The sequence below is a fragment of the Arsenicibacter rosenii genome, assembly GCF_001870735.1.
GTDB classification, from domain to species: Bacteria; Bacteroidota; Bacteroidia; order Cytophagales; family Spirosomataceae; genus Arsenicibacter; species Arsenicibacter rosenii.
Window position 1 is genome coordinate 1 of record NZ_MORL01000031.1, and the last position, 57,671, is coordinate 57,671.

The window sequence follows — 57,671 nt, forward strand, 5'->3', positions numbered from 1 at the left end:
CAGCCAACGCAGACCTACAGCGCCACGTGTGTGACGGGCCCAGGCTGTCAGACGACGGCGTCTTTGACGGTCAATACCCANTGGCGAGTTTAGTAGTGCTATCGGCCACAGTCTGTTACGGCAGCAGTGCCACCCTGATAGCCTCGGGTTGCACGGGCACGGTGACGTGGTCAACCAGCACGACGGGCACCAGCCTGATCACGCCGAATCTGACGCAAACGACGAATTATACGGCGACCTGTACGACCTCGACGGGTTCAGCGACTACAGCGGTGGGCACGGTGACGGTAATGCCGCAGCCGGTGCTGAGCCTTGCGGCCAGCGCCACGAATGTGACGGTGGGCACACCGGTGAGTTTGTCGGCCATCGGCTGTGCGGGCACGGTGAGCTGGTCAACGGGGGGCAACGGCAATACCATCAGCGTGACACCGTCGCAGCCAACGCAGACCTACAGCGCCACGTGTGTGACGGGCCCAGGCTGTCAGACGACGGCGTCTTTGACGGTCAATACCCAACCGGCGGCGAGTCTGGTAGTGGTTTCGGCGACGGTCTGTTACGGCAGCAGCGCCACGCTGACCGCCTCGGGTTGCACGGGCACCGTGACGTGGTCAACCAGCACGACGGGCAATACGCTGGTAACGCCTGCCCTGACACAAACGACGAATTATACGGCGACCTGTACGACCTCGACGGGTTCAGCGACTACAGCGGTGGGCACGGTGACGGTAATGCCGCAGCCGGTGCTGAGCCTGCAAGCTTCGTCAACCAACGTGACGGTTGGCACGCCGGTGAGCCTGTCGGCCATCGGCTGTGTGGGTACGGTAAGCTGGTCGACGGGCGGCAATGGCGTAGTGATCAGCGTAACGCCATCACAGCCAACGCAGACCTACAGCGCCACGTGCGTGACGGGTCCGGGCTGTCAGACGACGGCGTCTTTGACGGTCAATACCCAACCGGTGGCGAGTTTAGTAGTGCTATCGGCCACAGTCTGTTACGGCAGCAGTGCCACCCTGATAGCCTCGGGTTGCACGGGCACGGTGACGTGGTCAACCAGCACGACGGGCACCAGCACGACGGGCACCAGCCTGACCACGCCAAACCTGACGGCAACGACAAATTATACGGCGACCTGTACGACCTCGACGGGTTCAGCGACTACGGCGGTGGGCACGGTGACGGTAATGCCGCAGCCGGTGCTGAGCCTTGCGGCCAGCGCCACGAATGTGACGGTGGGCACACCGGTGAGTTTGTCGGCCATCGGCTGTGCGGGCACGGTGAGCTGGTCAACGGGGGGCAACGGCAATACCATCAGCGTGACACCGTCGCAGCCAACGCAGACCTACAGCGCCACGTGTGTGACGGGCCCAGGCTGTCAGACGACGGCGTCTTTGACGGTCAATACCCAACCGGCGGCGAGTCTGGTAGTGGTTTCGGCGACGGTCTGTTACGGCAGCAGCGCCACGCTGACCGCCTCGGGTTGCACGGGCACCGTGACGTGGTCAACCAGCACGACGGGCAATACGCTGGTAACGCCTGCCCTGACACAAACGACGAATTATACGGCGACCTGTACGACGCAGACCAACTCGACTACCACGGCGGTGGGCACGGTGACGGTAATGCCGCAGCCGGTGCTGAGCCTGTCTGCGGTGAAAGGAACAACTAATTCGATAACGCTGGTTGCCAACGGATGCGTTGGTTCTCTGGTCTGGTCAACCGGACAGACAACTACTCAGCTCATTGTTTCGCCAACGCCTGCGGTCCTGTACTCCGCGACCTGCACGACCGGGCCTGGCTGCACAACGGCCGCCCGCCTTCGAATCGGTACGATTCCGGCCAATGTACAGGTCGAAGCAACCGGCGGGGCAATTTGTGCCGGTCAGTCAGTGACGCTGACGGCTGTCAACTGCGGGGCCGATATCTGGTGGAGTAACGGACAAACTACGGCCACTATCGTTGTAATGCCTGCGCAAACGACCAGTTATACGGTGATCTGCCGTGACGACGTACAATCAGTATCCGCCCTGACAGGAGTAACGGTAAGCCCGGCCCCTGTGCTTCAACTGACGGCCGGCAGCGTAACCGCGCTGGCGGGTCAGCCGGTTACGCTGACCGCTACGGGTTGTCAAAGCGGCACGGTTGTCTGGTCAACGGGACAGAACGCGATACTGACGATTACCGTCAGTCCGACCGCTACCACCACCTATTCTGCCACGTGTGTGACAGGACCACAGTGTCAGACAACGGCCAGCCTGATGATTACCATCGGTCAGACACCCGAGCTGATTCTGAAAAAATTGGTTAGTACCAAAAAAGCACAGATAGGCGAAGTCGTCAGCTATACGCTGGTGCTGAGCAATACAGGCGGGGCTGCGGCAACGAATGTAGTCGTGCAGGATTCACTAAGTAGCGCTGTCGTACTGCTGCCTGCTTCCGTTGCTGCCTCAGCCGGGTCATTTGTTGCCGGTGTTCCCGGGAAATGGACATTGGGCAACCTGCCCGCCGGGGCAACGGCCACGCTAACCTACTCGGTAAGTGTGCTGGCAGAAGGGGTCATTTATAATACAGCCCGCCTGATCGGCATACCGGATAGTGAAACAACTGTCTGCGTAACCGTACCAATAAAAGTCTGTCAGGGAACAGCGTTCCAGATTGGGCTTACCGCCCCCGGAGGCTACAACAGTTATCAGTGGTATCGCAATGGTACGGCTATTCCATTGGCGACTGGCAGCAGCTATACGGCTACGCAGACGGGTGAGTATACCGTGGAGAGCAGTAATGTGCAATGCCCGTCTACGTCCTGCTGTCCGCTGATTATTGAATTGGATAGTGTACCGGCCTTTACGGTCGTACCAACATCACCGACCTGTGAGGGGGGGCAACCACGCAACGATGGCCGGCTGACGGTGCTGGGGCTGGGCCTGAATCCGGGTCAGTACCGGTATGCGATTACCGAAGGCAGCAGTTTTACCGCTGTTAATCCTGCCTTATCGGCGGTACCTGCCGACGGGTCACTGGCCACTAATCTGACCGGAGACCGGACGTATACGGTGCGAATGTATAATCAGTTGGGGTGTTACCGCGATGTGTCATTAACCCTAACGACAAATTGCAGTTGCCCACCGGCGATTTGTGTGCCGGTAACTGTTAAAAAAATACGCGCGTCGAGGCCATAAAAGAACAGCGGCGATCTAACTGAAAAAGCCCGGAACATCTGATGTTCCGGGCTTTTTCAGTTAGATCGCCGGGTAGTAAACCGCTCTATGAAATTTTGACTAAAAAACAAGCCTAAGTGCTGTGATATATGCCTGTTTTACGGAATGTATACGTGTTAATATTTCTTTACATTCAGATAGGCAGACGCAAATGCTAAGAAATTCTTTTTGTAGAATTTACTGATCGGTACTGAATAGTCTCCATCAAGATGCAAGGTGTTTTTTTGAATCGATTCCAGATGATCAATATTTATGCAGTATTTCTTATGGCATTGTTGAAATTGCTCACTGAGTGAACCCAACAGGCTTTTAAGTGATTTTTTTATAATATATCTTTTCTCTTTTGTGCATATGTAAGTGTAATTACCGTCTGCTTCAAGATAGATAACATTACGCAGCGTAATTAAGTCATTCTTATTTCCTTTTTTCAGCAGGAGTAAGTCAGGCCTGAAGTCTTTATCCGGAAGAATAGAGAAACTTTGTATGGGCTGCGTAAATTCATCATTGTTGGGAATAAACTGCTTAAAGGTATTCGTCCTGTTATTACTGCTGCCCTTGCCGGACAGGGAACTATCGGCACGTGGAAATGTAATAATCCGTACGTCTATTTTTTCATTATTTACGTTGATAATGAGTGTGTGTTCTGCTTTTAACGTTGACACTAAATGAGTGATGTCTTCCGCTTTTTTGAACGATATAACGCGATCCATCGTAAACCCGGTTCTTTTCCATGATCATGAATGAGTTGGCAAAAAAAATGACACTAAAGTATACATATTCGTAACTTATAATAGCCACATAACGCTTAAGCCTATCTCAAAAGTATCAGGTCTGCTGTAAACGAATTGGTGTTCTGACTCAGTTTCCTATCAGTAATTCCGTAATTCCTGTCATTATATAGCTACTATCAGTGCTTTTTCAGCCATTATCGATCATTTTTATTTGTATGTCGTATACGTAATCCAATAGTCGGCTGACAGAGTACAAGAGTGTGCAAATCGGTTGAATTACTGAAGCAATTGCTACTTAATGTCTATTTTCATCCTAATTTTGCCAACAGAAAGTACTCAGCGGCATTCCAATGAAAACAAGTATAGATAGGTATAAGAAGTCATTGAGCGTTATATATGGCAGTCTGGACAGTGATCGGCTGGAGGTTCCGCTAATCGATTCAATACGTGCTAAGATTATAAACCTGTATAGTATTATCACAGTTGCCATATTTTGCCTTGTTGGTATTTTATCACTATTAACCAACCAACCTTCCCGACTTTTTGATTTAATTCCGCTGACATTGGGGTTTCCCTTGCTGGTCTCTTTCTTTTTATATACCGGCAGGTTAAATAAGGCCCGTTATGCACTGGTTATCTCTTCGTTTCTGGTAATTGCCTATATTGCTGTAAGACGGTTGCAGGAAGGCGTAGATTCACACGTAGAAATTAATGTCATACAACTTTGCCTGATTGCGCATTTACTTTTCGATGGATTTTTTTCATGGATCCTGATTATAGGTTATATTATTTTGTTTGTTGCGATCCGATTAATTACGATATTCTATTTAGGTAAACCATTTGATCAGGATGATTTTATCCATGAACTATTAAGTATTTTAATCGTAAGCTATAGCAGTTATGCGGCTAAAAAATACATAAAGGATATTCAACTTATTCTGACCAGGCAGAGTGAGGGTTTGTTTGCGCAAAAAAATGATCTGGAAAAGTCAAATCTCTATAAAGATAAACTTTTCAATATTCTCAGTCATGATTTAAGAAGTCCGGTAAGTTCGGTAAAAATACTGTTGGAAAACTTAGCAGATCAGTACAAAGAAAAAACAGAAATCCGGTATGCCGCTGATTATGTAGACAAGGTATATTTAAATCTGGATAATTTACTGCATTGGTCGAGACTACAGCGATCGGGCTGGAAACTCTATTTTTCAGAAACAGACATCAATAGCATTGTTTCAGCTATTTTAACGAATTTTATGCGCGATGTGGCTGTAAAACAGGTTGATATAGCCGTAGATCTGGCACCTGTAAGGTTGTATTCAGATGAATATTTACTGGAAATTATACTCAGAAATATTATCCAGAATGCCATCAAATTTAGTCATACCGGCGGTAAGATCCATATACGGAGTCGCCTTTTGGATACGTACTGCTATATCTCGATCGAGGACTTTGGGGTTGGAATGCCGGACGATGTAATAAAGAGTATAGCAGATGGGCATATACCTTCGACCAAAGGCACCTTAGGGGAAAAGGGAACCGGCATCGGCCTGGAGATCTGTAACGAACTGGCGAAGCTGCTACAAGGCGCACTTACCTTCAGGAGCAACCCCGGTAAGGGAACCATCGTAACCGTTTGTATACCGGTTAACAGGCAGCACTGAAGTCTGCGTCTACCTGCCCGAAAGCAACTTCTTTTTTAGGTCCACCAACAAAACCGGTGCGTTCGACAGCACATTTTTTACATTCGCTTTGTAGGTGATCCCGATTGGAACTTCCGCATCCGGCATCCGGACGTGTGCTGTATCCACATGGGCGATATGCCGGATATTCACTATAAACGATTTATGTACCCGCAAAAAAGTATCGGCTGGTAGTAAGCTTTCAAAATTAGAAAGCCAGCCGTCTACGACGGTTATCCCTTTATCCGAAAAAATTTTTACATAGGGCCCGAATGCCTGCGCGTAGTAGATATCAGAAAGTAGAAATCGGATGTTTTTCCGGCCGCTCTTGAAATAGATGAACTCAGGATCAATAAGTTTTTTTGAGGGAGACAGCAATGCTTTCCCGGCGACATAGTTCAGGTGATCTCTGCCGCGGATCACTGCTTTCAGCAGCCGCTCGTAGCTGAACGGTTTCATGACATAATCCACCACACAGTCTATGTTAAAACATTCGACCGCAGGGTCGCGGTGAACCGTCAGCATGATAACGGCAGAGTCGGGCCGGAGTACCTCAAGCAGATAGTCAGCGTTATTATCCGGAAGGTTGTAATCTAAGAAAATAAAATCGGCCGGCTCGATCAAAAGCCCTTCTAAGGCAGCCGAAACGGTGGTATATACCCTTGGAGAAGTAAACAATCCCGTTCTTTCAATAAACTTTACAAGCTGTTGGCTATACACAACATCATCTTCAACGATTGCACAGCTTTCCATATACGTTCCTATGATCTGATATAAAACGGGAAGTTATAAATCTCTGCTTACTTATCCATAAGAAAGTCATATTTACTTGTATCCATAAACAAATTGTTAATCGTATCTGGCTTGCGGAATCTTTTTCCTGCTAAAGACGGCCTTGACCGCTTTAACGTCAAGGTATTTACACAATCCCTGTAACGGATTCAGGATTTCAGACGATGCCGGCATTCGGGCAGCAAGACGGGTTGTCTGTTGCCGTCAAGTCGAAACGGTACGTTGCCTCACTTTATGGCAGATCTGCGGGGGCAAACCCGGCAGCGAAGGTTACATTAACGAGGACAATGTCCATCAGGAATACACCTCGTAGTTTAACACTTTACTCAAGTCTGATGAATATGCTGGCCATGAATTACAGAGGCCCACAGCGGGTCCGGATTGATAATAAGCCAATGCCACAAATTCAGCATCCGGAAGATGCGATTGTCCGGGTTACCCGTAGCTGTATATGTGGGTCTGATCTTCATTTATACAACGGGAATGTGCCCGATACGCGTCCGGGTTCTACGTTCGGGCATGAGTTTATCGGGGTAGTAGAGGAAGTAGGTGCTGATATCCGGCAGCTTAAAGTTGGCGATATGGTGATGGTCCCCTTCAATATTGCCTGCGGGAAGTGTGCGTTTTGCCGCCAGGAGTTGTATGGGAACTGCCATGAATCAAACCCTGAAGCAACAGCCGTTGGCGGTATTTTCGGGTATTCGCACACCGCAGGAGGCTATGACGGCGGACAGGCAGAATACGTTCGGGTGCCGTACGCAGATTTTGGCCCGACCGTCATCCCTGACTGGATGCATCCGGACGATGCCGTACTGCTGACCGATGTTGTGCCTACCGGATATCAGGCGGCCGAAATGGGAGGTATACAGCCCGGTGATACCGTTGTTGTATTTGGAGCAGGGCCGATCGGCATCATGGCCGCTAAATGTGCCTGGCTTTTCGGGGCAGGCCGGGTTATCGTGATCGATCAGGAAGAATACCGCCTGGAGTTTGTCCGCAACTTTGCGCAGTGCGAAGCCTATAATTTCCGCTCTATTGAAGATCCGGTGGTGTTCATTAAAAAAACAACAGACTGGATGGGCGCTGACGTATGCATCGATGCGGTAGGGGCCGAAGCCGCCGGAAATGCGCTGAATACCCTCACTGGCCGGAAAATGTTGTTGCAGGCCGGGTCATCGACCGCGTTGCACTGGGCCATTAATTCGGTTAAAAAAGGCGGCGTGGTTTCGATTGTCGGGGTATACGGGCCAACGGATAACCTGATCCCGATCGGGAATGTTGTCAACAAAGGCATTACCATACGCGCCAATCAGGCCTCTGTCAAACGCTTACTCCCCCGGTTAATTGAGCATATCCGGAACGGCATTCTGGATCCCAAAGCCATGATTACGCACCGTATTCCGCTCGAAGAAGTGGCGGATGCCTACCGTATTTTCTCCGACAAACTGGACAACTGTATTAAAACGGTATTGATTCCACCTAAATCAAACGCATAAATTCCATGGACAAATTAGCGCAGAAGTACACCCATATCAACGGGTGGGGGATTGATATTGACCCTAAGAATGACCCGACGTATCCTATTAAAAAAAGGACCAATGAAGAACAGGAAGGGTATACCTGGCAACGACCGGCGCAGCAACAGAGCCATGTTGAGGTCTTACACTCCATCGAGCGCCCGAACCTGTCGGCTACCTTCGGAACGAGCGTGCCGCCACGGGGGCTGAGCGGGCAGCTGCGTCGCTATGCGTTTAAGTACAGTGAGTCGCATTACGGCCACTGGCTCCCGTTGCTGCTTGCCGACCGGGTTGCGGCGGTAGAAGGGATCGTGGCCGACCTTAAGCAGGGGAGAATCCCTGACTTTTTTGCCGAAAAAGGCCGGAAAGCCGAATGGAAATACAACCCGCAGCGGGTGGTAATCCGGGTTGCGGTAACCGTTGCCGTGGCTACGGCCGCGTGGGCATTTTTCAATAGTAAGCGCAAAGGGCATGAGTAGGCTGCCGGCAATAAAGGGGGATATAAAATCCTGTAAACGTTAACATTAAGACGTACTCAACCATGCGATCAGAACATAGCGTAACACTGCCGGATCAGGGAACGACCGCGTTTGCCGGAGAAACGGCTGACACGGTGCCTGGTCCGGAAAATGACCTGCAGGGACTTATCTGCTTTTCACACCTGCGCTGGAATTTTGTTTATCAGCGTCCTCAGCATTTAATGTCTCGGGCGAGTAACCATTGGCCGGTGTATTTCTGGGAAGAACCCGTAGAAGATGATACAGAAGGGCTTCAGATGAAGCAGGTGGGGCCGGCTATCTTTGTGCTTTGCCCGCATATTGCCCCGTCACGGATGCCCGAAGAGCGCATCCGGCTACAAGGGGAATGGCTGGCCGCGTGGGTACAAAAAAACGGATTAACCAATTATGCGGTCTGGTATTACACCCCCATGATGCGTCAGTTCAGCGATATACTGCGGCCGGCGATAGCCATCTATGACTGCATGGATGAATTATCCGGCTTTCTGGGGGCGCACACCGATTTAGGGGCGCTGGAAGGTTCCCTGATGCAACATGTTGATCTGTTGTTTACCGGTGGTCCGGGCTTATTCGAACACAAAAGGCATTTTCATCCGAATGCGTATTTATTTCCCAGCGCCATTGATTTTAATCACTTCAGTCAGGCACGTAAGGAACTACAGGAACCGGCCGATCAGGCTGCGGTTGATGGGGTCAAAATAGGCTTCTGCGGGGTAATCGACGAGCGCTTTGATACCGCACTGGTAAAACAGCTGGCTGCCAGCCAGCCCGGCTGGCAGTTTATTTTTCTGGGGCCGGTGGTCAAAATTGCGCCGGAATCGCTCCCGACAGGGCCGAACCTGCATTATCTGGGCATGAAGGCGTATGCTGAACTGCCGGCTTACCTGGCCCACTGGCAGGTGGCGATGCTGCCGTTTGCTCTTAACAAGGCCACCCGGTTCATCAGCCCGACAAAAACACCTGAGTACTTAGCTGCCGGGCTGCCGGTGGTATCGACGCCGATCACCGATGTAAAAACAGTCTATGAAAAATGGGCATGTGTGTTTATCGGAGCAGATGCAGAGGCGTTTGAACGCGCCATCATGTCCGTTCTGAGTACCAAAGCATTTGCCTGCCAGAAGGACCTGGACAACTGGCTGAAATCAAATTCATGGGAGGCAACATGGAAAAGAATGTACGCCCTGATACAGAGCCAGTTGATAGAGGCTCCGGTATACAGGCAGGAAATCCGCTAAAACCAGCTTCTCCTGAGCTTTGGGGAGGCGTTGAGTGTACCATCAACCGGGTAGGAGAGGCCTACATGAGTCAGCTTGCCCGCAGCGGTCACCTGCACCGCTTGTCGGACCTCGACGCATTTGCCGGCCTGGACATAAAAACCATCCGGTACCCCATATTGTGGGAGGCACTGGCACCCGCGCAGCAGGATACCACAGACTGGCAGTGGGCCGATCAACGCCTCCGCCATCTGGCAAAGGCAGGGATTCAGCCGGTTGTAGGGCTGGTGCATCATGGGTGTGGTCCCCGCTACGCGACATTTGACCAGCCTGAGCGGTTTGAACAGGGATTGGTGCACTTTGCCGCCGGCCTGGCCAGACGCCACCCCGGAATACAGGCCTATACGCCCATCAATGAGCCCATGACTACGGCCCGCTTTTCGGGACTCTACGGGCATTGGTATCCGCATCAGCGGGATCCGTATTCGTTTTTCAAACTTCTGTTCTGTCAGTGCCGGGCAACGATAAACGCCATGAAGGCGATCCGGGAGGTCAATTCGGATGCGCAGCTGATACAAACCGAAGATCTGGGGAAAACGCATGCTACGGATGCGCTGCAGTATCAGGCCGACTGGGAAAACGACCGGCGCTGGCTTACGTGGGATTTGCTGACGGGTAGCTTTACCCCTGCCCACCCGTTGTGGCAATATTGCCGGTGGCTTGGTTTTACAGACCATGAACTCTGGTACTTCGCCGACAACCCCTGCCCGCCGGATATCATCGGGATCAATCATTACATAACCAGTGAGCGCTATCTGGATGATAACCTGTCGGGCTATCCGGAAGCGATGTGGGGAGGCAACGGCCAACACCGGTACGTGGATACGGAAGTGGTACGGGCAGCCCCTGCCCGACGGGCCGGATTGGGCGCCCTCATCGAAGAAACGTGGGCACGCTACAAACGACCGCTGGCCCTCACCGAAGTGCACATAGGGGCCAGTGCAGAAGAACAACTGCTTTGGCTACACGAAGCCTGGGTAATTGCCCGGGCCGCCAAAACAGCCGGTATTGATGTTAAAGCTGTTACTTCCTGGGCGTTATTGGGTTCATTTGACTGGCATTGCTTAGTAACCAGACAGGACAATCATTATGAGCCGGGGGTATACGATTGCCGGGGGAAGGCATTGGTGGCAATGCCGCTGGAAGCCCTGGTTCGCCGCCTGGCAGCAGGCCGGTCGGCCCGGGATTTACTGCCTCAGGGCAAAGGATGGTGGCATCAGCGTTTGTCGGAACCGCCAACGAAAACGCCCCATAGCCTCATGAAACATAGCCCTGTTGAGGCCTTACAGTAGGGCTTGCCGAAATCAATATAAGAGCAGACCGGCCGGCTTGAACCCGGCCGGTTTATTTATGAACGCCCTGCTCAGCTGAACAACGCCCTACGCTTCCGCAATACGTTCAGGCTGTGTCAGGCCGTCAAATCAGGCCGTTATCGGGCCAGGGTCCATGTGTGCTTCGCTTTCGACCGGGTTTTTAAAACCGTTTTCCACGCGGTTTTCCGTAATTGTCCGGCAAAGGCTTCATCCACCGTTTCGGGGCGGAAGGTCAGCTTTTCGGGCGATTCATTGAACAGAAAGCTGTACCAGACCAGGCCGCCCAGCAAGCAACCGGCGTCGTTGGCGTGATGCGAATCGAAAGCCAGTTTGTCTTTATCCCACCGGTAACCTACGTGGAGTGAATGCGTTTGATCGGGCAATACCGGTGCCTTAAGCTGAGCAGGATTAACGGGTTGCTTGGCACGATACCCCCATTTCCGGCTCGAACTGATCCGGTAAAAGGCATCTCCGTTCGGAATGACCGGAACGCCCAGGGCTCCGGCCGTTGCGTGGTAGGCCGCCCGCGACGCCTGCCACATCTGCCGGGCATTTCTGGCCGAATCGTTCGGGGAAATCCGGCTGAAGTCTTTCGAGTCGGTACGGTAAGCCCAGGTCTGGTGGAATACTATCTGTGCCTGTGGCTGTAGTTTCTTCACAAAGTCGTACAACTTACGGGCATAGGGCTGGTACGTGCTGCTGTCGCCGGAAAGAATAGAGGCCTGCTGAATCGTCACCACATCCCACGTGCCTGCCGATAGTAAGTCTTTTAACGATTTACCCGAATAGGGTTTGCCCTTCGGATCGTTGGGGTCTTTTTCGGCCGCCTCGGCGTGCTCCCAGTGCCGTTGCAGGGAACTGCCTCCAATCTCGGCCCGTCCGATCACCAGGCTATGGCCGCCCTCTTTGCTCAGCTGCGGCAGAAACTTCGAGGCATTCTGGGAAAAACTGTTGCCGATCATAAACAAGCGCAACGGCTTACCCGACTGTGCGCCGGCCGTGAAGGCAACGACAAAAAACAGGAGCAGAAAGACGTAGCGAGGGCGGCAGGCGCGGTAATGAGTCATGCTGGGTTGAGTGTCCGTTTGATAAACCGGTGAAAAGGGCCGTTCCGGAACAGGTGATGAAGCAGCCCTGTGTAATAAGCATATTGACCGGAGAATCTATTGACAGACGCCGGAATTAATGCGTTAAAACGTAAACCGGCCGGTCCTTTCGCTCGTGAAAAAAGACGAATGGTGCCGGATTTAGTTATATGAACTAAGTAGGCTGACAGCAGGTGTTAGCCGAATGATGGCTAAACAGAAAACATACATTCAGAAGATGAAAAAGGTAATCCACTCAATCCCTTGTAAATGGTCGTTGTTTGTTGCCGGTGCGATGCTGCTGGCTGCATGTGATCCCGATGTTGATCAGGAAAATACTACGCCGGGCGGGACACTGACACCCGTAGAAACAAAACCGGCTAATACAACCTATACGCCCGCTTTTGAAGGGCAGACCCGCGTTGCCGGCACTCAGACTACAACGGCTTACGAAGGCCGTGTGCTGACCGAAAGCCTGCAAAACCCGTGGGGGATTACAACCCTCCCCGATGGCCGTTTGCTGATCACGCAGAAGGGCGGCACCATGCGGATTGTAACCACCGGTGGTCAGGTGAGTGAGCCAATTACGGGCTTGCCGGCCGTGAATGCATCCGGTCAGGGCGGTTTACTGGGCGTCCGCGTTGATCCGGCCTTTGCCACCAACCGGATGGTCTACTGGGTGTTCTCTGAGAACAGCGCGAATGGCAATGCAACGGCCGTTGCCAAAGGCATGTTGTCGGCCGATGAGAAAACCATCCAGAACCCGACGGTTATCTACCGGGCACTGCCTGCCTACAGCGGCACACTTCATTATGGAGGCCGTATTCTGATTGATAACAGCGGCAACCTGATTATCAGCACCGGCGAACGCTCCGATCTGGTAACCCGTCCGCAGGCCCAATCGCTCAATTCGGCACTGGGCAAGGTGATCCGGATTACAAAGGACGGCCAGGCGGCGACGGGAAATCCGCTTGCGGGGCAGTCGGGAGCTTTGCCGGAAATTTATTCGTACGGCCACCGAAACGTACAGGGGCTGGCCTTTCATCCGGTAACGGGTGACCTGTGGGAAGCCGAATTCGGCCCGCTCGGCGGCGACGAAGTGAACCGGATTCAGGCTGGTAAAAACTATGGCTGGCCAACCATTACCTACGGACTCGAATACAGCGGTCAAACCATCGGAGCCGGTATTCAGCAGCAGAGCGGCATGGAGCAGCCGGTCTATTACTGGGACCCTGTGGTGTCGCCGAGCGGCATGACGTTTTATACCGGCGATAACATGCCGGAATGGAAAAATAACCTGTTTCTGGGTGGCCTGAGCGGGATGCACATTGTCAGGCTGGTGATTAACAGCGAAAATAAAGTAGTGGGCGAAGAGCGGTTACTGGCCGGGGAGCAGCAGCGTTTCCGCGACATTACGCAAGGCACCGACGGCTATTTATATGCGGTAACGGATCAGGGACGGTTGTACCGGATCGGGCGGAAATAAAGCAGATCACTACAGCAGCATTGCCTGAAAGGGAGACCGGATCAACGTCGGGTCTCCCTTTTTTATGGGTTTCTGCGTCACCGGTATCGCTTAGCGGTATAGCCACCGGGCTACTAACCGGACGAAACGCGGCATAATCACAAAGGTCATTAAGGCAACGATGGTGGCGCTGACCACAAAGGATCTCACCACCGGAACAAACAGTACCGGTAACAGATCGAATAAGGGCGACAGGATTTTGGGAACCAGTATAGATAACGGAAAAATAGCCGTTAAAGTAATGAGATATTGCTTGTAAGGAGGGGCTGCTTTTTTAGACGCAGGCGGGGTAAACCAGAACTCCAGACCGGTCCGGATGTCGATGCGTTCGGCATCATTAAGATAGGGCCTGACCTTGTCGACCAGCTTTTTCCGGGTCTCCGAGTTGAGCCATTGGCGGAGGTTAGCTTCCGAATCAAAATGCAGCACGACCGTATAGGCATCATGTTCACCGTGAGGCCGGATGATGTTCACCCCGCGATGTCCGGTGGCCTGTTGCGCCAGCGGCGTAATTTCTTTCAGCCATTCCTCATAGAGATGTGTGCAGGCTTTTAGCGGACGCTGAACAATAATGGTAGTGACAGGGCTGTCGATCTCAAGCGGGGTTGTGTTCATGGGTTTGGCAGTTGAGTAAGCGGACCGGATCGGTGAATTTACATAAAATGACCGATCCGGTCCACGTCCTGCCGGAAAGCTTTACCGCAGAAATACGTAATTAACCCCGATTTGAGGTTGGAGTGGAGCACCGTTGAAGGTTTTCATGCCGTAGTAAAATTCCTTCTGCCAGGTCAAGGCAAGGTCAGCGCGCAGCGCCGGGGTTATACCAATCGTAACGCCTGCGCCCAGCGTCGGGCTGTGAATCGCCTTTGTGCCCCCGAGGGCCCTATACGTAAGAACTGAGGTTGAGGAGGAGGGCGGCGTTGTTGACGGATTGTAGGTTGTAATCGTTACTTTCTGTTCTCCGTTGTCTTGTTTAAAACCGAACTGCCATGAAGCCAGGATGTACGGCGAAATCCGTGTTTGCGTAAGCTGAAAGCGGAGTTGCGGTCCTGCCACGTAAGAGTAAAGTCTGATAGGATCGGCAGCAAGCATCCGCCAGGTGGTATTGATGCCAAGCAGCAGTTGGTCGGCCACAAAATAACCACCCCGTAAATGGACAGCTGTATTATTCCCCAGCAGCTGGTCCGGGGTTCGGGTGCCCTGCACGCCGATCATCCACGACCCTTTCGGATAGCCAAACGGGCGTACGGCAACCCGGCGTTCCTGGGCAGCGACGTTCATAAACGAAACAAGGGTAAGAAAAGCAATGGCGCATGAGATAAACGTTTTCATGGAGGATATGTATAAGGATTGGATGGAATGCTATCGTTGATACGTGCTTTTAGTGTAAATATTGTCTTTACCGGATACAGCACGGCAAAATTCAATTAAAAAATAAAATTGTTTAATAGCTGTTGCTTTTATTATAGCTGTACTTATATCTTTGTGTTGTCTAACTTAGTGCGTTAAGTTATATGCGCAACAACATACGCTGGCTCATCGTTTTTATGCTTTTCGTGGCTACCGGTCTGAGTTTTCTCGACCGGCAGGTGCTTTCGATTGCCATTATCAAAATCCAGGAGGAGTTTAAGATCTCCGATGTAGAATACGGGTTGATCAATACCAGTTTTCTGATCAGTTACGCTATTATGTTCACGGTCGGTGGCTGGCTGATTGACCGGGTCGGCGGAAAAACAGGGTTAGCCGTTTCGGTCGGGCTTTGGTCGGTCGCCAACAGCCTGCACGCCGTTATGCATTCATTTACCCAACTGCTGACGTTCCGTTTTTTTCTGGGAATGGGCGAAGGCGGGTGCTTTCCCGGGGCCGCCTGGACAGTTTACCGCTGGTTCGATAATAAAGAACGGGCGCTGGCTAACGGCATCGCCATCGGTGGCTCGGCTATCGGCGCGGTTGTTGCTCCGCCACTAACCATCTGGCTATCTACACACTATGGCTGGCGGGGCGGCTTTCTGATTCCCGGCCTGACCGGCATTGCCTGGGTGGCCGTGTGGCTGCTGATTCCGTGGCGTAAAGAACAGCTACAGGGTGAAACACAGCCAACGCCGGTCGTTACTATCCCGCTATTGACGTTGCTGCGCAACCGGGTTACCTGGGTTTTTATCCTGATCCGCTTTATGCTCGATCCCGTTTTTTATTTTATGATGTTCTGGATCCCTAAATACCTGAGTGCCGTCCGGAATGTATCGTTTGAGGAAATCGGGACTCTTTTCTGGATTCCGTTTCTGGCCCTTGGAGTAGCTAATATACTCGGTGGCTGGTTATCGGGCCGACTGATTGCCGGTGGGTTTTCCGTGAATAAGGCCCGGAAAACGGTAATGGGCCTTGCTGCGGCTCTTACGCTTACCGCTCCGCTGATTGAGTGGACATCGTCGGTCAATATGGCGGTGGCGCTGATGGCCGTATTTATGTTTGCCCACGGGTTCTGGATCACCAACTACATCACGGCTATTTCGGATATGTTCGGGCAAAAGGCCACCTCAACGGTTGTCGGGCTTTCGGGGACGGCCGGTGCCTTGTCCGGATTGTTGCTGAACCCGCTAATGGGCGCTGTAATTCAGCAGTATAGCTACCGGCCTCTATGGATCGCGTCGGGGCTGCTGTACCCCCTTGCCTTTCTGTTACTACGCTGGCTGATTCCCCGTATTCAGGAACTTGACAGAAACAATCATGCTCCGGCGGGCGAACCTTCTCCGCTTCCTGAAACGGCATAAATTCCTGTATTGAGCTGGCAGGCTAAACCAGTCTGCCTTCTTTTGGGCGTAATTTTACTTAGTGCACTAACTTGAGTTGTATTATACACGAACCGAAAATTATGGAAAATCATCTGTTGAATAGCATAACGGCCGAACAGACGGGCATCAGTCCCCGTAAAAAGACCCGTCCGCGTATTGGCGTGTTTGGCGTTGGCTATGTCAAATACTGGGGGCAATTTGACGGTTTGCTGGACGATATGCTCCGGAAACAGGCTGTATTTATCGAAAAACTAGACAAACTGGACGCGGCTGATGTCGTGGATTTTGGTCTGGTCGACGAAGCGACAAAGGCCTATGACCTGGTCCCAAAGCTGAATGCGGCGAATCTGGACCTGATTTTTTGTGACATGCTTACCTATGCCACCTCCAGCACGTTCGGGGTCATTATCCGGAGCGTCAGTGTGCCGATTGTACTGGTGGCCCTACAACCCGACAAAGCCATGGACTACAGCAATGCGTCGACGTATTTACAGCTGTATAACGATGACATTTGCTCGCTTCCTGAATTTACCGGCGTCGCCGTCCGGATGGGCAAAAAGGTGCCGGAAATGATCATCGGAACGCTTTACGACGACCCGCAGGCGGATGCCGAGATTGAAGAGTACTGCCGGATTGCGGCTGTGCTGCATGATCTGAAAACGGCCCGTATCGGCCATATCGGCCATCCGATTGAGGCCATGCTCGATATGCACTCAGATTCAACCATGCTTACCGCCCATTTCGGTCCGCATATTGTGCAGTGTGAGGCCCACGAGATTGTCACGCAGTATCTGCAGGCGACCGAAGACGAAATTGATGGGCTGAAAGAACGCATACTCGCCTTTTTCGATACCCCTGATCCGGTGTCTGATCCGATTTCGGAGAAATTACGGGACGCTGATCTGTACGTGGCAGCGCGGGCGGCGGTGGCGCTGGAGCGCTTTATTAAGGCCCGGAAGCTGGATGGACTGGCTTACTATTACGACGGACCCGATAACAGTGATACGCGGGTCGTGATGTCGAACCTGATCGTAGGAAACTCGCTGTTGCAGGGGGCGGGCTTCCCGATGTGCGGTGAGTCGGACCTCAAAACCTGCATTGCCATGCTGATTATGGAGCGGCTGGGTATCGGCGGCAGCTTTGCCGAATTCCATCCGGTTGATTTTAAGGAAGATTTTGTGCTGGTCGGCCACGACGGGCCGCATAACATCGCCATTGCCGAAGGGCAGCCTGTGTTGCGGAGTCTGAAAAAGTACCACGGCAAGCCGGGCTTCGGAGCCGGTGTCGAATTCAAAATCAAGGAAGGGCCAATTACGATGTTGAGCATCAACTCCACGTTCGACGGCAAAATAAAGTTCATCATTGCCGAAGGCGAGTCTATTGCGGGCCCGATTCCACCCACAGGAAATACCAACACCAGAGGCTTTTTTAAACCTGATGTCCGCACATTTCTGAAACGCTGGATCAGCGAAGGACCGACCCATCATTTTGCGCTCGGGGTCGGCCACCATGCCGGTACTATCCGGAAAATTGCTGATTACCTGAACGTTGAGTCTGTGATTATCAGTGGTTAATCAATCGTTTCATCATTCCTGAACCCTTAAAACGCAATGAACCATTATCTGTTTTATCGCCTGCGACTTCTGGTTATTGGCAGCATGCTGAGTGTGCTGACCGTGGCTAACCTCGTACATGCCCAATCGAATAAACTACTGATCAGCGGCAAAATTACGGCCGCTGAAGATGGCGGGGAACTGGTGGGTGCAACCATTACGGAAAAAGGCACCTCAAACGGTACGACCTCCGACGCCGGTGGCCTCTTTAAACTGAACATTTCCCCGGGCAGTACGCTGGTGGTGAGTTTTATCGGGTATGCGCCGCAGGAAATCCCGGTCAACGGACGGACAACGGTCAACGTGTCGCTGAAAACCGACCAGCAGCAGCTACAGGACGTGGTGGTGGTCGGCTACGGTACCCAGCGGAAAAAAGACCTGACGGGCTCACTCGTTAACCTGACCAACAAGGACCTCGTGCCGGTACCGTCGGCGACGAGTGTCGATCAGATGATGCAGGGCAAAGTGGCCGGCGTGCAGATTACGCAGACATCGGGAGCCCCCGGCGGCAACGTCAACGTGCTGATTCGCGGAATCAGCTCCATCACCGGCGGTAACTCCCCCCTCTATGTGGTCGACGGCTATGCCATCGGTACGGGCGGGGGCGGTTCTGACCTGAGTACGTTTGCTGCTAACTCCTATTCGGCCAGCAACATGGCCGGTAGCAGCGGTACGAACCGGGTCAACCCGTTAACGACCATTAACCCGTCTGATATTGAATCCATTCAGGTCCTGAAGGATGCCTCGGCAACGGCTATCTATGGGTCGCGGGGGGCAAACGGGGTAGTGATCATCACGACCAAACGGGGTAAAACCGGCAAACCGCAAATCAGTTTTGAGCATTCGACCGGTATTCAGGAGCTGGCCAAAAAGCTGGATTTGCTCTCGCCCCGCGAATATGCCGAATATGTGGCCGAAGGGCGGGATAATGCCTGGGTATTTGCCGGCGGAAAGGCCAGTGATCCGAATAGTGTCCGCAGCACGGCCACGCAGGTAAAACCGGAATTCCGGAATCCGGGCCAGTTTACAGGAAATGGCACCGACTGGCAGGATGTCATTTTCCGGCAGGGCATCGTTCAGAACTATCAGCTGTCGGCGAGCGGCACCAGCCGCGACGTTGGCTACTACGTATCGGGCGGTTTCTTCGACCAGAAGGGGATCATCATTGGGTCTGATTTCAAGAAGTTTACGCTACGGACCAACATTGACGCCCACCTGACCGATAAACTGAAACTCGGCGCCTCTTTCTCGGGAGCACACTCGTACGGGAATTTTGCCCGGGCAGAGGGGCACCTGCAATACCGTGGCCTGATCTCGGCTGCGCTGGCCAGCGACCCGACCATTCCGGTGTATAATGCCGATGGTACGCCGTATTCTGAGTTTTCGAGCCCGACAGGAATTCCGGTGGAGAATCCGGTGGTGATTGCCGCCGAATTCTCGGATCAGCGGAATAATACCAATGTCTTTACCAACAACTACTTACAGTACGAAATTGCGCCGGGCTTTGTCTTTAAAACGTCAGTAGGGGTCAACTATTCCAACAACGTAACCCGCCTCTGGAAATCATCGAAGGTAGGGCTGGCAACGAGCCGGACCGGTGCCGCAACCGCAGGGGTCACCGAAATCAAAAGCCTCAACTGGCTGAACGAAAACACGCTGAACTACCGGCATAAGTTTGGCAATGTGCATGATATCGACGCGCTGGTCGGTTATACGATCCAGAAAAATACCGACCAGGTGTTGCAGGCGGGGGCTACCGATTTCCCGACGGACGATGTACACTATCTGGCGGCAGGAGCCGTTACGTCGGGTACAGATTACAAAAGCGAGTGGTCGATGATGTCATGGCTGGCGCGGGTAAACTATACGCTGGCCGGCAAATATCTCTTTACGGCAACGGTGCGTGCCGACGGGAGTTCACGGTTCGGGAAGCAGAACCGCTGGGGTACCTTCCCGTCGTTCTCATTTGCGTATCGAGTGTCGGATGAGTCGTTTATGAAGTCGGTGCCGGTAATCAATGACCTGAAACTGCGGGCTAGTTACGGCATTGCGGGCAACAACCTGATCCCGAACTATGCCAGCCAGGGGCTGCTGAGTATTCTGCGGAATGTGCAGGGCGGGCAGGTGGTGTCGGGTGTGGCTCCGTCGAGTTTATCGAACGATCTGCTGACGTGGGAACAGTCACTGCAAACCAACCTTGGTCTGGACCTGTCGCTGTTCAATAACCGGCTATCGTTTGTGGTCGATGCATACCGGTCACACAAAAAGAACCTGCTGCTCAACGTGATTCTGCCGGCTGCTTCGGGCTTTGGCTCGTCGGTACAGAACATCGGCGAAATTGAAAACAAGGGGCTTGAACTGACCATCAATGCGCAGGCGATCCGGAAGGGCGCCTTTCAGTGGAATACCGATTTCAACATCAGCTGGAACCGCAATAAGGTGCTGGCGCTGAACTCGGCAACGGCCCGGATTCAGACGTCAGACTATCAGGTGGCCCAGGTCGGGTATCCGATTTCCAGCTTCCGGCTGCTGAATATTCTGGGCGTTTTCCAGACCCAGCAGGAGGTCGATGCCAGTCCGAAACAACATCCGCGCGTTCAGCCCGGCGATTACAAATACCAGGACGCTAACGGCGACGGCACCATTACGGCCGCCGACCGGACAATTGTCGGTAATCCGTGGCCCGACTTTACGTGGGGTTTCGGCAACCGGTTTTCCTACAAAAACCTGACGCTGAACATCAGCGTAAACGGTTCGCAGGGGAACGAAATTTATTTCCAGGGGGGTGAGGTGTCGCTGAACGGGGCAGGGGTTCAGAACCAGCTGGGGGTGATGGCCGATCGCTGGCGGTCGGCCGATAATCCGGGAGCAGGCCGGTATTCACGGGCCATCCGGAATGATTATGCGTTTGGTTTCAGCGCCGGTACGACAAAATACCTGTTCGACGGTTCGTATGTCCGCATCCGGAATGTGAACCTGAACTATGCCTTCCCGAATGCGCTGACGAAAAAGCTCCGGCTACAGGCCCTGTCGCTGTATGCCGACGTAACCAACCTGTACACCTTTACAAAATACCCCGGCTATGATCCGGAAGGGAGTACCACCGGTGATAACGTGGCGCGGAGCGGCATTGATTTCTTTGCGTACCCGAATCCGCGTACCTACACACTTGGTCTTCGTGTTTCGCTGTAAATCCCTGATACATAGTACGCTACTATTATGAAAAAGAAACTATTCCTTATCCTGATGATGGCCGGTGCGTTGGTATCCTGCAAAGACTTCCTCGCCCTTGCCCCTGAATACCAGATTAGTGAACAGACGTTTTATAAAAGCCAGAATGACTTTGAAACGGCCTTGACAGGTGTGTACGGCACCTTCCGGGGACTGTTCAGCAGCAACGTGCTGTATATGACCGAACTGTCGACCGATAACGCCGAAATTCAATGGTCATCACCCTCGACAGATGAGATGCAGATGGATCAGAACGCCGTTACGTCGACCAACGCGTTTGTGCAGGCGGTCTGGAACAGCTGTCTGTACACCATTTCGCGCAGCAACGCAATCCTGAACCGGATCGACGGGGTCAGTTTCGATCAGACGGCCAAAGACCGGATTAAAGGCGAGGCAAAGTTTATGCGGGCCTATGCTTATTTCTACCTGGTCCGGCTTTACGGAAATGTACCCATCATCACGCAGACGTTCAGTAGTCCGGCGCAGGTGTCGGCCGCTGATTTATCGCTGAAACCGGCCAGTGAGGTGTATGCCTTTTTGGTTAAGGATCTGACCGAAGCCGAGGCGCTGTTGCCGGCGGGCGGAAACACCGACAAAACGCGGGCGTCGCGGCTATCGGCCAAAGCCCTGCTCGGCAAAGTTTATCTGACACAGAAAAGCTATGATCTGGCCGCCGCCAAACTAAAGGAGGTAATCGATGCGAAAACGTACTCGCTGGCCGCTAATTACCAGACGCTGTTCACGAACGGGAATAACAACCTGGCCGAATCCGTTTTCGAGATGCAGTTTGTTTCGGGGCGGAGTCTGGGCAACAACTATTCGGCGCTGTTTACACCCGCCATTACGAGCATGGCGATTTTTACCAACAACCTCCAGGGCTCGGGCCGCATTACGCCGACCCTGAACCTGCTGAATGCCTACGAGGCCGGTGACGCCCGTAAGGCGGTGTCGGTCAATGATTCGGTAAGCCTGATCGGCGGCAAGAAGTCATACAGCCGGTATGGATTAAAATTCGTTGATTTTAAGGCGATTGATCTGTCAGACGGCAGCGTCACCTTTACCGCGCTGCGCTATGCCGATGTGCTGCTGATGTATGCCGAAGCGCTGAATGAGCAGGGCAAACCCGCCGAAGCCATTCCGTATATCAATCAGGTCCGGACGCGGGCCAAACTGGGTAACCTGACGGTGCAGACGCAGGCAGATGTCCGGCAGGCGATTGAAAATGAGCGCCGGGTTGAGTTTCTGTACGAAGGTCAGCGGTGGTTTGACCTGGTCCGGACGGGCCGTGCACTGACCGTCATGAACGCCCACTATGCCAGCCTGAAACTCTCGTTCAAACTCGATGAGTTCGAACTGATCTTCCCGATTCCGCAAAATGAGGTCGATCTTAACCCGGCGATGGTGAAACAAAATCCGGGGTATTAAACGGGGTAAATCACCGGAAAACCTGACTTTCAATTGTATGCGTATTCTACTGTTTGCCTTTCTCAGCATTGCCGTTTCCGGCTTTATGCCGGGTCCCGAAATGCAGCAACCGGACAACCCGGCCCTGCGGGGGAAGCCCTTTAACAACATTACCCTGGAACTGTCGCTGAAACCGTTTAAGAAAAATGACCAGGCGTATTACCGGCAGGTCTCCACGGAACTGTTTACCCAGTGGTCGGCGCTGCTGCGACATGCCGATACGGTATCTGTCATGCTCTGGACCGGCGACGGGTCTGAGATTCTGGACTATACGGGCCGGATGAACCAACCCCTGGAATGGGCCCGCTACATGGGTAATCCGAATACAGACCATGCTGTCGGGTCGGGGCCGAAGGAGCTTTCGCTACACGAGCGGGCGTACCTGTACATGGAGAATCCGCCGTCGTTTACCTACGGCGACCTGAAAGGCATCATTCAATCGCTGAAGGAAGCCGGTAGCCGGGTGACGGGTAAGCCTATCCGGATCGGGGCAACGTTTGATCCGGGGCCGGAATTTGCGAAGTCGGCCTTTAAATACAAAAAGCACCCCGAAATTCTGGGTGGCAATGCCATGGGCCACAAAACCATGGTCAGTTGTTATGCCACGCTGAACGCTGATACAGCGCACTATGCCGGTTTCCCGTCCGGAATCCCGGCCAACACCCCGTTCGGCACGTTTCTGGGGCGCCAAAGCCAGCATTTTCTGACCGATCTGGGCTATGACTACATCTGGCTCAGCAACGGGTTCGGGTTTGGCGTGGAAGGCTGGTCATCGACCGGTGCCATTTTCAACGGGCAGGCGTTTGCCAGCGAAAAACTGGCCAACACCCGTGCGCTGATTGCTGATTTCTGGAACCGGTTCCGGAAAGAATGCCCCGGTTTCGAGATTCAGACGCGGGGAACGAATCTGTCTGCCGGAGCCGATCTGGCCCGCGATGGTGTTGACCTGAAGCAGATTTACGGGGGTAACTACAACATGCTGCCCCCGCCCAACTCGCCCTGGGCCGCCCTCGACGGTGATTTCGGGCTGGAGATGGCCGGTTATATGTCGCGCATGGCCGAGCTGCCCGATGAGCGGTATCTGTTCCGGTACTACACCCACGATCCGTGGTGGGTCAATAGCCCGTGGCTCGACCGGTACGGGCAGGAACCGCACGATATTTACCTGCCCATGGCCGTTGCCCGGATCAATGCCAGCGGTGACGTCCGGCTGCCCACGCACCTGAATTTTCTGACGGCCGACAATACCTACGGCGACATGCCCGCGCAGGTGCCCGACGAGGTAACGCCGCATATCCTGAAAGCCCGGTATGATTCGCCGACCGCGCCGGGGCCGCTGGTTTGGGTATATCCTTTTGAGGAGTACCATACCTGGGCGTACAAACAGCCCGGCCGCCTGCCCGAAATTTACTACGGGGACTGGCTGATCCGGCAGGCGATCAACAACGGGTTTCCGCTCAATACGGTGATTTCGACCGGTTCCTTTCAGCGTGTGCTGGCCGGAAAGCCGGCTTATTTCGGGGAGTCCGTGCTGGTCAGTATTGTACCGGAGGCGAATTCTGCGCAGGAAAAAGCCCTGATTGGCTTCGTTCAGAACGGCGGTAAACTGCTCGTTTACGGTCCGGCCGACCATGCCGGCAGCGCCTTTCTCGACCTGCTGAACGGCCGCAATGCGGCACCGCTGGAAGGCGACTTCCTGGTCTCATCGATGATCAATGCCGACCGGCTGGCCAAACCGGCACCGGCGAAAATCACGCACCGGGCCTTATTTTCGGGCGGGGGCATCACCACACTGGTAAACGACAAGGCCGATAAGTTTACCCGCGTGCTGACCCGGATGACGCAGGCCGGTAATAGCCGGGATGTAGTCTGGGTGCGCGAACTGCCAGCCTGGAAAGGCGGAAAAGTGGCCTATGTGCGGGGCACCAACTCCAGCCGGTTTACCGGCGGTAAACTGCTGACACCTGACAACCCCGATGAGCTGTTTACGGGGCCGTTGCTGATGCGGTATGTGCTCCGTGAGTTCGGGCTGGATTACCGTATAGACAAGAAAGATCCATCGGTCAAAAATCCGGTGCTGGCCATTGCGCGGGGCAATAACGGGTTTTTCTTTTCGGGCTATTGCCCGAACACGACGGTAACCCACCGCTTCCGGCTGCCGCAGGGCGCTCCGCTGCTGACCGGCTACGAAACCGATCTCGACAACGGATTTTCGGTCTATAACCTGCCGAAAGCCTGGCATCGCGAAAGCCGTTTTTTTGTCGATCAGGCCGATGGGCAGGTGTCGTGTCAGGAGATGACGTCGGGTGTACAGTACATGAAACGGTGTGTGAAGCTGACGGGGCTAAAAAACGCAACGGTCCGTATTTATCCGGATGAGGGCGTATCAGAGCAGGCACTACGGGTATATACCAACTCGGGTTATCCGTGGAAAAAAGGGCAGACCGCCGTTAAGCCCGGCGACCGGAAATACGGCCATCACTACGTTGTTGAAAACGTGACCGGAGAGCTTGTGGCTTTCTGGTAAGTGCGGCTGAAGGCTACTGTGTTACGCGGAGTTGTGGTGTAATGCCTTGTTTTAACCAAAGAGATAACATGAAATCCCCTGTTTTTTTACTGGGGCTGGGCGTGGTATGCGCCATACTGGCCTTCCGGACTCCATGGTCCCGACCCCATGCGGTTCCCGGCTCCGATCTGCGGGCGGGGTTCAAAAATCCGCCTGTCCACGCCCGTCCTAAAGTCTACTGGTGGTGGCTGAACGGCTATGTCGATACCGTACGGCTGAAACAGGAACTGCGGGCCATCAAAGAGGCCGGGCTGGGCGGCGTCGATATCTTTGAAATCGGCCTGCCACCGGCCAGCGACCCGAATCAGATCATTCCGGCAGGGCCCGCGTTTATGAGCGACGCGTCGGTGAAAACGATTGGCATGGCCATCCGCGAAGCCGGTAAACTGGGGCTGGATGTAGGCCTGAATCTGGCCAGCAGCTGGAATGCGGGCGGTACCTGGGTAAAGCCCGAACATGCCGCCAAAACTATCTATGTTTCGAAAACCACCGTGCGGGGCGGCGAAAACCATACCCTGACCCTGCCGTTTCCGGTTATAACGCCCGACCGGCAGGGCAATAAGCGCCCGATTCAGTACGGACCGGACGGGCGGCCGGCCTGGTACGAGGAAATTGCCGTAGTGGCCTTTCCGGCCGGCGCCAAAGGCACGCTCGATACCGCACAGGTAGTGAATCTGTCTGCCCGCTTTAACCCCAAGACCGGAGCCCTGACCTGGCAGGCCCCCGCCGGTAACTGGGAGGTCTGCCGCTACATCTGTGCCAATTCGGGCGAACAATTAATCCGGCCCACGCCGCATTCGGCCGGCCCGATTATCGACCATTTCGATTCGTCGGCGACGCGGATGCATGTCCTGTATTTCATTGACCGGCTCAGACCCATCGTCGGTGATTTTACCGGAAGTCCGTTGAAAAACCTGTATCTGGCCAGCTACGAAGCCAAAGAGTTTACCTGGACGCCCACGCTGCCGGTGGCTTTCCGGAAGCTCCATGGCTACGACCTGTATAAATTTCTGCCCGCTGTTTTCAACCGCGAGTGGTATAAGCCAGGGCTGGCAGCGGCTTTTCAGACGGATATCGACAAGGCTTTTTCGGAGCTGATGATCAACAATCACTACCGCAAAGCAAAGGAAATCTGTAACCGGTATGGTTTACAGATTATTTCGGAGTCGGGCGGGCCGGGCCACCTGCACCATATTCCGGTTGAGACCCTGAAAGCGCTGGGTGCCCTTGATGTGCCGCGCGGTGAAAACTGGTATAACCGGACGTTTTTCCTTGAAAACGACAAGGATAGTCTGGTCGATATGATTTTTCTGGTCAAGGAGATTGCCGCCGCGTCCCACATTTACAAGCGCGGTATCGTTGAGCAGGAGTCGTTTACCAGCTATTGGGACTGGCAGGAGGGACCTGCAGACCTGAAACCGCTGGCCGACCGGGCGTTCTGCGAAGGCATGAACCGGCTGGTCATCCATGGGTTTGCCCATAACCCGGCGGGCATGGGCTACCCGGGCATTGCGTATTTTGCCGGTACGCACTACAACGACCGCAACGGCTGGTGGCCCAAAAGCAAGCCGTTCAATGATTACCTGAGCCGCATTTCGTATATCCTGCAAAAGACAGATTTCGTCGCCGATGTACTGCACTATTACGGCGACGGGGTGCCGAACCTGGTTCCGCCCAAAAACACCCGCTATGTCGTCGGGCCGGGCTATGATTATGAGGTGATCAATACCGACGTACTCCTCCGCGACCTGACCGTGAAGGACGGAAAATGGGTCTTACCCGGCGTAGGGAGCTACCACGTTCTTGATCTGGGCAAGGGGGGACGTATACCCGACGCCGTGCGGGAAAAGATCCGGAAGCTAATGGCTGCGGGCGGCAGGGTGACCGAAGGCGAGCCGGTGTTAAAGGTATTAACAACCATGGGAATCCGGCCGGATTTCAGCTATGCCGGACAGAAGGCCGATCAACGGTACACACCGATAGATCACATACATTACCGGAATGCCGGTCAGGATTTTTACCTGATCCGGAACACGACTAATCAGTGGATAACGCAGCCATGCTATTTCCGGCAAACGGCTGAAACGGCTGAGTTCTGGGATCCGGTAACGGGCGGAATTACGGCCATGGCGGGACAACAACAGGCAGACGGGTTAGCGCAGCTGCGGGTTACCCTGCCGCCCTACGGTTCCGGCTTTGTTGTGTTCGGTAAGGGCCCCGCTACAGCCACCAGTCAGGCTGCGATCCGGATGGTTGCCGGGCCGGACAGTAAATTGCTCCAGTCCGTTGCCGGACCGTGGCAGGTAACGTTCCCGAAAGACCATGGGGCACCGGCGGCTGTTACCCTGCCTGCATTGATGTCATGGACTGCCTCAGAAAACGAGGGTGTTAAGTATTTCTCCGGCATGGCTACCTACCGGAAGGCATTCAACTGGAGACCTGCCGCCCGACCAGGAAAGGGACAACGTATCTGGCTCGATCTGGGGCGGGTAGCAAAAGTCGGGGAGGTCTGGCTGAATAACAAACCGTGCGGCATTGTCTGGACCGCGCCTTACCGCGTTGATATTACAGATGCGCTCAAAACCGGTGAAAATGTGTTGACAGTTGAGGTGGCCAACACCTGGTCGAACCGCCTGACCGGTGATGGCATTACGGGCAAAACCTACACCAAAACCAACATTACCAAAGCCAATAAGAATCTGGTTGCCTGGAAGGACCTGCCGCTCATTGAGTCGGGTTTGCTGGGGCCGGTAACGATTCAGACCACCCGATAATCCGTAAAATCATGTTGACACGAACGGGAATTCTTGTTTTATGCTGCCTGTTTTTCAGGCATCCGGCAAGTGCTCAGTCTGATGGCTACGCCTTGTTACGAAAAGGGTTTGCTGACCCGCCCCGGCAGGCCCGTCCTAAAGTCTACTGGTGGTGGCTGAACGGCAATGCCGATACAGTCCGGCTGAAACAGGAACTGCGGGCCATAAAGCAGGCAGGGATCGGCGGCGTTGATATTTTTGAAATCGGGGTGTCGGCGGCTAATAACCCGGACAATATGGTAAAAGCCGGCCCGCCCTTCATGAGCGATGCCTCGCTGGATGCTATTGAAGCCGCGATCCGGGAAGCCACCCGCCTTGACCTGGAAGTGGGTCTGAACGTAGCCAGCAGCTGGAATGCCGGGGGCAGTTGGGTTCGGCCGGAACATGCCGCCAAATCCTTGTACGTATCCAGAACGAAGGTAGAAGGTGGTCGCCCGCAAACGATCCCTTTGCCGTTTCCGGAAATCAGCCGGCTGGACGAAAAAGGAAAACCGCGGCTGATTGAGTACGGGGCCGATGGCAAACCGGTCTGGTACCGTGACGTCGCCGTGGTGGCTATCCCGCTTGACAACCGGCAGGCCGGTTTAGACACAAGCCGGATTCTGGTATTGACCGACCGGTTCAATGCCCGGACAGAAGTGCTGACCTGGACGCCGCCCGCTGGCCGGTGGGAGGTACACCGGTATGGGTGTGCCGGTTCCGGTGAGCAGCTGAAGCTCCCGAGTGCTAATTCCAGAGGGCCGATCATTGATCATTTCGATTCGTCGGCAACGCGGGCCCATTTTACCTGGTTTATGCAGAAACTGACCCCACGGCTGGGCGATCTGTCGAAAACGGCCCTGAAAACGCTCTACCTGGCCAGTTACGAAGCCACCGGCTTTGTCTGGACGCCGACCCTGCCTGCGGCTTTCAACGCCGTTAACGGCTACCCGATTGATAAGTTTCTGCCTGCCTTACTGGATAAAACCCTGCTGACGGACGAGCTGACCGGTGTTTTTCAGCAAGGCTATAACCGGACGCTGTCGGAGCTGATGATCCGGAACCATTACCGGAAAGCGGGCGAAATCTGCCATCAATATGGCCTGCAGATTGCCTCAGAGGCTGGTGGGCCCGGCCCGCCGCTGCATAATGTTCCGGTGGAGACGCTGAAAGCGCTGGGGTCCCTGGATGTGCCGCGCGGCGAGTTCTGGAGCCGGTATACATACCTCGCGCCCGATAGTGTGGACATCATGTGGCTGGTGAAGGAAATTGCGGCCGCCGCCCATATTTACGGCCGGAAAATGGTAGAGGAGGAAGCATTTACGAGCTTCCACCACTGGCAGGAAGGGCTGAAAGACCTTAAACCCATCGCCGACCGTGCGTTTTGCGAAGGCATGAACCGCGTTGTGATACACGGATTCAGCCACAATCCGGAAGGGACAGGCCTACCGGGCATCGTTTACAGCGCAGGTACGCATTTCAACGATAAGCAAACGTGGTGGCCCATGGTAAAACCGTTTACGGATTACCTCGCCCGCGTGTCGTATGTGTTGCAGGAAACAAAGTTTGTGGCCGATGTACTGTATTACTACGGGGATCAGGTGCCGAATTTTGTGCCGCCCAAAAACACCCGTTTCAGCGTCGGTCGGGGCTATGATTATGAGATCATCAATACCGATGTGCTGTTGCACAACCTGACGGTTAAGGAGGGGCAGCTGGTATTACCGGACGGTGCCCGCTTCCGTGTACTGGCGCTTCCTCAGGAAGGGCAGCTGCCGGCTGCTGTGCTGACCAGGCTGCATCAGCTGGCGAAGCAGGGGGCGGTCATCAGTGGCGGGCCGTTCAGGGCCGATACCCCGGTTGCGCTGCTGCGTAATGCGTCGGTTGGCCCGGATGTGGATGTACCGGCGGTATCGGCACCGTGGTTTGACTATGTACATTACCAGCAACAGCAAACAGATGTTTACCTGGTCCGGAATGGCTCGCCGGCATGGGTAACGACCCCGTTTTTCTTTCGTCAGACCGGCAAAACGCCTGAACTCTGGAACCCGATAGACGGCAGTGTGGTGCCGATACCGGTTTATGAACAACAGGGCGGCAGGACGCAGCTGCCGCTCTCGCTGCCACCCTATGGGGCGTATTTTGTGGTGTTCAGACCGGCGAAGCCAGGGCCGCACTATACCGGTATACGGGCAAAGGGCGCGTTTCTGCCCGTAATCGACTATACCGCAGCGGGTGTCCGTTTCAGAGAGCCCGGCACGGTTACGCTATCGGGCAAAGCCGGCAGGACAGTAAAAACTACGGTCCGGACTCTTCCCGTATCAGGGAGCTGGCAGGTGCAGTTTCCGGAAGGCCGTGGCGCGCCGGAACAGGTAACATTACCGGAGTTAAGGTCATGGGCTGATTCGGAGCAGGAAGGGGTGAAGTACTTCTCGGGGATTGGCCGGTATATGAAAACCATTCCGTATCCAGGGGGCATACCGGCCTCGCGGGAGCGGGTGTACCTGGACCTGGGAAAGGTCGCTGAAGTAGCCGATGTCTGGATTAACGGACACCATGCGGGTATTTCCTGGGCCGAACCTCACCGGCTCGACATTACGGAATGGCTCCATGCGGGTGAAAATAAGCTGATCATCGACGTCGCCAATACCTGGTCGAACCGCCTCACGGGAGATGCCCTTACCGGAGCGCACTATACGAGCACCAACACGCTGACCGGCTATAAGGGAACGCCCTGGAAACAGGTTCCCCTCCGCGTTTCCGGATTAATCGGCCCGGTAACCATTCAAACCATAAAAACGGATTAACCCCATGTTACGCATTGCTTTAGGTCTTCTTGGCTGTCTGAATTGGCTGACCGCTTCTGTGCATGCCCAGCCCGCTACCGCCGCCACGTATGTGGCCGGTGTCAAAAAGGAACTGACTGCCGTCTGGCCTCAAAACCGGACGATCAATCTGGTTTTTCACGGACATTCGGTACCGGCCGGTTATTGGCATGACCATGAGGTGCATACCCTTGAATCCTATCCGAATCTGGTCCTGGAACGGCTGAAAAAGCAGTATCCGTACGCCGTTATTAACGTGATTGTTACCGCTATCGGCGGCGAAAACAGCATCAAGGGACAAACACGGTTTGAACCGGAAGTACTACCCCATAAAGCGGATGTGCTGTTTATCGACTATGCCCTGAACGACCGCTTTTCGGATATCGGGAAAGTAAGGGAGGCCTGGGAAACGATGATTCAGGCGGCGCAGGCGCGGCAGATTCCGGTGATTTTACTGACCCCTTCGCCCGATCAGCGCATTGATATAGCGGATCCTTCAAATCCGCTGGAGCCTTACGTGCAGCAGATCCGGCAGCTGGCCGGTCAGTACCATACGGGGCTGGCCGACCCGTATCCGGTATTTCAGCAACTGACAAAAGCCGGGAAACAAAAAGAGTACATGTCGCATGTTAACCACCCCAATAAAGCCGGCCATGAGGTTATTGCGGCTGAGATTATGAAGTGGTTTATACCATAGGGCGGGGCTGCTTTTCCGGATTGGCAATGACGGCAAACTTATACTTGTCGCCGTGGTAATACGACTGCTCAATTTCCACCACCTTGTCATTGGTACAGACCACCGCACTGTCGAGCACAAACGCAGCTGTCGGCCTGGCCAGGTCAAAATTAGTGGTGTTGGGCTCCAGTATCCGGACACTCAGCGTCTGCTGCACCTCGGTGATCTGCAGGTGATAGGCATTTTCATACACCTTGAAGTAGGATACTTCGGTCGGAATCCGGTTTATTTTCGGACAGAGCTGCAGCGAAATGTACTTGACCTCATCCTTAATCAGAATGTCGTCGGCATAGCGGAGCTGATGTAGTTTCATGACCGGCCCTTCGATGATAAAGTGCCGGCCGTTAATCTCCGACGAAATACCGTCGGGCAGGATTGTTTTCTCCAGAACAATATTTTTAGGGGTAAATCCCTCGGCAATCAGGCTGTCGTGGAAGCCGCGCCGTGTCGCATAAATCGACCCCAGTGTCCGTAGCAGGTGATGGTCTTCGGTGCGGTTCAGCACGTAGGTGCCTTTGCCTTTGACACGCCGCGCCCAGCCTTTCGATTCAATCTCCAGCAAGGCTTTCCGCGCGGTTGTGTTACTCACATTGTAGGTTTTAATGAGTTCGTTTTCCGATGGAATCTGGTCGCCGGGCTGAAGTTCTCCCGTTTTAATGCGTTCGATAATGCGTTCACTGATAGCAATGAACTTGGCTTTCCGGGGATCGCCGGCAGTGGTGAGCAACGTATCTTTCATCAAGGTCAATGCAGGCGCGGTATGGTTAGCACCGTCGCTGTCGTACTGTGAGGATGTAAAGATACACTTTACGCACTAAGTTGACCATACGCTGCCCGACGAATATTCTGCCGTTTGACGTAGCCGGGACCCAAAACGGCCTGCTCTTTCGCTGAGAACAGGCCGTTTATCATGGGCGGCAGAAACCGTTAATACCCTTCGTTCTGGTACATCTTTGCCGGGTTCAGCTTGTATTCGTCAAACGGAATCGGGTAGTAATAATCCTTCCGGCCGAAGTTCGACACCTTCGCGGTGCCATAGTCGGCCTGCGATTTGGTTCTCATGTAGGCCACCAGTTCGTCCGGCGTGAATGACCGGAGCAGGTCAAACCAGCGGTGGTTTTCAAAGGCCAGTTCCACTCGGCGCTCGTGCAGAATCGCCAGCTTCAGCGTCGGGTACTTTGCGGTATACGCGGCGGTTGTTCTGGCTACGGCATACAGCGGCATCTTCGCCCGGTCGCGTACCTGATCGAGGTAGCTGATGGCCGTTGCTTCGTCGTTGAGGTACAGGTTTACTTCCGCCAGCATCAGGATCACGTCGGCATACCGGATCAGAATCCAGTCGTTGCCGCCGTAGCCCGTAGCACCCGCCGCCGCACTGGCGTCACGGTATTTGGTGATGAAATAATCCTTTACGTTTGAGGCGTTGGCGTATTTAATCGAAAAGTCCTTGCGGAGGTCGCCGTCTTCGTAGTCTTTCACCAGATCCGCTTTCACGTTGCCGCCCGAACCGGTCGTTGTCCGCAGCGAATTAATCGTTTCGCCCTGTGCCTGGTTGCTGGCCGCAATCCCCGACGAGTAGTTGACATCGCCTTGTTTGTAAACAATCTGGAAAATAATCTCGGCGTTGGTCGATTTCTTGTTTACATCAAACACATCGGCGTACGGAATCTCTTTCAGCTGCCCGAAGGTACGCTTGCTGTACGCCTGCGTCAGGTAGTTTTTCGCCTGATTCAGGTTGGTGGTCCGGTTGGCCTGGTCGAGAGTCGTGGCCATCGTCAGATACACCTGCCCGAGCAGCGACAGACCGGCGACTTTCGACACACGGCCTTTACCGGCTACCGGCTGATGATCAGGCAGCGGACTGTTGACCACATCGGTCAGGTCGGCAACAATCTGCTCGTATACTTTCTCTTTTTTCTCGCGGAACGTACTGGCCGACACGTCATCGGCGGAGGTGAGCGGTTTGGTTACGAGCGGGACATCGCCCCATTTCCGCACGAGGTGGAAGTAAATCAGGGCGCGGATAAACTTCGCTTCGGCCTGGTACTGCGTTTTGGTTTCGGCCTTAGCGAAGGTCACATTGTCCATACCGGCCAGCACCTGATTGGCGCGGGTAATGGTCTGGTAAAGCGCCAGCCAGTGGCTTTTCAGGTACGTATTACTCGGCAGCAACGAAAAGTCGTTGAACTGGAACGGCTCCCCGGCGTTCGACTGGTTATCGTTCCGGCCGGTGTTGTCGGAGCGCTCTTCGGAAAACAGGCCGCTACCCTCGGCAATGCCGTTGTTGTTCCGCAGGGCCTGGTAAACGCCGTTTACGCCCAACAATACATCGTTCTCGTTCTGGTAATAGGTATTGGCAGCCACCGCGTTGGGGTCGGTCTGCACCAGAAAATCGTCGTTACAGGCTGTTACGGATACCAGTAAAAAACTGCCCAACAGCAAACTAAATGGATACTTCATGATCTGTTCTTGAGTTGAAAGCCGGACAAGTGGTTAGAACGTTATGTTGATCCCTACGTTGTAGCCACGGGCCAGCGGATAGAGGCCGTAATCGACGCCTGGGGTCAGGTTGCTGCCCGCCGAGCTGCTGCCGCCGGTGGTGCCTGAACTGCTGTCGTAGAACACGTTGTAGTTATAATCAACTTCCGGGTTATAGCCTTTGTACTTCGTGAGGGTGAAGGCATTGTTGATGTTGCCGTAGACCCGCACACCGCCGAGTTTAATCTTGCTGACCAGCGCCGATGGCAGGTTGTAGCCGATGGTGATGTTGGTACACCGCAGGAATGAACCGCTTTGCAGGTAGAAGGTCGACAGGCGGGTGCTGTTCGACTGTGTCCCTCCGCGTGAGGCCCGGTAGACCTGGCCGTTGCCCGGCTGGCTGGCCGACCGGTAGCGGTCGGCTACCACCGAATACTGATTGCCCGATGCTTCCATGTTGAACAGGTAATAGTCCTGACCATCAAGCACCTGGTTGCCGTAACTGCCGTTGAAGGAGGCATTCAGGTCGATGCCCTTGTAGCTCGACGTTACCGAAAAGCCGTATGTAAACTTCGGATACGGCGTGCCGATCACGCGTTTGTCGGCGTCGTTGACCACGCCGTCGCCGTTTACGTCTTCAAAAATCAGGTCGCCGGGGCGGAGCGGATTGCTGGAGGCCGTCGACCGGGCAGGGCCTTTTCGCACATAACCGGCGGTATAGGTCTGGGTGGCGGAGTTGTAATTGGCGTTGTCCTGTGCGATGGCTTCCATATCTTTCTCCTGTACCATGCCAATCACATTAAAGCCGTAGAACATACCGATTGGCTGGCCTTCCTGCGTGATGTGCGTAATGTACGAGCGTTCGGCACCGATCCCGAAAATGGTATTGGCGCCCCCCATGTTCAGGACCTTGTTGCGGTTCAGGGCAATGTTGCCGCTCAGGTTCAGCTTAAAATCGCTGGTCGACACCACGCGGCCGTCGATCTGTAGCTCAACGCCTTTGTTCTGCACTTTTGAGTCCCGCAGGTTGGTCAGGATGCTCGACGTACCCGACACCGCCGATACCGGCTGGTTGAAGAGCAGGTTATAGGAATTACTCAGGTAGCCGTTGGCAATCAGCAACAGACGGTTATTGAGCAGGCCCAGATCGAAGCCAAGGTTAAACTGCGAGGTAGATTCCCAGCCCAGTTTCTGGTCTTTCAGCGCACCGGCCCAAACGGCGGTATTGATCGTACCGTTGCCGAACACCGCCCCGCCGGGGTTATTCATCGTTTGCTGGTAATTGTAGTTCCCGATGTTGTAGTTTCCGGTCAGCCCCCAGCTCCCCCGCAGTTTCAGCGATGAGGTCTCGCCAACCAAATCGCGGTAGAATGGCTCGTTGGAAACCGTCCAGCCCGCCGACAGCGACGGGAAGCTGCCCCAGCGGTTCTGCGGGCCGAAGCGCGACGAACCGTCGGTCCGGAAAGCGGCCGTCAGGAAGTACCGCTCATCGAAGTTGTACGTTGCCCGGGCGAGGTACGACAGCAGGGTCTCGTTGTATTTCCGCGCACTGTTCAGGAAGAAGTTCGTGGCGTCGGCCCCTTTACCCGAAATCTCCTGAATCCGGTCGTTCTGGAATCCCTGCGCCGATACGCTGATGAGGTCGCCCGAGGTTTTCTGCGCCGAATAACCGGCCAGCAGGCTCAGGTTGTGGCGGCCGAACTGCCGGTTGTACGTCAGCGTAAGTTCGCCCAGCATATTCTGCGTGGCGTTGGTCTGGGCCGTTGCCCTGGCGGCGGCAATCGAAGCCGCTGAGTAAGGCGGATTCGCCCCGTTGCTCAGGCTGGTCGGCAGGTAGTATTCGTACTTCTCGTTGTAGGTCTGCAAGCCAAGATTCGCGCGGGCGGTCAGGCCCTTTGCAATGTCGTAACTGGCCGTACCGGTCAGGTTCGTGCGAAGGCCCTTGCGGGTGATGTTCGTTTCGCGGGCCAGTGCGAGCGGGTTCTCAAGGGTCTGGTAACCATAAAGTGATGACTGTGAGGCCGCTTCGTTTTTGATCAGGTTGCCGTTGTCGTCGTAAGCGCGGAAAATCGGCATGTAGATCAGCGCACCCAGAATCGGCCCCTGATTAAAACGGCCTTCCTGTACTTCGCGGTTGTTAGTCGATGTCAGGAAGATGCTCGAACCCACTTTGAATTTTTTGCTGATTTCACCGTCGATGTTGGCGCGCAGGTTAATCCGCTCCTGTTTGGTCGGATCCAGAATACCCTGCTGGTTCAGGTAACCGCCGCTGATGAGGTAGCGGGTAGAGCCGTTGCCGCCCGAAAACGTCAGGTTGTGGCGCGAGACTGGTGCGTTCCGGTACAGCACATCCTGCCAGTCGGTATTGTATTTCGGCGCGATCAGTTTCTGGGACGCAAAGTCGTAGAACTCCGCCGGAATCTGAACCGCGCTGGCATTCCCTACGTTGGCCACCCGCGTGGCATTCGGGTCGGAGAAATTGGCGTCGGTAAACGCTTTTCCGGCGTTCTGCATCAGGTCGCGGTAGGTGTTGTTGCGGGCGTCGATCAGCAGTTGCACAAACTCCGTTGAGTTGAGCAGTTTCACCTTTTTGGCGAGCTGGTTCACCCCGTACTGGAATTCATATTCGACCTTGCCTTTGCCCTCCTTACCCCGTTTGGTCGTAATCAGGACCACACCGCCCGAGGCCCGTGAGCCGTAGATGGCGGCCGAGGCAGCATCTTTCAGGATATCAATGCTTTCGATGTCGTTCGGGTTGATGAACACATCGTTGCCCGCCGGAAATCCGTCGATGACATACAGCGGATCGGAACTGGCGTTGATCGAGCCGATGCCCCGTACGCGGATTTTGGCCCCGATGTAAGGCGCGCCGCTTACCTGCGAAACCTGCACACCGGCCAGCTTACCGACCAGTGCCTGGCTCAGGGTAGGGGCCGTAACGTTCAGCTCGCGGGCCTTTACATTTGAGATGGCACCGGTTACGTCGCTTTTGCGAAGGGTCTGGTACCCAACGGCCACCACTTCGTTCAGCATCGTACTGCCTTCTTTCAGCTGGATAGTCAGGCTGGTCTGCTGGCCAACCACCACTTCCTGTGTTTCGAAACCGATGAACGAAATCACCAGCGTTGCACCGGCACTTACGTCCAGCGAAAACCGGCCGTTTCCGTCTGTAACGGTGCCTTTGCGGGTCTGCTTCTCAACGATGCTGACCCCAGGCATGGGTTGTCCGCTGCTGTCAGTTATCTGACCGCTGATGCGTTGCAGGCTGGTTGATGACGGACGGACCAGCGGGCGTCCGGTGGCGTAGGCAAGGGGCAAGGCCGGCTGTGACAGAACGGTCACCGCAAAAAGACCAGCCACCAGCCGCACAACAGGGTTGGGGTAACGATTCATGTAAATTCAGATTGTATTACGTTGTATGTGATTCGATATGAGGATGTTGCCGGAGACAGGTTTACCAGGTCAGATCAACAAACCGGACATTGTTGCGGCGGGCTGAGGAAACAGCGATGCCCCGGTTCAGGTTGCCTGCCAGGGTAAATCCTTCCAGCTCGTCCGCATCATCGGTGTCAATTACCCTGACCACCTGCTGCTTGCCCGTTTCGATTGATTTGGCCAGATCGACCAGGGTAAAGCGCCACCGGCGGCCTTCGATCTGGTTCTGAATCAGCACCAGAATGCCTTTCTCCGGTATCCAGTGCAGGTTCTGGACAAACGGCGTGCAGGTGAATTTTTTGACGACCACACCCGTTTCGCTGGTTTTTTTCGCTTTATGGAGTTTTTCAGGGTCCATCAGGCGGACTTCATTGCCGTTGTTCCCGTAGTCGGCCGTGGCTACGTACCACTTATTCCGGTAGCGCACATATTCGGGACGGGTTCCCTGAATGCAGGCGTCATCGTCAATGGTATTGAGGAGATTCCCGTCTAAGGTGCCGGTTTTCAGCAGCCGCTTCCAGTCGACACTGTAAATTACGGCCCGCCATTTGGTACCTTCGGGATTCAGCCGGATGCTGTTGCCGATAAAGGTTGGTCCTTTGCCGTTCCAGGCAATGCCGGTCGGGTGGTTGATTATGTCCTGCCCTTTTTCGGTTAGTTTGATTTCACGGTTGGTATAGGCCAGGCCATCGGCGGTCAGGTCGTAAAGCCGGATCATGCCCACCTCGCGGTCACCATAGAGAAAGGCTTTGCCATCAATAAAGGCCGCCCCCTGACAAGCGCCCAGCGAATCGGTCGTAAACGGCGTGCGGAAGGTCATTGCCGGTTGTTCTGAACGCATCGCGGTCAGGAATAAGCCTGCCAGTAGTACCGTAAATGTGCTTTTCATACGTACGTATTTGGGGGTTAAATGCAATGAAAAACGGGTCAGCCGGACAAGTACAGCACTAAATGGGAGGATGTGCGAAAGAAAAAAGGTTCAGGAATCAGTAGCTGACTATGCAATTGCAAAAGACGGACTTTCGTGTTACCGGAGCATTACCGGAATCTTGTCAAATTGTTACGAAATGAGTTATTAGGTATACTTTAAGGAGGGTGGCGGGAATGGTAATGAATTCGTAATCTTGCAGCTGAAATCAGTCCCACAAGCATCTGTTACCTTTGCCGTTCTTTAGGCTTATGATGATCAACCCGCGCATGTGGACCGCCTTTATTGTGGGCGTTCTTATATCGGCACAAACGGTTTTTGCCCAGATTCCTGCTAACAGTATCTATGCGAAGCAGGAACGGGCGGGCTATACCCTGGGCCGTATAGCTAATCTGCGAGTCTTTGAAAATGCCCTTAACTTTGTCGTAGTAGGTGACTGGGGCCGTCAGGGGGAATATAACCAGAAGGCGGTTGCGCTCCAGATGGCTAAAACCATGGCCGGCATGGATGGCAACTTCGTCATTTCAACCGGCGATAATGTCTATCCGAATGGGGTTGCCAGTGTGCAGGACCCGTTGTGGTGGGGGAGTTTTGAGTCGGTCTACACCTACGCACATCTCCAGCGGAACTGGTATCCGGTGTTAGGCAACCACGACTACGGCGGGAACGTGGATGCTCAGATTGAGTACTCAAAAATCAGTCGCCGGTGGCGGATGCCGGCCCGCTATTATTCGCTGAAAAAGCGGGTTGGCAAAAGCAAGGCGCTGTTTGTCTTTATCGATACCAACGGCTTTGAACCGGCTTATTACAAAAACGAAGACCTTGCTCCGGCCTTGAGCCAGCAGGATACCACGGCCCAGATCCGCTGGTTGCGGGAGGTTCTGGCTGACCCTGACCCGTCGATCCGCTGGAAAATCGTGGTAGGCCACCATCCGCTGTATTCGGCCGGTAAACGGGTGGCGGTTACGGGGCCGGTCCGGCAGGCGATTAAGCCGATTCTGGATGAATTCGGGGTGGATATCTACCTCTGCGGGCACGACCACGACCTGCAATACAACAAACCGGTGGGCCCGACGCACCATTTCCTGTCGGGGGCCGGCTCTGAAACGGATAACAATCCGCACAAGACACCGGAAAATGTTTTTTACAACGGCAGTAACGGATTTATGGCCTTCTCGATCACGGAAAACCAGTTTCTGGTACAGATCATCGACTATTTGGGCCAGATCCTGTTTTCGCGCGTAATTCCCAAAAATGAAGTTCCGAAAAAATAACCGTGCCATTCGGGTATGGCTGAGCCTGTGGCTGCTGTCAGCATCCGTTTATGCCCAACCGCCCGGGCCATATACAACCGCTCAGGCTCATTCGCACAACGATTACGAACAGAAAATCCCGTTCTGGCAGGCCTATCACCAGCATTTCGGGTCCATTGAAGCCGATGTACATGCCGTAAACGGCACCTTGTATGTGGCGCATGACCCGTCGGCCATCGCCGGAAACCGCACCCTGGAGGCGCTGTATATTCAGCCGCTGGTGCAGCAAGTGACCGAATGCAAAGGGGCTGTTTATGAAGACAGGCAACCCTTGCAATTGCTGATCGACCTGAAAACACCCGCCGAACAAACCCTGCCGCTGTTGGTGAAACAACTGGCCGCCCATCCGGCCGTCTTCGGCGAGAACGGACCGGTGCAGGTGGTGGTGAGCGGCAACATGCCGAAGCCGGAGCAGTTTGCTTCATACCCCTCGTGGCTGAAATTCGACGGTCGCCCCGACATTACCTACACCGATGAACAGCTGACCCACGTCGGCCTGGTCAGCCAGTCGTTTCTGACCTACAGCGGTTGGAACGGTAAAGGGCTGATTGTGAAAAAAGAGCGGGCGAAACTGCTGGCCATGATCCGGAAGGCCCACGCGCAGGGCAAAAAAGTCCGGCTCTGGGCCACCCCCGACAACGTAAACACGTGGAAAGCACTGATCAACCTCGGCGTCGATTTCATCAATACCGACCACATTGCCGAACTGGCCGGGTTTCTCAACAGCCGCCCGACGGCGGAGTTTCAGAATACCAGCTTCCATACCCCATATCAGCCGACCTACCGCAACAACGACGAGCGCAGCCGGGTCAGACATGTGATTCTGCTGATCGGCGACGGCATGGGGCTGGCGCAGATTTATGCCGGTCTGACGGCCAACCGCGGGGCGCTTAACCTCGGTCAGTTCCTCAACATCGGGTTCTCCAAAACAAGTGCGGCCGACACCTATATCACCGATTCGGCGGCGGGCGGCACAGCGATGGCCACCGGCTCAAAAACCAACAACCGCTACATCGGCGTTGATTCAACGGGAGCGGCTTTACCCGCCATTCCGGCCCTGATCCGGCAGTGGGGCATGCCGTCGGGGATTATTACCGTTGGTAGCGTGACGGATGCCACCCCGGCTGCGTTCTATGCTCATCAGCCCGACCGCGCGTTTGAACATGAGATTGCCACGGATTTTCTGCGTTCGCCGGTCGACATCCTGATCGGGGGCGGTTACCGGTTCTTTAATGACCGGCACGTGCTGGATACACTCCGGCAACGGCACTATCAGATCGGTACCACATTCGGCGAGCTGGAAACGCTGAAGCCCCCGTTTGTGCTGCTCGACGACCAGGCGGTCGGGGCGGTACACAAGGGCCGTACCAGTTTTCTGTCAGACGGGCTCAACAAACTTATCCGCGAGCTGAAAGGCCGGAAAGAAGGCTTTTTTATCATGGCCGAAGGGGCGCAGATCGACTACGGCGGGCATGCCAGAGACCTCGGCTATGTGGCCCGCGAGATGGTTGACTTTGACCGCGCCATCGGCGAAGCCATGCGCTTTGCCGACGAAAACGGCGAAACGCTGGTCATTGTTACGGCCGACCACGAAACCGGTGGCCTGACCCTGCTCGACGGCGACCTGAAACGCGGCTATGTCGACGGCCATTTCAGCACGAACGATCATACGGGTGTGATGGTGCCGGTGTTTGCCTACGGCCCGCACTCTCTCGATTTCCGGGGCATGTACGAAAACACCGCCATTCACCACAAAATCATGGCGATTCTGAAACGGTACAAAAAATAAAACCACGACAGCGGGAAGGCATGAAGGGGCACCAAGTAAGCACACTAAGCATAATTTTGCCTGTGCATCGTTGATTTTTAGTGCACCTGGTAGAAGGTGTAATTAAAGATTTACCACATATCCACATAGAAAAACAAAGATATTTAGTCTTATGTGCCCTATGTGTCTATGTGGTATGTCAAACACAGCGTGGAAATACAGGATCAGCTATTTTCTTCGTGCTGCATTGGTTCTTCCCGCCTTCGTGGTTAAAGTTAGTTAACAGGTATCCGGATAACCGAAAGCGAGTGCGGTACCAGCGTCAGGGTGATGGCCTTTTTGCGGGCATCAACCGGAAACAGTGATACCATGTCGAGGTCCAGCGTACCTTTGCCTTCCACCCACAGGCGGAGTTTTCCTTTCTGTACCGTCTGCGAAGTGGTAAAACTTACCTGTTGCTTGTGCCATTGTCCGTCTTTGGTAGCCGGTGTCAGTACGCCGCTGCCTACCACCTCATTTTTTTCGTTCAGCAGCTCCGCACGCAGACTGATACTACCCGATGCGAGGCGATACATGACCGAAAAATCGTAGCGAAGGCCGTTTTTAAGGCCCATGCCCTTAAAGCCTTCGTTGGTCAGGCCCATGTCGCCGGTAGCGAGGTTGTTGGCCGTGATGTGCAGGTAGCGCGGGTTGTTGCTGCCTGCATCCTTGCGGTTCTGCACCAGCAGATCACCTTCTGTGCGTTTTTTGCCTTCCTGTTTCCAGCCCATCAGCGGCTTAAAAAACTCAAACGACCGGTTTTTGACGAGTTCGGCATAGATGCCGCCGTCGGCCCCGAAGTTAATGTCCTCAAAAAAGACGCCCCACATCGTCGGCTGAATTTCCGCAACCGGCTTTGCCGTATTCACGTTGATGACGGGAGCCGGTTGGGCAAGCGCCAGGGAAGCCGATGCGAGCAGGACGGCCACCGCCTTCGGTAAAGTCTGAATCATGTTCACAGGTTAAATGAGTTAAGCAGATTATGGTATCCGGTGCACGTTTTTCACCCCTTTGCGCTGTTTTATCGCCGGAGTTTTCAAAACGTGTAAATCTGACACAATTTTAAGCGCGTAAAATTTATTCTCCAAATAGTTCAACCGATTTGTGTGTGGGGGCGCGCCAAGCTAGAGTATGGTGCTAGGGGGGGGGGGCGCGTAGTGAGGATGCCAGGCAATTGCCTGAACAGTTAACCCCGGACTTCAGGCTGGGGCAGTGGGAGGACTGCTACCGGCAGCAGCTTTAGCCGTGAGGGGGTAGGGCTGATGATGATGTCGAGCGCCAGGCTAAAGCATGGCGTTAGGGGTGGGGTGTGCGGGTGTCAGGCTAACCCACCTCTGAACAGTTAACCCCGGACTTCAGGCCGGGGCGTGAAAGAACAGACCAACCTACTCAATTTTCGGCAGAGACCATTGGTACCGGATGGCGAGGAGGCGGAAGAGGGTGATGGTACCGGCCGATAGCATAAAGTTAAGGGTGGGGTCGAGGCCAAGGGTGGTACACGACAGGTAAATGACCGCACCGGTAAAACAAGGAGTCACGTATAGGTCCTTACCGAAAATAACGGGCAGGTCGTTGACCAGCGTGTCGCGGATGACGCCGCCGAAAATGGCCGACATGATGCCCAGCAATACGGCTGCCCAGCTGTTCACGCCGGCACTCAGCGCTTTTTGCAGGCCCAGAATCGTGTAAATGCCCACGCCCAGGGTGTCGAACAGCAACAACGGACGCTTCAGGGCACCAAGCCACCACCGCCGCCGGAACACCGCTACCAACACACTGCCGACAATCACAATCAGGTAGTTCGGGTCGCGGATCCAGGCAATAGGGTGCGACCCCATGATGATGTCGCGCAGGGTGCCCCCGCCGATGGCTGTGACGAAGCCGATAAAAAAGATGCTGAACAGGTCGTGATACATTTTTTTGCTGAGGGCCGTCAGCGCCCCGGAGATGGCAAAAACACTTGTGCCCACCAGATCGGTAAGGTACCAGATAGTCATGTGCGTTGAATGGTTGAGCTAATGTCTGGGGCAAAAATAACCGGTTACGGCCGGAAGTGCGGGAAAAATAATCGCCTCCGGGAACGTTACCGGCAACGTTTGCATAAAAAAAGGCGGGGATCGCCTGGGAAATCCGGTTAATGGATGGTATCTAACAAAGATTTATTGGTATAAACCGGCAAAGGATTTACGAAGTACGGGTTACGATTTGAAACGTATGCTTTCGCCGGATATAACTAGTCTGCCATTTTCTTGTGTATCAGCTAACCTCGTTTTCCGACATGCGTACGGCAAGTCTGCTTCTTTGTTTTATCGCTCTTGTATTCAGTGCGTCATTTGCTCAGACCACACCACCGGCATCCGTGACCTATCCCGCTTCATTTACGGTAGCGCAGGATGGAAGCGGCAGTTTCCGTACCATTCAGGAGGCGGTCAATGCCTTCCGCGACCATTCGCAGGTGCGGGTGACGCTCTACATCAAAAATGGCACTTATGCCGAAAAACTGGTTATTCCGTCCTGGAAACCCAATATCCACCTGATTGGTGAAAGCCGCGACGGGGTCATTATTACCGGTAATGACTACTCCGGCAAAGCGTATCCGGGGGGGAAGGATGCGACCGGTAAGGACAAGTTCAGCACCTATACTTCGTTTGTGGTACTGGTCGATGCTCCTGACATTATCCTCGAAAACCTGACGATTCAGAACACGGCCGGCCGGGTCGGGCAGGCGGTGGCCCTGCATGTGGAGGGAGACCGGTGCATCGTCCGGAACTGCCGGTTGCTGGGCAATCAGGATACGCTGTTTGCGGCGCGCGAGGGAACCCGTCAGTACTACGAAAACTGCTACATCGAAGGTACGACGGATTTCATCTTCGGTAAGGCAACGGCTGTTTTTCAGGGGTGTACAATCAAAAGCCTCGTGAATTCATACATCACCGCCGCCGCTACACCCGACTATCAGCCGTATGGCTTTGTCTTCTCTGACTGCAAACTGATTGCCGATCCGGCCGTGCAGAAGGTCTATCTGGGTCGTCCGTGGCGACCGCATGCCAAAACGATCTTTATCCGGACGGAGATGGGAGCACATATCCTCCCCGAAGGCTGGCAGAACTGGAACAATCCGGCGAATGAAAAGACCGTGCTGTATGCCGAATATGGCAGTACAGGCGCCGGCGCGAATCCGGCCGGCCGGGTGAAATGGTCAAAGCAACTGTCAGCCAGGGAAGCCAAACGGTATACAGTACAAGCTATTTTCGGCGGCACAAGTCCGTGGGAAGTACGTTAAGGCTTGATGCTTGATACTGGATACTTGATGGCTGGCGTCTCTTTGTGAACTTATGTGGCTATGTGGGAAAGCAAAAAAAAGGTTATTCCGGCTGTTAATCCGACTATTTGTCAAAAAATACAACATGAAAACGATATCGCTTGCTGCTGTTGCGTTGCTGTTGCCGGTTTATGGATGGACACAGAACGCGCCGGCTAACCCCGCCCCTTATGTTTCGAAAGTCTGGGTGTCGGATCAGGGAAATGGGACCTATAAAAATCCGGTACTGAATGCTGATTATTCAGACCCTGATGCCTGCCGTGCCGGTCAGGATTACTACATAATTGCGTCGAGCTTTGATGCAGTGCCCGGCTTGCCGGTGCTGCATTCGCGCGATCTGGTAAACTGGACGCTGATCGGCCACGCCCTGAAGCGGCAGCCTCCCCTTGACCACTTCGCGAAAACGCAGCATGGCAACGGCGTGTGGGCACCGGCAATCCGGTACCACAAAAACGAGTTTTACATCTATTACCCCGATCCCGATTTCGGCGTTTACATGGTAAAGGCAACCCATCCGGCGGGGCCGTGGTCGGAGCCGGTGCTGGTCGAAAGCGGCAAGGGGCTCATTGATCCCTGTCCGCTCTGGGATGACGACGGCAAGGTATACCTCGTGCATGGCTGGGCCGGTAGCCGGGCGGGTATCAAAAGCATTATTACTGTGAAGCAACTGAGCCCCGACGGAACGAAGGTGATCGACGAAGGGGCGATTGTCTACGACGGCCACGAAACCGATCCAACCATTGAGGGGCCGAAAATTTACAAACGCAACGGCTACTATTACCTGTTTGCACCGGCCGGAGGTGTCCCGACGGGCTGGCAGCTCGTACTGCGGTCGAAAAATATTTACGGACCCTATGAGCGCCGGATTGTGCTCGACCAGGGAAAAACGCCGGTCAACGGGCCGCATCAGGGCGCGTGGGTCGATACGCCGCCGGTCAAAGGAAAGCCGCAGCAGGACTGGTTCCTGCATTTTCAGGACAAGGAGGCTTACGGGCGGGTGGTACACCTGCAACCCATGCGCTGGATCAACGACTGGCCGGTGATTGGCGTCGACCCGGACGGCGATGGTAAAGGGGAGCCGGTACTGACTTACGCAAAGCCGGCTGTTGGTGCCACATACCCGATCGCTACACCAGCTGAATCCGATGAGTTTAACGACCTGAAAGTAGGCCTTCAGTGGCAATGGCAGGCCAATCCGAAAGGCACCTGGATGACCACCAGCAAGCTGGGTTTTCTGAGGCTGTATTCCTGGAAAGTCCCTGAGGAGGCTAAAAACCTGTGGGACGTGCCGAATGTACTGATGCAGAAGCTCCCTGCCGAAGCCTTTACCGCCACCACTAAAATGACGTTTACGGCCAATCCAAAGCTCGAAAACGAAAAGGCGGGACTGGTGCTGATGGGGCAGAGTTATGCCAGTCTGGCGATCCGGAGCCGGAAAGACGGCCTGGAGCTGGTATATGGGGTTTGCCGGAAAGCGGTCGACGGTAAACCGGAAGCAGAACAAGTATTGGCAAAACTGCCCAACGGGACAATATACCTGCGGATGCGCATGACCGGCGGGGCCCATTGCCAGTTCAGCTACAGCCTCGACGGGAAGTCGTACACGGCCGCCGGTGAGCCGTTTCAGGCAGAGCCCGGCAAGTGGATCGGAGCTAAAATGGGGCTGTTCTGCACCCGTACCACGCAGATCAACGACTCCGGGTTTGCGGATTTCGACTGGTTCAGGGTTGAGCCGAATCAGTAGCAGAAAGCCGGGCATTTGTCCGGCTTTTTTTGTATCTTACTACCCTGTTCATTACCGCTTTACACTCCGATCTCCTTTGTTAATATGGCTCAAAATAAGACAGTTGAAACAACAAACAGCGTGGCCACCTTTTTGAGCGCCATCGCTGATGACAGCAAACGTACCGACAGTCAGCAGCTGGTCAGTATCATCGAAGCCCAAACCGGCGCATCTCCGAAAATGTGGGGACCGGCCATCGTCGGTTTCGGGAGTTATCACTACAAATACGAAAGCGGCCGGGAAGGCGACGCACCCCTGGTTGGCTTTTCACCCCGCAAAGATGCGTTGACGCTGTACCTGTCAAGCGGCTTCCCCGAACGGGAGCCCCTGCTGACGCAGCTTGGCAAACACAAGACCGGCAAGGGCTGTGTCTACATCAAAAAGCTCAGCGACGTAAACCTTGACGTGCTTCAGGAGCTGATCAGCCATGCGTTTCAATACAAGCAGCAAACTTCGTAGAGACGCAACATCTTGCGTCTCAGCCGTTGGGAATTATCCCGCCATTTGGTGGCATAGCTGTTAACCGTCTGTTAGGTGTGCGATTATTGAAGCGCTTTCGCAAAGAGGGAATAACTACGGTACAGGCATCTATTCACTATCATGGGCTTGTTTATACCCGGTAACTGAGACGCAACATCTTGCGTCTCTACAAACAAAATCAATGAAAACTGCCGGTCATATTCCGGGCGAGGGTTTTGGCGCTCCACTGGCCTCCGGCGATAATCCGGCGGATGGTGAAAAGCGGATCGTTTGGGTCTCGTTTCTTTTCGGCGAGCTGGTAGGCCGTCAGTAGCCCCCGCTTTTTAAGTTCGGGCAAGGCCGCTTCGTTCCAGAGCCCGAACGGATAGGCAAAGTGATACACTGGTTTCCCGATAATGGCTTCGAGTTTTTTCTTTGGCTCTTCGATCTGAATTTTCCAGTCGTCGCCCTGGTATTTCTTCACGTTGTGGTGATCCCACGTATGCAGGCCAATGGTGTGCCCGCGGTCGGCAAGGTCTTTGATCTGGGCCTTGTCCATATACGGCTGATACCCGCGCCGGCCGATGGCCACGGTCATGATGAAAAATGAAGCTTTGAAACCGTATTTATCCAGCTCCGGCAGGGCGGTTTCGTACTGGTCGAGGTCGCCGTCGTCGAAGGTAATCATCACCGGTTTTTCGGGCAGCCTGGCGCCGGTGGTCAGGTAGGCATACAGCTGATCCGGCAGAATCGTATGGTAACCGCTGTCGGCCAGCATTTTCATGTGCTCCTTAAATGCGGCCACCGGAATGATGTAATCTTTTGCACTTTTAGAGTCTTTCGCCCGCCAGTCACGCACCTGGTGATAGCATAGGACAGGCACCTGCGGCCTCGACAGAATGGTGGCCGCGTCGGCTAGCTTGTCGGCAGGGATCGTAGCCGGATCGGCAGCCGGGGTTGTTGCCGGCGGGGCAGCTGCGCTGGCCGCCGTACTGTCGGGTGTATCGGCGTGGGCAGCGGTCGTCGCTGTAGCGTCAGATTGTTGCTGTTGATTCCCGGACTGGCAGCCTGTCAGTAAACTGAGGGTGCAGGCCGCACCGGCAAGGGTCATGTAAAGGCGTCGTTTGGTAAGCATAATCAAAAAATTATGCCCAAAAGATAAGTGAAAGTAGCAGGCTTATGGTGGTGTGTCTCTTTTTTCTTTTGTACGGGAATGTATGGATAAAGGGGTCAGGCGTTAAGGGGAATATTGGTAGTGCTTTTCACCTCATCCATGACAAAAAAACTGGAAATATGGAGAATACCGGGAATAACCGACAGGCGTTCCTGATAAAAACGGTTGTAGCTTTCCATATCGCGGATAATTACTTTGAGCAAATAGTCGAACGTGCCCGACACCAGAACGCACTCAAGCACTTCGGGCATGTTGTTAATCGCTTTATTAAAGTCGGCGAACGTGTCGCGGGTTTGCTTGTCGAGCGTGACCTGGCAATAGACCAGCAACAGGTTACCGAGCTTTTTTTTGTTCACGATGGTCACGTACCGGTCAATGTAGCCTTCGCGTTCAAGGCGTTTAATCCGTTCATGAACCGGAGTCTTGGACAGATTAATGCGTTGTCCGATTTCCTGCATGGTCAGCTGCGCATTTTCCTGGAGCAGCGTCAGAATCAGTCGGTCTGTTTTATCTAAATCAGTGATCATGCTGACAAAATACTATACAAAACAGAAAAAGGTGCGATGACCCCGGGAAAATACTGTGTTTTACCGGTATCATCGCACCTTTTGGTGCGAAAAAGCTGACAGACCTTAGTTCTCGCGCAGCAGATCGTCGCGTTTAATATTTTCCGGAGGGGCCTGATTCAGGATTTTCCGGTATTCTTTGCTCTGGAGGTCGCCCCGTTTAATCGAACGTATAAAATTAGCCCAGGCCAGCGGATTCAGGAACGGAATGGTATTGGCCTGCCCGCGACTGGTAATGGCGTCACGCCCGAAAATCTGCTGGTTCATGAAATACTGATGGTTGGCAACGGCCCCCATTGGCGTAATGGCCGACATGCGCATCAGGTACATCGGGTCCATATTTTTGGCCAGATTCTCCCGTTCTTTTTCGTCGGGGAGCTTCATGTTTACGAAAGCCTCTTTAAAGAGCTGTTCTGTAGCATAGGGATAGACCTTTACTTCAGCCAGCGTTTTGACATCCTCCTGAAGGGCCACTACTGCCGAATAGGTCACGTCGCTTAGCCGGCGGGGGATGATATGATACTGGGTTTTATAGCCCACATAACTGAAAATGATACTATCCCCCGGAAAAACCGGCAGCGCAAAATAACCGTTGTTGGCCGACAGTACCCCCCGGCCGGCACGCGGGATGTAGATGTAGGCACCCGGGAGGGGTTCATTGCTTTTGCCTCCCGTCAGGAAGCCGGTAAACGTAACCTGTCGTTCCTGGCCCTGAGCCTTTGTGTCGGTAAAGACACCGGCGAGGCATACCAGAAGAAAGAGTATAGCTATTTTCGTTAGTACAGCGTTCATGAATTAACTTACTAAGTCAGCATTTGGGGCTGATGTATTACAAAATAACGAAAGGAAACAGAATCCTTACTTATCTAATCGAATTTTTTAAGAAATGTTAGGAAGCTGAGGCCCTGATTTGCGGAATGAACGGACTCGGGGAGGCCTGAAAATTGCCGGATCAGGGCTCAGGATGTGCCGGACAAGAAAGGATATCACAGAAAAAAAGCACCGGTAACGGACAGATGCCTGATACCAGTGCTTTCGGCACGGGAGCGAGCCTGCAAACAGTTAACTCCGGTTATGACTGGCTTACTTTGGGCGTCAGGGTTTTGACAATCCAGCCGTTTTTAGTCGTTTCAACCAGCGTTTTGTCCAGTGTATCAAACAGGGTGTCGATCAGGTTCCATTTAGTTTCGCCGTCGGCATGAGGGCCTGTGTTCAATGAAATGATCATGATTCCGCCTGGCTTCAGCATCGGAATATACTGTCCGGCCAGTTTTTCGGCCATAGGACGCAGGTAGTACAGCGATTCATTGAAGATAATCACATCAAACTGTTGGCTGGTAGTATAGTCGTTCATGTCAACGGCCTCGAATACCGTTTTATCATCTCCGAAGCGTTCATTGGCCCGCTGGATGGCAGCATCGGCCACGTCAGTGCCAATGAATGAAGAGTAGGCATTCCGTCCGATACGCTGCGCCAGAATCCCCTCTCCGCAACCAATTTCCAGAATAGCCGGCGCATCGGGCTTAAGAAACTGAATCAGGCCGGCTATGATACTGAAACGCGGGAGCTCATCCAGTTTTTCGAGCCCGTCCCAAGACCCGCGTTCATACTGGTAATTCCATCGGGATCTGTCGGTACGCAGTACTTTACGTTGAAATAATGAGCTGATGTAGCTTGTAAATGAAGGTGAAGCGGTCGTTGTGTTGGCCATTTTAGATTAACATTATGTAAAATAGACAACAAGTATAACAACAATATACCCAAAAAGTGTAACTGTTTATTGGATATTTTATATTTTGTATACGTAAACTGTAGCTGTGTTTAGCACAAAGCCGGCTCTTTAAAGCCGGCTTTATTCATTCAGCGCCCGGATGTCACTAAATCAGGCAAACAGCTTCAGAAACGTGATGATAAACGGAGCCGCCAGTAACAACCCGTCGAAGCGGTCCAGAAAACCACCGTGGCCGGGAATGCTGCTGCCGGAGTCCTTAATGGCAATACTGCGTTTAAACAGCGATTCTACCAGATCGCCATAGGTGCCGGTCACGACAATAATGCCGCCGACGCAATACCACTGCCACGGTTTGAGGTCCGGTGCGTAGATGGTCAGGATAAAGGCAATAATCGCGGCCATGGCTGCCCCGCCCAGACTGCCTTCCCATGATTTTTTCGGTGAAACCCGTTCAAAGAGCTTACGGCGGCCAAACTTGGTGCCGGCAAAGTAAGCGCCGATGTCGCTGGCCCACAACAAGAGCAGGCAGCCAAGGATGATTTTAGGGTGGTAGCTGCCTCCGCGTAATGCAAGCACGTTCAGCAGCGCGAAAGGAACCGCGACATAGATGATGCCCAGAAAGGTAAAGCCGATGTTGGTGAAGGGCTTCATGTCTTTCTTTTTATACAGTTTAATCAGAAAGACCATCGACGCTACCGGGCAGATCAGAAAGTAGGTATCGTGCGGGATAAATTCCTTTTCGATAAAAAAGGTGAGCAGGCAGATAAAACAGCCAACCACCGTACCATAAAAGGTAAGCGGCTGGTTCCCGTCGAGACCGAGCAGCCTGTAAAATTCAATCTGGGTGAGTGCACTGATGGCACAGAAAAGGAGCACAAAACTCCAGTCGGCGTACATGATGGCGCCAAGAATTAAAAAAATACCTGCAATAGCGGCAACGATCCGTTGTTGCAGGTTAGAGAGGTTAGCTAAACGTTGTTTCATTATCCAGAATTACTTTGGCGACGATCGCGTGTTCCTGCGGAACAAAGAGCTCACAGTTGCCAAAAGGAGGGTAACTACTGCTTTTTTTGTTGACGACTACGGCCTGGATATCATGTTCGGCCAGCAGTGCTTTAGCTAGTTCGGCCCGAAACGGCAAGGGGGTTGTCAGGACTTTTTCCCAGTTGACTAACATATGCGTTGACTAAAGCCGTTCTGATCCGGATGGCTTGGGTTGGTTAATTTGACGAAAATAGTACAATATTCCGAATGAAAGAACCATTGATACCAAAGCGCCCAAAACCGGAACGGATTCCGTTTCTTCAATATTCACCGAAACAACCTTTTGCTTATTAAGATAGACCATCAAAACCGTAAACCCGTTATTTACGAAATGGGCCAGTATCGGTACCCACAAATTTCCGGACCAGGCATACAGGTAGCCAAACAGCGCCCCTAACAGCATACGGGGGAAAAAGCCGTAGAACTGGATATGAATAGCACTGAAAATAGCCGCGGCCAGCCAGATACCGACATGCATATTGCCGGTCCACTGCACAAAATTACGCTGTAATACGCCCCGGAAGAGGGCTTCTTCGCCAATGGACGGAATGACCGCAATAATCAGAATGGCCAGAATCAACTGGCCGGTTGAGCTGAAACTGGTCAGAAATTTGGTCAGGCCGGACAGCTCATCTTCTTTGGCGCGCATCCATTTCTCAACCGGCGCGAGGGTCTCCGGCAGCGTCAGGTTCTGGTTCCACTCAATCAGCAGGGCATTGAACGGCATAAAAATAATCACAAGCATCACTACCAGCCCAAGCCCTGAAACGGCAACTAAAGGGCGGTCATTCATGGCCGGAAAGTTACTGCGTTCAAAGACTTTCCGGTAAACGAGTACCGGAATCAGAAAATTGAAGAGGTGATTGACGCCCTGGGCAATCATCAGCAAAGGCCAGCCGTTGGCGTACCGGCCCGGATTTTTGATCAGGGGCAGCAGCCGGAGCGGCGGGTCCTGACCAAACAGAGGCGACAGCACATATACAGTGCCATCGGCCAGCAGAGCGCCCAGCGTCATGCCCAGCAACAGACAACCGGTCAGCAATAAAAGGCTGCGCAGCGGGGTGAGGCCGTTAAATCCGCCCGTAGATGATGTATAGTTGGGTTGCATAATTGCGTAAATTTACGGTAGAATTGAGTTTAAGTCTGTTCTGAATCGAAAAAACCTGTCCGGGAAGTTACTTTAGCCAGATTACAGGATGACCGCATACTACGAATGGTCAATCTTGTAAATCCTGCCGGCAAAACCAAACGCAGGAACGATTCAGCGGGAGAACGGTGTTTCGGAGAAACGGGTAGAACCAGCATTAACAAATTATGAGCAACCAGAATAAATCGGTAAAAATCGAAAACATTGACTTAGGTGAGTTTCCATTGCTATTGGCTCCGATGGAGGATGTCAGCGATCCGCCGTTCCGGGCGGTCTGCAAGGCAAACGGAGCTGATTTGATGTATACCGAATTTATTTCGTCGGAAGGCCTGATCCGCGATGCTGCCAAGAGCGTTCAGAAACTCGATATTTTTGAATATGAGCGCCCGATCGGTATTCAGCTGTTTGGCTCCGATATCGAAACCATGGGCTCCTGTGCTGAAATTGCCACACGGGCTAATCCGGACCTGATTGATATCAACTACGGTTGTCCGGTGAAGAACGTAGCGTGCCGCGGAGCAGGGGCGGCCTTGCTGCAGGATATCCCGAAGATGGTGAAGATGACCGAAGCCGTTGTGAAAGGAACCCATTTGCCGGTGACTGTTAAAACGCGGCTGGGCTGGGATGATAATACCAAAAATATTCTTGACGTTGCCGAACGGTTGCAGGACATCGGTATCAAGGCGCTGACCGTACACGGCCGGACGCGGGTACAGATGTATAAGGGCGATGCCGACTGGACGCTGATCGGGCGGATCAAGGAAAATCCCCGGATTACGATTCCGATTTTCGGCAACGGCGATATCGACAGCCCTGAAAAAGCGCTGGAATACAAAAATCGCTTTGGCGTTGACGGAATTATGATTGGCCGGGCCAGCATCGGTTATCCGTGGGTATTCAACGAAATCAAACATTTCCTGAAAACGGGCGAACACCTGCCGGCACCGACCATCAGCGACCGGATTGAGGTCTGCCTGAAACACCTCGACTTTTCGATTCGCTGGAAAGGGGAGCGGGTCGGTATTTTTGAAATGCGCCGCCATTATGCGAGTTATTTCAAAGGGCTGGATAACTTCAAGCAGTACCGGGCTCAGCTTGTAACGGCCGATACCTATGCCGAGGTGCTGGCTATTCTGGAAACCGTGCAACAGGTTTACCAGCCGGAGGGGGTTCTGTCGTAAGAACTGCCCGTTGCGCCGCTTACGCAATCACTAACATACCACCTTTCTAATGACTGAAACATCTACGGCAACTACGGTGCCGGCAACCCCTGCCCGCACATGGGTAGCCTGGGCTTTTCTGTGCATCCTCGCTCTGGTCTGGGGCAGTTCATTTATCCTCATTAAGCGGAGTCTGGACGTATTTTCCTCCCAGCAGGTAGCTGCGGGCCGTATTTTTCTGGCCTGGCTGTTTTTTGTGCCTTTCCTGACGCACCAAAGCCGGCAGCCCCAAATCCGGACTTCGGTAAAGCAGCGGTGGGTGGTGTTGCTGGCCGCCGGTCTGCTGGGTAATCTGATCCCGGCGTTTATCTTTGCCTTTGCCGGTGCCCACCTCAACAGTTCCCTCTCGGGGGCGCTGAACTCGCTGAGTCCGCTGTTTACACTGCTGATCGGGGCATTTTTCTTTGGCCGGAAAATTCCGGGCCGTCAGCTGGCCGGGGTTCTGCTTGGGTTGGCAGGTTCGGTTCTGCTGGTGTTTTTCAGCACAACCGGCCGCTTTACCGTAAATGCCTATGCGTTGCTGGTCGTCATTGCTACCCTGTGTTATGGCACCAACATCAACCTCATTGGCCGGTATCTGGGGCATTTGCCGTCACTGGTGTCGACCAGCTGGATTTTTATGTCCATCGGGCCGCTGGCCCTGCTGACCCTGCTGCCCACGGATGTGTTTCAGCGGTTGTCGGCACCGGGCGTAGGGCGCAGTTTGCCGGCCCTGCTGACCCTGGGCGTTTTCGGGTCGGGGGTTATGACGATATTATTCAACCGCGTCGTGCAGTTGGCGGGCCCTGTGTTCGGCTCGTCCGTTACGTACCTAATCCCGATTGTGGCGTTGTGCTGGGGCATTGCCGACGGCGAGTCCGTTTATTTCACGCAATATGCCGGCATGGGTATCTGTCTGCTGGGAATATATCTGACCAACAAGTAGAGCCGCAACATCTTGCGGCTCAGTTCCAGCAGCATCTTGCGGCTCAGTTCCGGCAGTATCCTGCGGCTCGTTTTGCGGACTATTTTGTGGCTCGTTTTTTTTGCTATATCTTGCCCTGGCCGGAGCCGCAAGATGTTGCGGCTCTACCTTAAACCTCGAAACTACAATGTATCAAGCAACCGTAAACGGCGGCTCTCCGCAAAAAATAGCATTCAGCGGCGGAGTGCCGGTTCTGAACGAGGAGCCATTCCACTGGAATCTCGTCCGGCTTTCCGACCGGACCTTTCACATCCTGCACAAAAACCGGTCATTTACGGCCGAAGTACTGAGCGTGGATACGGCTGAAAAAACAATCAGCCTGAAAATTAATCAGACGATTCATCAGGTAGCGGTGAAAGACCGGTTCGACATGCTGCTGGAGCAAATGGGCATGAGCAGCGCCGCCAAATCGAAACTCAATGATCTGAAAGCGCCGATGCCCGGCCTGATTGTGAGTGTAAACGTACAGCCCGGCGATGTGGTCGCTAAAGGGGATAGTGTGCTGATTCTGGAGGCGATGAAGATGGAAAATAACATTAAATCACCAGGCGAAGGCACCATTAAATCCATCCGGGTGGCTAAAGGCGACCGGGTTGAGAAAAATCAGGTACTTATTGATTTTGTGTAAACGATCATCCGGAAAGGGACAGCGGGAAAGCCGGTCGAAGGATAAAAAAGCATTATTTGCCTGACTCCTTCCCTGGCTTACCTTTTGTCCCTTTTTCCTTTTTCCTATCTTTGCGGCCAAAATTCCCTACATGGCTCATCAACTGAAGTATAAGCGAATCCTGCTCAAGCTGAGCGGTGAGGCTCTGGCTGGCGCCGACGGTTCTGGTATCAGCACAGCTGTTTTGGAGCAATATGCCCTTGAAATCAAGCAAGTCGTCGACCTGGGTGTTGAGGTAGCTATCGTTATCGGCGGAGGTAATATCTTCCGCGGGGTAACGGGTGAGCGCTCGGGGATCGACCGGGTGCAGGGAGATTACATGGGTATGCTGGCAACGGTCATCAACGCGATGGCAATCCAAAGCGCCTGTGAGCGCCAGGGTATGTACACGCGGGTTATGTCGGCCATCAAAATGGAACAGGTCTGTGAACCCTACGTACGCCGCCGTGCCGTACGCCACCTCGAAAAAGGACGGATTGTCATATTCGGAGCCGGAACGGGTAACCCGTATTTCACTACCGATACGACAGCCAGCTTGCGGGCAATCGAAATCGAGGCCGACGTTGTCCTGAAAGGTACCAAGGTAGACGGCGTGTATACCGCCGACCCGATGAAAGACAAAACGGCGACCCGTTACAACACCATTACGTTTAAGGATGTACTGGAAAAGAAACTGAGTGTGATGGACCTGACGGCCTTTACATTATGCCAGGAAAACAACTTGCCGATCATCGTGTTCGATATGAACAAAGGCGGTAATCTGCTGAAACTGGTCGAAGGCGAGGACATCGGTACCCTGATTACAGTTGATTTGCCGCTTGAAACTGTTTAATGCGTCAGGCATCACGAGCAAACAAACCCTGACGATTGCTGGCTAAGCATTGATCACTAACAAAATGGAAGAGATTGAATTATTCTTAGAAGACGCCAAAGACACAATGGAAAAGGCGTTGAAGCACCTGACGATTGAGCTGTCAAAAATCCGGGCCGGACGGGCCTCTGTCAGCATGCTCGACGGGCTTCAGGTTGAATATTACGGCGTGATGTCGCCGGTCAACAACGTTGCTTCTGTTACGACTCCGGATGCACGTACGATTGCCATTAAGCCGTTCGAGAAAAAAATGATCGGTGAACTCGAAAAGGCAATCCGGAACAGCAACCTTGGTCTGGCGCCTTCCAATGACGGCGAAGTCATCCGGCTGAGCATTCCGGTGCTGACGGAAGAGCGTCGGCGCGATCTGGTGAAAAAGGTAAAGCAGGAAATCGAAGTTGCGAAAGTAAACGTTCGGAATATCCGCAAAGACACCAATGAATCGATCCGGAAACTGACTAAAGAAGGGGTTTCGGAAGACGAAGTAAAACTTGGCGAAGAACGCGTTCAGAAATTGACCGATACGTTTATCGCCCGCATTGACGAGGTGCTTGTCGCGAAGGAAAAAGACATTATGTCGGTATAGGAACCGGCTGTAACGGAATACCATTCGGCTTTACCTGGGGTAGAACAGAATGGTATTCCGTTCTTTTTTAATTCTGATAGAAGACCACCAACCCGTCTTTACCGGCCACAACAATGTCTTTCCTGCCATTCTGCCGCAAATCTGCCACACTCAGGTAAATGCCGGTGCCTTTGCCCGTACCAACCGGACCGAACGCAATCGTCTGCTTTTGAAACTGCTTCCCGTCCCAGTGAAACAGATAGATCCCCACCGCATCGTCGGAACCGGGGTCGTTGTCGTTATGAGCGCGGTATCGTTTACCGGTCAGGAGCTCTGATTTGCCGTCGCCGTCGATGTCGAGCCACTCCATGACGTGATACTGCGAGTTTTTGTCATCGATAGTGTGTTTAAGCCATTGCCGCTGCCCCTGCGCGGGTGCCTGCTGTTCATACCAGTGCAGCCCGTAACCGTGTGCCTGTCCGACAATCAGATCATTGCGGCCATCGCCGTTAACATCTACCACCAGAA

General features: G+C 53.8%; 44 protein-coding genes (1 of these 44 running past the window's edge). 25 read left to right on the top strand and 19 right to left on the bottom strand.

The annotated features are described in order from the left end of the window. Positions 1–2,255: 2,255 nt before the first annotated feature. Positions 2,256–3,176 (top strand): DUF11 domain-containing protein, encoded by a 921-nt coding sequence (locus BLX24_RS34195; RefSeq protein WP_445422156.1) that lies wholly within the window; start codon positions 2,256–2,258, stop codon positions 3,174–3,176. Between the two features lie 155 nt (positions 3,177–3,331). Here the strand turns inward: BLX24_RS34195 and BLX24_RS27215 are convergent, their stop codons facing one another. Further along, the gene (locus BLX24_RS27215; protein WP_071506392.1) at positions 3,332–3,925 is read right to left on the bottom strand and encodes a LytR/AlgR family response regulator transcription factor; all 594 of its coding nucleotides are present in this window, start codon (positions 3,923–3,925) and stop codon (positions 3,332–3,334) included. A gap of 371 nt (positions 3,926–4,296) precedes the next feature. Here BLX24_RS27215 and BLX24_RS27220 point away from each other — a divergent pair, with 371 nt between their 5' ends. Continuing rightward, complete coding sequence (locus BLX24_RS27220; protein ID WP_071506393.1) at positions 4,297–5,607, top strand: sensor histidine kinase; 1,311 nt, start codon at positions 4,297–4,299, stop codon at positions 5,605–5,607. Positions 5,608–5,616: 9 nt separating this feature from the next. Here the strand turns inward: BLX24_RS27220 and BLX24_RS27225 are convergent, their stop codons facing one another. After that, on the bottom strand, positions 5,617–6,378 hold the full coding sequence (locus BLX24_RS27225; protein ID WP_071506394.1) for a LytR/AlgR family response regulator transcription factor: 762 nt from the start codon (positions 6,376–6,378) through the stop codon (positions 5,617–5,619). Positions 6,379–6,758: 380 nt separating this feature from the next. Between BLX24_RS27225 and BLX24_RS27230 the strand changes: the two genes are divergently transcribed. From BLX24_RS27230 to BLX24_RS27245, 4 genes are all read left to right on the top strand, one after another. Beyond that, on the top strand, positions 6,759–7,913 hold the full coding sequence (locus tag BLX24_RS27230; RefSeq protein ID WP_071506435.1) for a zinc-dependent alcohol dehydrogenase: 1,155 nt from the start codon (positions 6,759–6,761) through the stop codon (positions 7,911–7,913). 5 nt (positions 7,914–7,918) lie between these two features. Continuing rightward, positions 7,919–8,413: a hypothetical protein gene (locus BLX24_RS27235; protein ID WP_071506395.1), complete on the top strand. Its 495-nt coding sequence runs from the start codon at positions 7,919–7,921 to the stop codon at positions 8,411–8,413. 62 nt (positions 8,414–8,475) lie between these two features. Further along, on the top strand, positions 8,476–9,687 hold the full coding sequence (locus tag BLX24_RS27240; protein ID WP_083422210.1) for a glycosyltransferase: 1,212 nt from the start codon (positions 8,476–8,478) through the stop codon (positions 9,685–9,687). Continuing rightward, positions 9,615–11,018, top strand: coding sequence for a family 1 glycosylhydrolase (locus BLX24_RS27245; RefSeq protein WP_143092832.1), 1,404 nt, complete (start codon positions 9,615–9,617; stop codon positions 11,016–11,018). The genes BLX24_RS27240 and BLX24_RS27245 overlap by 73 nt, the downstream gene beginning before the upstream one ends. A gap of 137 nt (positions 11,019–11,155) precedes the next feature. Here BLX24_RS27245 and BLX24_RS27250 read toward each other — a convergent pair whose 3' ends face one another. Beyond that, complete coding sequence (locus tag BLX24_RS27250; RefSeq protein WP_071506397.1) at positions 11,156–12,106, bottom strand: DUF4886 domain-containing protein; 951 nt, start codon at positions 12,104–12,106, stop codon at positions 11,156–11,158. A gap of 256 nt (positions 12,107–12,362) precedes the next feature. Between BLX24_RS27250 and BLX24_RS27255 the strand changes: the two genes are divergently transcribed. Further along, positions 12,363–13,610, top strand: a complete 1,248-nt coding sequence (locus BLX24_RS27255) for a PQQ-dependent sugar dehydrogenase (RefSeq protein ID WP_071506437.1) — start codon at positions 12,363–12,365, stop codon at positions 13,608–13,610. Positions 13,611–13,700: 90 nt separating this feature from the next. Here the strand turns inward: BLX24_RS27255 and BLX24_RS27260 are convergent, their stop codons facing one another. Then, positions 13,701–14,264 carry an antibiotic biosynthesis monooxygenase gene (locus BLX24_RS27260; RefSeq protein ID WP_071506398.1) on the bottom strand — a complete coding sequence of 188 codons (564 nt, stop codon included), beginning with the start codon at positions 14,262–14,264 and terminating at the stop codon, positions 13,701–13,703. Between the two features lie 81 nt (positions 14,265–14,345). Continuing rightward, a complete protein-coding gene (locus BLX24_RS27265) occupies positions 14,346–14,981 on the bottom strand; it encodes a hypothetical protein (protein WP_071506399.1) in 636 nt (211 codons plus the stop codon). Positions 14,982–15,163: 182 nt separating this feature from the next. Here BLX24_RS27265 and BLX24_RS27270 point away from each other — a divergent pair, with 182 nt between their 5' ends. The 8 genes from BLX24_RS27270 to BLX24_RS27305 all read left to right on the top strand — a co-directional run bounded on the left by BLX24_RS27270 (position 15,164) and on the right by BLX24_RS27305 (position 31,629). Beyond that, a complete protein-coding gene (locus tag BLX24_RS27270; protein ID WP_071506400.1) occupies positions 15,164–16,420 on the top strand; it encodes an MFS transporter in 1,257 nt (418 codons plus the stop codon). 101 nt (positions 16,421–16,521) lie between these two features. Next, positions 16,522–18,015 carry an L-fucose/L-arabinose isomerase family protein gene (locus tag BLX24_RS27275; protein ID WP_071506401.1) on the top strand — a complete coding sequence of 498 codons (1,494 nt, stop codon included), beginning with the start codon at positions 16,522–16,524 and terminating at the stop codon, positions 18,013–18,015. A 36-nt stretch (positions 18,016–18,051) separates the two neighbouring features. Further along, positions 18,052–21,246: a SusC/RagA family TonB-linked outer membrane protein gene (locus tag BLX24_RS27280; RefSeq protein ID WP_071506402.1), complete on the top strand. Its 3,195-nt coding sequence runs from the start codon at positions 18,052–18,054 to the stop codon at positions 21,244–21,246. Between the two features lie 27 nt (positions 21,247–21,273). Next, positions 21,274–22,710: a RagB/SusD family nutrient uptake outer membrane protein gene (locus BLX24_RS27285; protein ID WP_071506403.1), complete on the top strand. Its 1,437-nt coding sequence runs from the start codon at positions 21,274–21,276 to the stop codon at positions 22,708–22,710. A 37-nt stretch (positions 22,711–22,747) separates the two neighbouring features. Further along, positions 22,748–25,276: a hypothetical protein gene (locus BLX24_RS27290; protein WP_071506404.1), complete on the top strand. Its 2,529-nt coding sequence runs from the start codon at positions 22,748–22,750 to the stop codon at positions 25,274–25,276. 68 nt (positions 25,277–25,344) lie between these two features. After that, complete coding sequence (locus tag BLX24_RS27295) at positions 25,345–28,089, top strand: glycosyl hydrolase (RefSeq protein WP_071506405.1); 2,745 nt, start codon at positions 25,345–25,347, stop codon at positions 28,087–28,089. 11 nt (positions 28,090–28,100) lie between these two features. Beyond that, positions 28,101–30,914, top strand: a complete 2,814-nt coding sequence (locus BLX24_RS27300; protein WP_071506406.1) for a glycosyl hydrolase — start codon at positions 28,101–28,103, stop codon at positions 30,912–30,914. 4 nt (positions 30,915–30,918) lie between these two features. Further along, complete coding sequence (locus tag BLX24_RS27305) at positions 30,919–31,629, top strand: SGNH/GDSL hydrolase family protein (protein WP_071506407.1); 711 nt, start codon at positions 30,919–30,921, stop codon at positions 31,627–31,629. On the opposite strand, the gene BLX24_RS27310 is transcribed toward BLX24_RS27305, so the two are convergent. The 4 genes from BLX24_RS27310 to BLX24_RS27325 form a co-directional block, all read right to left on the bottom strand. Continuing rightward, a complete protein-coding gene (locus tag BLX24_RS27310) occupies positions 31,619–32,407 on the bottom strand; it encodes a GntR family transcriptional regulator (protein ID WP_071506408.1) in 789 nt (262 codons plus the stop codon). The genes BLX24_RS27305 and BLX24_RS27310 overlap by 11 nt on opposite strands. Before the next feature lie 188 nt (positions 32,408–32,595). Continuing rightward, positions 32,596–34,128, bottom strand: a complete 1,533-nt coding sequence (locus BLX24_RS27315) for a RagB/SusD family nutrient uptake outer membrane protein (protein ID WP_071506409.1) — start codon at positions 34,126–34,128, stop codon at positions 32,596–32,598. A gap of 33 nt (positions 34,129–34,161) precedes the next feature. Next, positions 34,162–37,539 (bottom strand): SusC/RagA family TonB-linked outer membrane protein, encoded by a 3,378-nt coding sequence (locus tag BLX24_RS27320; protein ID WP_071506410.1) that lies wholly within the window; start codon positions 37,537–37,539, stop codon positions 34,162–34,164. 61 nt (positions 37,540–37,600) lie between these two features. Further along, positions 37,601–38,470, bottom strand: a complete 870-nt coding sequence (locus tag BLX24_RS27325; RefSeq protein WP_071506411.1) for a hypothetical protein — start codon at positions 38,468–38,470, stop codon at positions 37,601–37,603. Positions 38,471–38,760: 290 nt separating this feature from the next. On the opposite strand from BLX24_RS27325, the gene BLX24_RS27330 reads away from it, so the two are divergent. Both BLX24_RS27330 and BLX24_RS27335 read left to right on the top strand, forming a co-directional pair. Beyond that, on the top strand, positions 38,761–39,783 hold the full coding sequence (locus BLX24_RS27330) for a metallophosphoesterase (RefSeq protein ID WP_229201906.1): 1,023 nt from the start codon (positions 38,761–38,763) through the stop codon (positions 39,781–39,783). Further along, entirely contained in the window at positions 39,764–41,611 is a 1,848-nt protein-coding gene (locus BLX24_RS27335) for an alkaline phosphatase (protein ID WP_071506412.1), read from the top strand. Before BLX24_RS27330 ends, BLX24_RS27335 begins: the two co-directional genes overlap by 20 nt. A gap of 254 nt (positions 41,612–41,865) precedes the next feature. Here the strand turns inward: BLX24_RS27335 and BLX24_RS27340 are convergent, their stop codons facing one another. Continuing rightward, positions 41,866–42,582, bottom strand: coding sequence for a carbohydrate binding domain-containing protein (locus BLX24_RS27340; protein ID WP_071506413.1), 717 nt, complete (start codon positions 42,580–42,582; stop codon positions 41,866–41,868). Between the two features lie 432 nt (positions 42,583–43,014). After that, positions 43,015–43,626 carry a trimeric intracellular cation channel family protein gene (locus tag BLX24_RS27345; RefSeq protein WP_071506414.1) on the bottom strand — a complete coding sequence of 204 codons (612 nt, stop codon included), beginning with the start codon at positions 43,624–43,626 and terminating at the stop codon, positions 43,015–43,017. A 281-nt stretch (positions 43,627–43,907) separates the two neighbouring features. On the opposite strand from BLX24_RS27345, the gene BLX24_RS27350 reads away from it, so the two are divergent. From BLX24_RS27350 to BLX24_RS27360, 3 genes are all read left to right on the top strand, one after another. Next, complete coding sequence (locus tag BLX24_RS27350; RefSeq protein WP_071506415.1) at positions 43,908–44,912, top strand: pectinesterase family protein; 1,005 nt, start codon at positions 43,908–43,910, stop codon at positions 44,910–44,912. A 124-nt stretch (positions 44,913–45,036) separates the two neighbouring features. Continuing rightward, positions 45,037–46,695 carry a glycoside hydrolase family 43 protein gene (locus tag BLX24_RS27355; RefSeq protein WP_083422212.1) on the top strand — a complete coding sequence of 553 codons (1,659 nt, stop codon included), beginning with the start codon at positions 45,037–45,039 and terminating at the stop codon, positions 46,693–46,695. 84 nt (positions 46,696–46,779) lie between these two features. Then, positions 46,780–47,193: a DUF1801 domain-containing protein gene (locus BLX24_RS27360; RefSeq protein ID WP_071506416.1), complete on the top strand. Its 414-nt coding sequence runs from the start codon at positions 46,780–46,782 to the stop codon at positions 47,191–47,193. Between the two features lie 199 nt (positions 47,194–47,392). On the opposite strand, the gene BLX24_RS27365 is transcribed toward BLX24_RS27360, so the two are convergent. The 7 genes from BLX24_RS27365 to BLX24_RS27395 all read right to left on the bottom strand — a co-directional run bounded on the left by BLX24_RS27365 (position 47,393) and on the right by BLX24_RS27395 (position 52,817). After that, complete coding sequence (locus tag BLX24_RS27365) at positions 47,393–48,328, bottom strand: polysaccharide deacetylase family protein (RefSeq protein ID WP_071506440.1); 936 nt, start codon at positions 48,326–48,328, stop codon at positions 47,393–47,395. 95 nt (positions 48,329–48,423) lie between these two features. After that, positions 48,424–48,894, bottom strand: a complete 471-nt coding sequence (locus tag BLX24_RS27370) for an Lrp/AsnC family transcriptional regulator (RefSeq protein ID WP_071506417.1) — start codon at positions 48,892–48,894, stop codon at positions 48,424–48,426. 105 nt (positions 48,895–48,999) lie between these two features. Beyond that, the gene (locus BLX24_RS27375; protein WP_071506418.1) at positions 49,000–49,725 is read right to left on the bottom strand and encodes a carboxypeptidase-like regulatory domain-containing protein; all 726 of its coding nucleotides are present in this window, start codon (positions 49,723–49,725) and stop codon (positions 49,000–49,002) included. Positions 49,726–50,005: 280 nt separating this feature from the next. Then, positions 50,006–50,644 (bottom strand): class I SAM-dependent methyltransferase, encoded by a 639-nt coding sequence (locus tag BLX24_RS27380; protein WP_071506419.1) that lies wholly within the window; start codon positions 50,642–50,644, stop codon positions 50,006–50,008. Between the two features lie 171 nt (positions 50,645–50,815). Continuing rightward, positions 50,816–51,649, bottom strand: a complete 834-nt coding sequence (locus BLX24_RS27385; RefSeq protein ID WP_071506420.1) for a phosphatidate cytidylyltransferase — start codon at positions 51,647–51,649, stop codon at positions 50,816–50,818. Then, positions 51,630–51,842, bottom strand: coding sequence for a putative signal transducing protein (locus BLX24_RS27390; protein WP_071506421.1), 213 nt, complete (start codon positions 51,840–51,842; stop codon positions 51,630–51,632). Before BLX24_RS27390 ends, BLX24_RS27385 begins: the two co-directional genes overlap by 20 nt. 9 nt (positions 51,843–51,851) lie before the next feature. Continuing rightward, positions 51,852–52,817 (bottom strand): CPBP family intramembrane glutamic endopeptidase, encoded by a 966-nt coding sequence (locus tag BLX24_RS27395; protein ID WP_071506422.1) that lies wholly within the window; start codon positions 52,815–52,817, stop codon positions 51,852–51,854. A gap of 206 nt (positions 52,818–53,023) precedes the next feature. On the opposite strand from BLX24_RS27395, the gene dusB reads away from it, so the two are divergent. From dusB to frr, 5 genes are all read left to right on the top strand, one after another. Next, positions 53,024–54,037: a tRNA dihydrouridine synthase DusB gene (dusB, locus tag BLX24_RS27400; RefSeq protein ID WP_071506423.1), complete on the top strand. Its 1,014-nt coding sequence runs from the start codon at positions 53,024–53,026 to the stop codon at positions 54,035–54,037. A 49-nt stretch (positions 54,038–54,086) separates the two neighbouring features. Then, complete coding sequence (locus BLX24_RS27405; protein ID WP_071506424.1) at positions 54,087–55,001, top strand: DMT family transporter; 915 nt, start codon at positions 54,087–54,089, stop codon at positions 54,999–55,001. 166 nt (positions 55,002–55,167) lie between these two features. Beyond that, positions 55,168–55,668: an acyl-CoA carboxylase biotin carboxyl carrier protein subunit gene (locus tag BLX24_RS27410; protein WP_071506425.1), complete on the top strand. Its 501-nt coding sequence runs from the start codon at positions 55,168–55,170 to the stop codon at positions 55,666–55,668. Between the two features lie 130 nt (positions 55,669–55,798). Continuing rightward, positions 55,799–56,539 (top strand): UMP kinase, encoded by a 741-nt coding sequence (gene pyrH, locus BLX24_RS27415; protein WP_177225933.1) that lies wholly within the window; start codon positions 55,799–55,801, stop codon positions 56,537–56,539. Between the two features lie 64 nt (positions 56,540–56,603). Continuing rightward, positions 56,604–57,164 carry a ribosome recycling factor gene (frr, locus tag BLX24_RS27420; protein WP_071506426.1) on the top strand — a complete coding sequence of 187 codons (561 nt, stop codon included), beginning with the start codon at positions 56,604–56,606 and terminating at the stop codon, positions 57,162–57,164. A gap of 67 nt (positions 57,165–57,231) precedes the next feature. Here the strand turns inward: frr and BLX24_RS27425 are convergent, their stop codons facing one another. Next, positions 57,232–57,671, bottom strand: partial view of an FG-GAP repeat domain-containing protein gene (locus tag BLX24_RS27425; protein WP_071506427.1) — the final stretch only. The gene runs 682 nt beyond the window's last position; 440 of the gene's 1,122 nt are visible here — the last part of the coding sequence; its start codon lies beyond the right edge, outside the window; its stop codon occupies positions 57,232–57,234.

Coding starts and splice junctions, on each gene's coding strand:
- BLX24_RS27255 (WP_071506437.1), top strand. CDS start 12,363: ATGAAAAAGGTAATCCACTCAATCCCTTGTAAATGGTCGTTGTTTGTT.
- BLX24_RS27365 (WP_071506440.1), bottom strand. CDS start 48,328: ATGCTTACCAAACGACGCCTTTACATGACCCTTGCCGGTGCGGCCTGC.
- BLX24_RS27325 (WP_071506411.1), bottom strand. CDS start 38,470: ATGAAAAGCACATTTACGGTACTACTGGCAGGCTTATTCCTGACCGCG.
- BLX24_RS27245 (WP_143092832.1), top strand. CDS start 9,615: ATGGAAAAGAATGTACGCCCTGATACAGAGCCAGTTGATAGAGGCTCC.
- BLX24_RS27405 (WP_071506424.1), top strand. CDS start 54,087: ATGACTGAAACATCTACGGCAACTACGGTGCCGGCAACCCCTGCCCGC.
- BLX24_RS27230 (WP_071506435.1), top strand. CDS start 6,759: ATGCTGGCCATGAATTACAGAGGCCCACAGCGGGTCCGGATTGATAAT.
- BLX24_RS27335 (WP_071506412.1), top strand. CDS start 39,764: ATGAAGTTCCGAAAAAATAACCGTGCCATTCGGGTATGGCTGAGCCTG.
- BLX24_RS27360 (WP_071506416.1), top strand. CDS start 46,780: ATGGCTCAAAATAAGACAGTTGAAACAACAAACAGCGTGGCCACCTTT.
- BLX24_RS27375 (WP_071506418.1), bottom strand. CDS start 49,725: ATGAACGCTGTACTAACGAAAATAGCTATACTCTTTCTTCTGGTATGC.
- BLX24_RS27395 (WP_071506422.1), bottom strand. CDS start 52,817: ATGCAACCCAACTATACATCATCTACGGGCGGATTTAACGGCCTCACC.
- BLX24_RS27270 (WP_071506400.1), top strand. CDS start 15,164: ATGCGCAACAACATACGCTGGCTCATCGTTTTTATGCTTTTCGTGGCT.
- BLX24_RS27410 (WP_071506425.1), top strand. CDS start 55,168: ATGTATCAAGCAACCGTAAACGGCGGCTCTCCGCAAAAAATAGCATTC.
- BLX24_RS27370 (WP_071506417.1), bottom strand. CDS start 48,894: ATGATCACTGATTTAGATAAAACAGACCGACTGATTCTGACGCTGCTC.
- BLX24_RS27295 (WP_071506405.1), top strand. CDS start 25,345: ATGAAATCCCCTGTTTTTTTACTGGGGCTGGGCGTGGTATGCGCCATA.
- BLX24_RS27310 (WP_071506408.1), bottom strand. CDS start 32,407: ATGAAAGATACGTTGCTCACCACTGCCGGCGATCCCCGGAAAGCCAAG.
- BLX24_RS27305 (WP_071506407.1), top strand. CDS start 30,919: ATGTTACGCATTGCTTTAGGTCTTCTTGGCTGTCTGAATTGGCTGACC.
- BLX24_RS27390 (WP_071506421.1), bottom strand. CDS start 51,842: ATGTTAGTCAACTGGGAAAAAGTCCTGACAACCCCCTTGCCGTTTCGG.
- BLX24_RS27330 (WP_229201906.1), top strand. CDS start 38,761: ATGATGATCAACCCGCGCATGTGGACCGCCTTTATTGTGGGCGTTCTT.
- BLX24_RS27290 (WP_071506404.1), top strand. CDS start 22,748: ATGCGTATTCTACTGTTTGCCTTTCTCAGCATTGCCGTTTCCGGCTTT.
- BLX24_RS27220 (WP_071506393.1), top strand. CDS start 4,297: ATGAAAACAAGTATAGATAGGTATAAGAAGTCATTGAGCGTTATATAT.
- BLX24_RS27265 (WP_071506399.1), bottom strand. CDS start 14,981: ATGAAAACGTTTATCTCATGCGCCATTGCTTTTCTTACCCTTGTTTCG.
- BLX24_RS27320 (WP_071506410.1), bottom strand. CDS start 37,539: ATGAATCGTTACCCCAACCCTGTTGTGCGGCTGGTGGCTGGTCTTTTT.
- BLX24_RS27355 (WP_083422212.1), top strand. CDS start 45,037: ATGAAAACGATATCGCTTGCTGCTGTTGCGTTGCTGTTGCCGGTTTAT.
- BLX24_RS27250 (WP_071506397.1), bottom strand. CDS start 12,106: ATGACTCATTACCGCGCCTGCCGCCCTCGCTACGTCTTTCTGCTCCTG.
- BLX24_RS27340 (WP_071506413.1), bottom strand. CDS start 42,582: ATGATTCAGACTTTACCGAAGGCGGTGGCCGTCCTGCTCGCATCGGCT.
- BLX24_RS27240 (WP_083422210.1), top strand. CDS start 8,476: ATGCGATCAGAACATAGCGTAACACTGCCGGATCAGGGAACGACCGCG.
- BLX24_RS27315 (WP_071506409.1), bottom strand. CDS start 34,128: ATGAAGTATCCATTTAGTTTGCTGTTGGGCAGTTTTTTACTGGTATCC.
- BLX24_RS27350 (WP_071506415.1), top strand. CDS start 43,908: ATGCGTACGGCAAGTCTGCTTCTTTGTTTTATCGCTCTTGTATTCAGT.
- dusB (WP_071506423.1), top strand. CDS start 53,024: ATGAGCAACCAGAATAAATCGGTAAAAATCGAAAACATTGACTTAGGT.
- BLX24_RS27235 (WP_071506395.1), top strand. CDS start 7,919: ATGGACAAATTAGCGCAGAAGTACACCCATATCAACGGGTGGGGGATT.
- BLX24_RS27300 (WP_071506406.1), top strand. CDS start 28,101: ATGTTGACACGAACGGGAATTCTTGTTTTATGCTGCCTGTTTTTCAGG.
- BLX24_RS27385 (WP_071506420.1), bottom strand. CDS start 51,649: ATGAAACAACGTTTAGCTAACCTCTCTAACCTGCAACAACGGATCGTT.
- pyrH (WP_177225933.1), top strand. CDS start 55,799: ATGGCTCATCAACTGAAGTATAAGCGAATCCTGCTCAAGCTGAGCGGT.
- BLX24_RS27215 (WP_071506392.1), bottom strand. CDS start 3,925: ATGGATCGCGTTATATCGTTCAAAAAAGCGGAAGACATCACTCATTTA.
- BLX24_RS27285 (WP_071506403.1), top strand. CDS start 21,274: ATGAAAAAGAAACTATTCCTTATCCTGATGATGGCCGGTGCGTTGGTA.
- BLX24_RS27345 (WP_071506414.1), bottom strand. CDS start 43,626: ATGACTATCTGGTACCTTACCGATCTGGTGGGCACAAGTGTTTTTGCC.
- BLX24_RS27275 (WP_071506401.1), top strand. CDS start 16,522: ATGGAAAATCATCTGTTGAATAGCATAACGGCCGAACAGACGGGCATC.
- frr (WP_071506426.1), top strand. CDS start 56,604: ATGGAAGAGATTGAATTATTCTTAGAAGACGCCAAAGACACAATGGAA.
- BLX24_RS34195 (WP_445422156.1), top strand. CDS start 2,256: ATGATTACCATCGGTCAGACACCCGAGCTGATTCTGAAAAAATTGGTT.
- BLX24_RS27280 (WP_071506402.1), top strand. CDS start 18,052: ATGAACCATTATCTGTTTTATCGCCTGCGACTTCTGGTTATTGGCAGC.
- BLX24_RS27225 (WP_071506394.1), bottom strand. CDS start 6,378: ATGGAAAGCTGTGCAATCGTTGAAGATGATGTTGTGTATAGCCAACAG.
- BLX24_RS27260 (WP_071506398.1), bottom strand. CDS start 14,264: ATGAACACAACCCCGCTTGAGATCGACAGCCCTGTCACTACCATTATT.
- BLX24_RS27380 (WP_071506419.1), bottom strand. CDS start 50,644: ATGGCCAACACAACGACCGCTTCACCTTCATTTACAAGCTACATCAGC.